Annotated in this window: 53 protein-coding genes and 2 pseudogenes (2 of these 55 running past the window's edge); 31 read left to right on the top strand and 24 right to left on the bottom strand. The window is 54.0% G+C overall.

Annotation, left to right across the window (positions count from 1 at the left end; genetic code table 11):
- From GAP13_RS01570 to nudC, 4 genes and pseudogenes are all read left to right on the top strand, one after another.
- Positions 1-52, top strand: a pseudogene (locus GAP13_RS01570) (hypothetical protein); its annotated part reaches 264 nt to the left of the window's first position; the annotation flags it as partial.
- Positions 53-218: 166 nt separating this feature from the next.
- Positions 219-800: a phosphate propanoyltransferase gene (locus GAP13_RS01565; RefSeq protein WP_158905471.1), complete on the top strand. Its 582-nt coding sequence runs from the start codon at positions 219-221 to the stop codon at positions 798-800.
- Between the two features lie 25 nt (positions 801-825).
- The gene (locus GAP13_RS01560; RefSeq protein ID WP_158905469.1) at positions 826-1896 is read left to right on the top strand and encodes a uracil phosphoribosyltransferase; all 1071 of its coding nucleotides are present in this window, start codon (positions 826-828) and stop codon (positions 1894-1896) included.
- An 8-nt stretch (positions 1897-1904) separates the two neighbouring features.
- Positions 1905-2843: an NAD(+) diphosphatase gene (gene nudC / locus GAP13_RS01555; RefSeq protein ID WP_158905467.1), complete on the top strand. Its 939-nt coding sequence runs from the start codon at positions 1905-1907 to the stop codon at positions 2841-2843.
- On the opposite strand, the gene GAP13_RS01550 is transcribed toward nudC, so the two are convergent.
- A complete protein-coding gene (locus GAP13_RS01550; RefSeq protein WP_158905465.1) occupies positions 2815-3603 on the bottom strand; it encodes a Crp/Fnr family transcriptional regulator in 789 nt (262 codons plus the stop codon). The genes nudC and GAP13_RS01550 overlap by 29 nt on opposite strands.
- Before the next feature lie 69 nt (positions 3604-3672).
- On the opposite strand from GAP13_RS01550, the gene GAP13_RS01545 reads away from it, so the two are divergent.
- A complete protein-coding gene (locus GAP13_RS01545) occupies positions 3673-5088 on the top strand; it encodes a sodium/glutamate symporter family protein (RefSeq protein ID WP_158905463.1) in 1416 nt (471 codons plus the stop codon).
- Here the strand turns inward: GAP13_RS01545 and GAP13_RS01540 are convergent.
- Entirely contained in the window at positions 5070-6356 is a 1287-nt protein-coding gene (locus GAP13_RS01540) for a lysophospholipid acyltransferase family protein (RefSeq protein ID WP_158905461.1), read from the bottom strand. The two genes, GAP13_RS01545 and GAP13_RS01540, sit on opposite strands and share 19 nt — an antisense overlap.
- 194 nt (positions 6357-6550) lie before the next feature.
- Between GAP13_RS01540 and GAP13_RS01535 the strand changes: the two genes are divergently transcribed.
- Entirely contained in the window at positions 6551-6967 is a 417-nt protein-coding gene (locus tag GAP13_RS01535) for a Smr/MutS family protein (protein ID WP_158905459.1), read from the top strand.
- Here GAP13_RS01535 and infA read toward each other — a convergent pair.
- Entirely contained in the window at positions 6948-7166 is a 219-nt protein-coding gene (infA, locus tag GAP13_RS01530; RefSeq protein ID WP_158905457.1) for a translation initiation factor IF-1, read from the bottom strand. The two genes, GAP13_RS01535 and infA, sit on opposite strands and share 20 nt — an antisense overlap.
- Positions 7167-7402: 236 nt before the next feature.
- Between infA and GAP13_RS01525 the strand changes: the two genes are divergently transcribed.
- Positions 7403-7759: a TraR/DksA family transcriptional regulator gene (locus GAP13_RS01525; RefSeq protein ID WP_158905453.1), complete on the top strand. Its 357-nt coding sequence runs from the start codon at positions 7403-7405 to the stop codon at positions 7757-7759.
- Here GAP13_RS01525 and GAP13_RS01520 read toward each other — a convergent pair.
- Positions 7756-8622: a histidinol-phosphatase gene (locus GAP13_RS01520; protein WP_158905451.1), complete on the bottom strand. Its 867-nt coding sequence runs from the start codon at positions 8620-8622 to the stop codon at positions 7756-7758. The two genes, GAP13_RS01525 and GAP13_RS01520, sit on opposite strands and share 4 nt — an antisense overlap.
- A 98-nt stretch (positions 8623-8720) precedes the next feature.
- Between GAP13_RS01520 and GAP13_RS01515 the strand changes: the two genes are divergently transcribed.
- The 4 genes from GAP13_RS01515 to rnhB all read left to right on the top strand — a co-directional run bounded on the left by GAP13_RS01515 (position 8721) and on the right by rnhB (position 12479).
- Positions 8721-9848, top strand: coding sequence for a sensor histidine kinase (locus GAP13_RS01515; RefSeq protein ID WP_158905449.1), 1128 nt, complete (start codon positions 8721-8723; stop codon positions 9846-9848).
- Positions 9849-9920: 72 nt separating this feature from the next.
- Entirely contained in the window at positions 9921-10862 is a 942-nt protein-coding gene (trxB, locus tag GAP13_RS01510; protein WP_158905447.1) for a thioredoxin-disulfide reductase, read from the top strand.
- A 58-nt stretch (positions 10863-10920) separates the two neighbouring features.
- A complete protein-coding gene (locus GAP13_RS01505; RefSeq protein ID WP_158905445.1) occupies positions 10921-11829 on the top strand; it encodes a GNAT family N-acetyltransferase in 909 nt (302 codons plus the stop codon).
- Positions 11826-12479, top strand: coding sequence for a ribonuclease HII (rnhB, locus tag GAP13_RS01500; protein ID WP_158905443.1), 654 nt, complete (start codon positions 11826-11828; stop codon positions 12477-12479). The genes GAP13_RS01505 and rnhB overlap by 4 nt, the downstream gene beginning before the upstream one ends.
- Here rnhB and GAP13_RS01495 read toward each other — a convergent pair.
- Both GAP13_RS01495 and GAP13_RS01490 read right to left on the bottom strand, forming a co-directional pair.
- On the bottom strand, positions 12440-12895 hold the full coding sequence (locus GAP13_RS01495) for a DUF3276 family protein (RefSeq protein ID WP_158905441.1): 456 nt from the start codon (positions 12893-12895) through the stop codon (positions 12440-12442). The two genes, rnhB and GAP13_RS01495, sit on opposite strands and share 40 nt — an antisense overlap.
- Before the next feature lie 21 nt (positions 12896-12916).
- Positions 12917-14893: a phosphatidylglycerol lysyltransferase gene (locus GAP13_RS01490; RefSeq protein ID WP_158905439.1), complete on the bottom strand. Its 1977-nt coding sequence runs from the start codon at positions 14891-14893 to the stop codon at positions 12917-12919.
- A 135-nt stretch (positions 14894-15028) separates the two neighbouring features.
- Here GAP13_RS01490 and GAP13_RS01485 point away from each other — a divergent pair, with 135 nt between their 5' ends.
- From GAP13_RS01485 to GAP13_RS01455, 7 genes are all read left to right on the top strand, one after another.
- The gene (locus GAP13_RS01485; protein WP_158905437.1) at positions 15029-15949 is read left to right on the top strand and encodes an AAA family ATPase; all 921 of its coding nucleotides are present in this window, start codon (positions 15029-15031) and stop codon (positions 15947-15949) included.
- 472 nt (positions 15950-16421) lie between these two features.
- Positions 16422-17495, top strand: a complete 1074-nt coding sequence (gene buk / locus GAP13_RS01480) for a butyrate kinase (protein WP_158905435.1) — start codon at positions 16422-16424, stop codon at positions 17493-17495.
- Positions 17492-18418 (top strand): bifunctional enoyl-CoA hydratase/phosphate acetyltransferase, encoded by a 927-nt coding sequence (locus tag GAP13_RS01475; RefSeq protein WP_158905433.1) that lies wholly within the window; start codon positions 17492-17494, stop codon positions 18416-18418. Before buk ends, GAP13_RS01475 begins: the two co-directional genes overlap by 4 nt.
- A 17-nt stretch (positions 18419-18435) precedes the next feature.
- Complete coding sequence (locus GAP13_RS01470) at positions 18436-18651, top strand: 4Fe-4S dicluster domain-containing protein (protein WP_158905431.1); 216 nt, start codon at positions 18436-18438, stop codon at positions 18649-18651.
- 11 nt (positions 18652-18662) lie between these two features.
- A complete protein-coding gene (gene vorB / locus GAP13_RS01465; protein ID WP_158905429.1) occupies positions 18663-19730 on the top strand; it encodes a 3-methyl-2-oxobutanoate dehydrogenase subunit VorB in 1068 nt (355 codons plus the stop codon).
- 15 nt (positions 19731-19745) lie between these two features.
- Positions 19746-20534, top strand: a complete 789-nt coding sequence (locus tag GAP13_RS01460) for a thiamine pyrophosphate-dependent enzyme (RefSeq protein ID WP_158905428.1) — start codon at positions 19746-19748, stop codon at positions 20532-20534.
- Positions 20535-20546: 12 nt separating this feature from the next.
- Entirely contained in the window at positions 20547-21080 is a 534-nt protein-coding gene (locus GAP13_RS01455; protein ID WP_158905427.1) for a 2-oxoacid:ferredoxin oxidoreductase subunit gamma family protein, read from the top strand.
- A gap of 11 nt (positions 21081-21091) precedes the next feature.
- Here GAP13_RS01455 and GAP13_RS01450 read toward each other — a convergent pair whose 3' ends face one another.
- Positions 21092-21769, bottom strand: a complete 678-nt coding sequence (locus GAP13_RS01450; RefSeq protein WP_158905426.1) for an IclR family transcriptional regulator — start codon at positions 21767-21769, stop codon at positions 21092-21094.
- Positions 21770-21983: 214 nt separating this feature from the next.
- On the opposite strand from GAP13_RS01450, the gene GAP13_RS01445 reads away from it, so the two are divergent.
- The 3 genes from GAP13_RS01445 to GAP13_RS01435 all read left to right on the top strand — a co-directional run bounded on the left by GAP13_RS01445 (position 21984) and on the right by GAP13_RS01435 (position 26127).
- Positions 21984-23726, top strand: coding sequence for an alpha/beta hydrolase family protein (locus GAP13_RS01445; protein WP_158905425.1), 1743 nt, complete (start codon positions 21984-21986; stop codon positions 23724-23726).
- Positions 23727-23846: 120 nt separating this feature from the next.
- A complete protein-coding gene (locus tag GAP13_RS01440; protein WP_158905424.1) occupies positions 23847-25136 on the top strand; it encodes an MFS transporter in 1290 nt (429 codons plus the stop codon).
- A 43-nt stretch (positions 25137-25179) separates the two neighbouring features.
- Entirely contained in the window at positions 25180-26127 is a 948-nt protein-coding gene (locus GAP13_RS01435) for a transglycosylase domain-containing protein (protein WP_158905423.1), read from the top strand.
- Between the two features lie 26 nt (positions 26128-26153).
- On the opposite strand, the gene manA is transcribed toward GAP13_RS01435, so the two are convergent.
- Together manA and GAP13_RS01425 are read right to left on the bottom strand one after the other, a co-directional pair.
- The gene (gene manA / locus GAP13_RS01430; protein WP_158905422.1) at positions 26154-27887 is read right to left on the bottom strand and encodes a mannose-6-phosphate isomerase, class I; all 1734 of its coding nucleotides are present in this window, start codon (positions 27885-27887) and stop codon (positions 26154-26156) included.
- 5 nt (positions 27888-27892) lie between these two features.
- Positions 27893-30424, bottom strand: a complete 2532-nt coding sequence (locus GAP13_RS01425; RefSeq protein ID WP_158905421.1) for a helicase C-terminal domain-containing protein — start codon at positions 30422-30424, stop codon at positions 27893-27895.
- 88 nt (positions 30425-30512) lie between these two features.
- Here GAP13_RS01425 and GAP13_RS01420 point away from each other — a divergent pair, with 88 nt between their 5' ends.
- From GAP13_RS01420 to GAP13_RS13160, 6 genes and pseudogenes are all read left to right on the top strand, one after another.
- Positions 30513-30815 carry a hypothetical protein gene (locus tag GAP13_RS01420; protein ID WP_158905420.1) on the top strand — a complete coding sequence of 101 codons (303 nt, stop codon included), beginning with the start codon at positions 30513-30515 and terminating at the stop codon, positions 30813-30815.
- 9 nt (positions 30816-30824) lie between these two features.
- Positions 30825-32108, top strand: a complete 1284-nt coding sequence (locus GAP13_RS01415) for an ROK family transcriptional regulator (protein WP_158905419.1) — start codon at positions 30825-30827, stop codon at positions 32106-32108.
- Positions 32109-32121: 13 nt separating this feature from the next.
- A complete protein-coding gene (locus tag GAP13_RS01410; RefSeq protein ID WP_158905418.1) occupies positions 32122-32904 on the top strand; it encodes an exodeoxyribonuclease III in 783 nt (260 codons plus the stop codon).
- A 72-nt stretch (positions 32905-32976) separates the two neighbouring features.
- On the top strand, positions 32977-33531 hold the full coding sequence (locus GAP13_RS01405) for a rhomboid family intramembrane serine protease (protein ID WP_158905417.1): 555 nt from the start codon (positions 32977-32979) through the stop codon (positions 33529-33531).
- A 15-nt stretch (positions 33532-33546) separates the two neighbouring features.
- Positions 33547-34776 (top strand): glycine C-acetyltransferase, encoded by a 1230-nt coding sequence (locus GAP13_RS01400; RefSeq protein ID WP_158905415.1) that lies wholly within the window; start codon positions 33547-33549, stop codon positions 34774-34776.
- A gap of 161 nt (positions 34777-34937) precedes the next feature.
- Positions 34938-35081 (top strand): annotated as a pseudogene (locus tag GAP13_RS13160) (FmdB family zinc ribbon protein); the annotation flags it as partial.
- Positions 35082-35095: 14 nt separating this feature from the next.
- On the opposite strand, the gene GAP13_RS13225 reads toward GAP13_RS13160, so the two are convergent.
- From GAP13_RS13225 to cuyB, 5 genes are all read right to left on the bottom strand, one after another.
- Positions 35096-35218 carry a hypothetical protein gene (locus GAP13_RS13225; protein ID WP_306769184.1) on the bottom strand — a complete coding sequence of 41 codons (123 nt, stop codon included), beginning with the start codon at positions 35216-35218 and terminating at the stop codon, positions 35096-35098.
- Positions 35219-35317: 99 nt separating this feature from the next.
- Positions 35318-36187 (bottom strand): hypothetical protein, encoded by an 870-nt coding sequence (locus GAP13_RS01390; RefSeq protein WP_158905411.1) that lies wholly within the window; start codon positions 36185-36187, stop codon positions 35318-35320.
- Positions 36188-36232: 45 nt separating this feature from the next.
- Positions 36233-37216, bottom strand: coding sequence for a Rieske 2Fe-2S domain-containing protein (locus GAP13_RS01385; RefSeq protein WP_158905409.1), 984 nt, complete (start codon positions 37214-37216; stop codon positions 36233-36235).
- Positions 37217-37224: 8 nt separating this feature from the next.
- A complete protein-coding gene (locus GAP13_RS01380) occupies positions 37225-37572 on the bottom strand; it encodes a cupin domain-containing protein (RefSeq protein ID WP_158905407.1) in 348 nt (115 codons plus the stop codon).
- Entirely contained in the window at positions 37553-38278 is a 726-nt protein-coding gene (gene cuyB / locus GAP13_RS01375; protein WP_158905405.1) for a cysteate racemase, read from the bottom strand. The genes GAP13_RS01380 and cuyB overlap by 20 nt, the downstream gene beginning before the upstream one ends.
- A 135-nt stretch (positions 38279-38413) precedes the next feature.
- Between cuyB and GAP13_RS01370 the strand changes: the two genes are divergently transcribed.
- The gene (locus GAP13_RS01370) at positions 38414-39721 is read left to right on the top strand and encodes a dicarboxylate/amino acid:cation symporter (RefSeq protein WP_158905403.1); all 1308 of its coding nucleotides are present in this window, start codon (positions 38414-38416) and stop codon (positions 39719-39721) included.
- Positions 39722-39859: 138 nt separating this feature from the next.
- On the opposite strand, the gene GAP13_RS01365 is transcribed toward GAP13_RS01370, so the two are convergent.
- A complete protein-coding gene (locus GAP13_RS01365; protein WP_158905401.1) occupies positions 39860-40900 on the bottom strand; it encodes a 1-phosphofructokinase family hexose kinase in 1041 nt (346 codons plus the stop codon).
- Between the two features lie 376 nt (positions 40901-41276).
- Between GAP13_RS01365 and GAP13_RS01360 the strand changes: the two genes are divergently transcribed.
- Entirely contained in the window at positions 41277-42554 is a 1278-nt protein-coding gene (locus GAP13_RS01360) for an argininosuccinate synthase (protein WP_158905399.1), read from the top strand.
- Positions 42555-42560: 6 nt separating this feature from the next.
- Complete coding sequence (argH, locus tag GAP13_RS01355) at positions 42561-43961, top strand: argininosuccinate lyase (RefSeq protein ID WP_158905397.1); 1401 nt, start codon at positions 42561-42563, stop codon at positions 43959-43961.
- 73 nt (positions 43962-44034) lie between these two features.
- On the opposite strand, the gene GAP13_RS01350 is transcribed toward argH, so the two are convergent.
- The 9 genes from GAP13_RS01350 to GAP13_RS01310 form a co-directional block, all read right to left on the bottom strand.
- Entirely contained in the window at positions 44035-45204 is a 1170-nt protein-coding gene (locus tag GAP13_RS01350; RefSeq protein ID WP_158905395.1) for an iron-containing alcohol dehydrogenase, read from the bottom strand.
- 135 nt (positions 45205-45339) lie between these two features.
- Complete coding sequence (locus tag GAP13_RS01345; protein WP_158905393.1) at positions 45340-46602, bottom strand: zinc-binding dehydrogenase; 1263 nt, start codon at positions 46600-46602, stop codon at positions 45340-45342.
- 31 nt (positions 46603-46633) lie between these two features.
- Positions 46634-48148, bottom strand: a complete 1515-nt coding sequence (locus GAP13_RS01340) for an FGGY-family carbohydrate kinase (protein ID WP_158905391.1) — start codon at positions 48146-48148, stop codon at positions 46634-46636.
- 10 nt (positions 48149-48158) lie between these two features.
- Entirely contained in the window at positions 48159-49436 is a 1278-nt protein-coding gene (locus GAP13_RS01335) for an SDR family NAD(P)-dependent oxidoreductase (RefSeq protein WP_241864261.1), read from the bottom strand.
- Positions 49433-50851 (bottom strand): PHP domain-containing protein, encoded by a 1419-nt coding sequence (locus GAP13_RS01330; RefSeq protein ID WP_241864260.1) that lies wholly within the window; start codon positions 50849-50851, stop codon positions 49433-49435. The genes GAP13_RS01335 and GAP13_RS01330 overlap by 4 nt, the downstream gene beginning before the upstream one ends.
- 54 nt (positions 50852-50905) lie before the next feature.
- A complete protein-coding gene (locus GAP13_RS01325) occupies positions 50906-53362 on the bottom strand; it encodes an alpha-ketoacid dehydrogenase subunit alpha/beta (protein WP_158905389.1) in 2457 nt (818 codons plus the stop codon).
- Between the two features lie 33 nt (positions 53363-53395).
- Positions 53396-54853 carry a dihydrolipoyl dehydrogenase gene (gene lpdA / locus GAP13_RS01320; RefSeq protein WP_158905387.1) on the bottom strand — a complete coding sequence of 486 codons (1458 nt, stop codon included), beginning with the start codon at positions 54851-54853 and terminating at the stop codon, positions 53396-53398.
- Between the two features lie 11 nt (positions 54854-54864).
- Positions 54865-56184 (bottom strand): dihydrolipoamide acetyltransferase family protein, encoded by a 1320-nt coding sequence (locus tag GAP13_RS01315; RefSeq protein ID WP_158905385.1) that lies wholly within the window; start codon positions 56182-56184, stop codon positions 54865-54867.
- Positions 56185-56200: 16 nt separating this feature from the next.
- A complete protein-coding gene (locus GAP13_RS01310; RefSeq protein ID WP_158905383.1) occupies positions 56201-56956 on the bottom strand; it encodes a DeoR/GlpR family DNA-binding transcription regulator in 756 nt (251 codons plus the stop codon).
- A gap of 216 nt (positions 56957-57172) precedes the next feature.
- Between GAP13_RS01310 and GAP13_RS01305 the strand changes: the two genes are divergently transcribed.
- Positions 57173-57671, top strand: the start of a protein-coding gene (locus GAP13_RS01305; RefSeq protein ID WP_222126115.1) for a sugar ABC transporter ATP-binding protein. 1019 nt of this gene lie beyond the right edge of the window; 499 of the gene's 1518 nt are visible here — the first part of the coding sequence; its start codon is at positions 57173-57175; its stop codon lies off the right edge, out of view.

Raw genomic sequence — 57671 nt, 5'->3', positions numbered from 1 at the left:
TGGAGGATGGGATATCCAGAAAGTTATAGCACATTGCGAACATACGCATTGATATTCCGCGGGACTTCCTTTTTCTTTCTGTATACAGCCATTCTGTAGCATTGATCCGGCGTTTCATCCTTGCGATAAATTGCATTGCACAGTAAAATAATGCGCCGCTCTTAGGAGCGGCGCCAGTTTTATCTAAAATTTGTTTGTGCCATATCAGGAGGACCTCCATGCTCGAAACAAAAATGATCGTCAATTTGTCCAATCGGCATATTCATTTGTCGCACGAGGATGTCGAAGCACTGTTCGGTAAGGGATACCAGCTCACAAAAACAAAGGATCTCATGCAGCCAGGCCAGTTCGCATGCGCGGAAACAGTGGCCATCAAGGGGCCAAAAGGCCAGTTCGAAGGTGTGCGCATTCTCGGCCCTGAACGCAAGGAAACACAGTGCGAAATTCTTGCGAGCGATGTGTTCAAGCTCGGTGTTCCGGGCTGCCCAGTGCGCGAATCCGGCCAGCTCGAGGGAAGCTTTCCCTTCGAGATCATCGGACCCAAGGGCTCGGTCAAGAAAGAAAAAGGCCTTATCATAGCCAAGCGCCATATTCACTTCGATCCGGAATCCGCAAAGCGCTTCGGTGTGGTCGACAAACAGCTCGTTGCTCTGAAAGTCGGCGAGGAGCGCGGCGCAATCCTTCTCAATGTCGTATGCCGTGTGCATCCGACGTATGCGCTCGAATGTCATCTCGATTTTGACGAGGGGAACGCGCTCGGCATCGGAAGCGGCGTGACTGGCGAAATCGTTCATCTTTGAGCGCCGGCCGGCGATGGAGCAGCGCGTGAGCAAGATCATTCTGAAAGCTGAAGACCTCGACGGCTATCTCAGCGCGAAAGATCTCGATTACCTGTCGCAGATGGATTCGCTGTACCGTCACGCAATGGTTTCGTTCAACATCCTTTCGACCAGCACTGCGGAATCGCAGAAGCACCGCGAAGAGCAAACGCTTATCGACCTCTACAACCGCATGGGTTCGCTCATGCAGGAAATCTGTGCTGCCGAGCCGCGCATTCAGGTATATTCTTTTGTCTCGCCGCAGGAAACGCATGGCGAGGTTTCGCGCCTCATTGCAAAGCTGCGCGATGTCAACACCGGCCGGCAGGAATTCGTCTACTATATCCAGCGCGCGTTCGAGCTTCTTTTTACGCTTGCATTCGGCGTGTCGGGCCGCACCAACAAGAATTATCTCATCGTGCGCACGCCGGTTACCATCCCTGTGCAGAATTTTGCAGTGCATAAAATCCCGAATGTCGACGATGCAGTCCACGATACGGTGATGTGCGTCATGCTGAGGGGAGCCCTCCTGCCATCGATGATTCTTTCCAAGGAAATCCAGGAATATTCATCGACCGGCTATATTACACCGTTCGCGCTCTTCAAGATAAAACGCGACGATACGAAAAGCGAGACCACAATGGAATATGTGCTCGACCTCGATCACTCCTACTTCGACTTGGCTCAACTCGATGGCAAACATCTTTTGTTCGCCGACCCGATGAACGCGACGGGCGGCTCCTTAGTCACGGTTGTGAAGTACCTTCTCGAACAGGGCGTGAAGCCGGCTTCCGTCAAGTTTTTCAATGTCATCAGCGCGCTCAAAGGGAGCCTGCGCGTGGTGCGCGCCATCGACAACATCACGATTTACACGCTCTGGATGGATCCAAGCCTCAACGAGCGCGCGTACATCATGCCCGGCCTTGGCGACGCCGGCGACCGCATCAACGGCAGCGATGAGGAAGGGCATCCCCGCGACATGCTGAGGCTTGTGGCTGATTATGGGACCAATATCACCGGCCTGTATCGCTCACAGCTGCGCATTATCGAAGAAACGGTGCTACGACGCCGCTCATAAAAGCGTATATGAGGAAAGATCCTCAGCGATTTATGCTCTTCCGTGGGCAGGATTGCCTTGTGCCCGCGCAGGCTGCCGGGCAGCTGCAATCTATGGCTGAATCCGCAGATTCAACAGCTGCTTCTGGGGCACATTTTCCGAATTTTCCGGAGATATCGCCTGGCTCGGTCTCCTGGCCGGCCGGAGCGATCCCCCTTTCGCTCTTTTCGGCCAAGCCCGATGGCTACTCATATTCCGTTTTTGTGTTCCAAGGCGTGGTGTATGGCGCGGTGCTTTTGAAGGACGATGACGAGCCTTTTGCAGAAGTGGCCAGTCTTGGGGCATTTGTTCCCTTCCCCTCGCGGCAACTTGCGCTATCTTTTTCTTCACACCTCGGGCGCTTTGTCTTGCTGGCGCGGGCGCATGCCCAATGGGCGGCAGTATCGCGCTTTTGCGGGGCTTGCGGTACGCCGCTTGTCGATGCAAACGGCAATGAGGATGTCCGGGAGCCGCTCGATGACCATGCCTATGGTACGCGGTTTTGCCCGTGGTGCAAGCGTTTGTTTTTCCCCCGAATGTCCCCTGTGGTGATTGTGCTGGTTCGACGCGGCAAAGAGATTCTGCTCGAGCATAATGTGCGGTTTCCCGGCAACCGGCATAGCCTTGTGGCGGGCTTTGTCGAAATCGGAGAAACCTTGGAAGAAGCTGCTGCGCGCGAAATCCGCGAAGAAGCTGGCATTGAAGTAAAAAACCTCAAGTATGTGCGATCACAGCCATGGCCATTTCCCGATTCGCTCATGCTGGGCTTTGTCGCGGACTGGGCAGGCGGGGAAGCGCGTCCCGATGGCAAGGAAATCGATCACCTCGATTGGTATACCGCGGACAATCTCCCTGAACTTCCCATGAAAGGCAGCATTGCGCGCTGGATAATCGATACATTCATGGCTGGCGGCTTTTCGGATTTCTAATATTTTTCAATGCTTCGATATCTTCAAGAATGATCGTTCTTCCTTCCATATCGATGAGCCCATCACTGCGCATGTGCGACAGCTCGCGCGAGAGGCTTGGCCGCGCGACGCCCATGAGGTCGGCCATTTTTTCGAATGAAGGCTCGACCCGGATGCTAATTGGCTGTTGCAAACTTTGTGGACTTTTCTGTATCGCTTCGGGTGCATCCGGCTCAAGGCTTTGATCTGTTGTAGAGCTGTCCCGCAGCATGGTGTGCTGAGCCTGTGCTTTCCTCACGAGCCAATCCGCAATGCGCTGGCGGAGCGTTGCAAAGCGCGTCAGCCTCAGCCGCTCGCTCAGGAATTGAACCCGAGCGCCACTATCGGCAAGGAAGCTTTCCAGAATAGCCTTTTCGCTCATGCACATTTTTATTATTTCTTCTTTAGGAAATGAAATAATGCGACAATCGGATTGAGCGCCGACCGTTACTGGCAGAACTGGCTTCGGCGAAAACAGCACGGCGCTCGCAAGCGCTTCCACTGGCGCGAAGGTCTCGACCCGCATGCAGCGGCCTTCGTTGTCAGTCATTTCGGCATATGCGGAACCATCCAACAGAATATAGAGCGAAGCATACACACATCCTTGTAGAAGGATCAGCCCGCCCTTGCGGAACTCATGTTCGCGGTATCGGGCAGCCTTCATGAAGTCTGCAAACCGTTCAATAGAGACATTGCGAAAGAGATTGCAGGTCGCGAGCTTCGCGATTTCGCGGTCATTCATTGTGGCAATTCTTGACCCCAGTTGCGTGTCTTCACAAACGATTTTACACTATGTGTCAAGGAGTGCTCCATGGACTTCAGCTGGAAATTCGTTATCGATGCAGGGCTTATCTCGATCGCCCTCGTGTTTGCCACCTTCTTGCGCTCGAAGATTACGTTTTTACAGAAATATCTGGTTCCGAACGCACTGACGGCCGGCTTTCTCCTTCTGCCAATCTATAATTACCTGCTGCCACCTATCGGCTATGCAACAAACCGATTGGGTGATCTTGTCTATCACTTGCTCAATATTTCCTTTATCAGCATGTCGCTTCGTTCCTCGCCGCCAAAGATCAAAGGCTCGCGATCCAATGGAGGCGTGCTCGGGATGTCGGCGGTGATTCTATTTGGCTATGCGTCGCAGGCGATTCTGGGCCTTCTCCTTACGCTGTTTTTCCTGCCCAAAATCCACCCCGCATTCGGCTTGCATTTGCCGCTTGGGTTTGCGCTGGGCCCTGGGCAGGCATATGCGATTGGCAAGGGCTGGGAATCCATGGGCTTCGAAGGCGGTGCCTCTGTAGGGCTTACATTTGCCGCAATCGGCTATCTGTGGGCATGCTTTGGCGGGATGCTCCTTATTCATAAAGGCATCCGGAAGGGCTGGATGAAATCTGACCAGCTGACTGCTATGAGCGACAAGGCAATGCTCACCGGCATTATACCCCGGGAAGCCGAAAAACCAATTGGCGCACAGCTCACCACCGATTCCGAAGCAATCGATTCATTCAGTTATCATGCGGCGCTCGTCGTATTTGTGTATTTTTTGAGTTTTCTGTTTTTGAAGGGTCTGACCCTTGTGCTTGGTTTTGCTGGAAAGGCAGGAATGGAACTTGCGACAAACTTGTGGGGCATCAATTTTATTTTTTCAGCGATTATCGCTATTATTGTCCGCAAAATCATCGACGCGCTCAAATTGGGATATGTGCTGGATGACAACAGTCTGACGCGTATCTCAGGCATGGCGGTGGACTATATGGTGGCGGGCGCGCTTGCAGCCATTTCGCTCGTCTTTGTCGGGAAGTACTGGTTTCCAATCGTCCTCATGTCCACACTGTGTGGTTTTATGGTCTACTACACGCTTCCATGGGTATGCTCGCGCATTTTCAGAGATTTCCGCTTCGAGCGCATGCTCATGTTGTATGGCGTATCGACCGGAACGCTGTCTACGGGGCTTGCCTTGCTCCGTGTAATGGACCCCGAGTTCAAAACGAAAGTTTCATCGGATTACATGCTCTCCGCGGGGCTCACCTTTGTGCTGGCGCTGCCATTCATCTTGGCAATTAACCTGCCAGCCAAAGCTTACACAAGCGGCTCAATGACGCCGTTCTGGATATTCATCGCCATTGCAGCGGCATATCTGGTCTTTGTCGCTGTCGTCTACTGGATTCTTGCTCGAAAACGGCGCTTCGCCATGCCGAGCGACAATTTCTACCGCCCCGGCAAATGAGAGTGCGAAAGCTCATGCAATAGCCCGATGGCATCGGCATATTTTCTGCCTGATGCCTTCGGGTCTCCAAATACAACGCGATAGACATTCATGCCCTGATAGAACTCGAAAAAATTCCATTTGAGGACGCCTTCCGCTTCCACGGTGTCAAGCGGAAAGATGAGGGGGCCGGTGGCGCCGCCCGGTTTGTGGGCATCGCGGAACTCGAGGCGGTCGATAAAAAGATCGATGCGCCCGCGCAGCATCGTTTTCATCGAATCAATTCGCTTGCCTTTTTTTAGCTGGATATTCTCGTCCGAGAAAATCGGATCCCAGCGGGCAGCGCGCAGCCATTCAGCCAATTCTGCTTGCATGAATGCGCTTTGGAGCTTGTCCCAGTGCGCAATGGATTCAAGGAAGGGCTCGCTGCTGAATGGCGGCAGAAAAACAGGATCAGCGCTTCCAGGCGGCAGTGCGAATGAGCCATCGGCGCCATATTCCACCGAAAAATCGCAGCGATCGCAGGCGAACCTGTTGCCGTTGCTGTGCAGACTCGCTTTGGCGCCGCACTTCGGACATATGTAGAGCGCAAGTTCGAGGCTTTCGGCACCGCGCGCGCTTTCGAAGCGTATCGCTTCGCGCTTGCACCATTCTGTGTCATCGTAGGCGAGCGCATTGTTCAGCGCTGCGTCGATGTCGGCAATGGGCGTGGTGCGCAGTTGCTCGGGCGTAAACAATACTGAAAACGCAATTTCGACCTTGCTGGGGCGGCGGACATGCGACCAGCGCGGCTTTGTCAGATACCCACCCTGCGTTTTTGCAAGCACCACCGGCACGCGCAAAAGGCGCAACAGCTTCGCGCTCGAATAAAATGCAGGGAAGGGAGTGCCGGTCCAGGTACTCTGACCTTCGGGATACATGCCCACCACGCCATGTTTGCGCCGTATGATATCGACAATCCAGTTGACGGTTTCGATATCGGGGATGGCTTTGGATTTGGGAATGCTGCCAACCAGCTTGATAAGGAGAAATCGCATAATCGGGCTGCGCATGTTTCCGTCGCTCGCAACCCAATGGATAGGGAAGGGCACAAATGCATTGGCGATAAAGGGGTCCAACAGAGTTGTGTGATTGCCGACAAGGATGAAAGGCGGCTTCAATTCTTTGAAAAGCTCAGCATTGATGGCGACAATTCGATAGGCTCGCCTGAGCCACAGACCATACGTGTACCGCATCAGCCACGTGAAAAACTTGAAGTTTGTCGGATGATACCGTCGTGCATGAATCATGGCAAAAATCCTTGTTTTTATGATAGCGGCTGCTGTATGCCAGCACAAGAAGGGTCAGCACGGAGCTTTTTGCGCAATGCATGCAAATAAGAGTGGCGCCACATTTTTCATGAAGCGGGCAGTTTGGCACCATAGCGGCACCACCCCGCGCCCACCTGAAACAAATCGAATTGTGTGCTATGTATTCCTGCAATATGGATTTTGGAAAGATATTCGAACAATGGCTCGAAGCTCACGATACTGTCGATAAAGATGCACTTGCTCAGCCAGACCCTGAAGACGAGCGCGCCGCATCCATTTCAGCCTACACGCGATTCAAACGCATGCGCCCCCAAGCCGAAATCGACCTTCATGGTATGCGCGAACCGGAAGCACGCCAGGCTGTACAATCTTTTCTAGCGCGCTGCGCAGCCCAAGGTTTGGAGAAAGCGAGCATTATTCACGGAAAAGGAAACCATTCGCGGGAAGAGCAAGTGCTGGTACATGTTGTTCGGGAAGAACTCGAGCAAAATCCGCATGCAGGTGAATTCTGCTTTGCGGACGGTCAGAATGGGGGCAGGGGGGTCACCTGGGTGCGTATCAGACCGCTGTCTATTTCTCGCGGTAAATGATGCGTCCGCGGTTCAGATCATACGGAGAAAGCCCGACTTTTACTTTGTCGCCGGGAACAATTCTGATGTAATGCTTGCGCATTTTTCCGGAAAGATGCGCAAGAATGATGTGTCCGTTGGCCAGTTCGACACGGAACATGGTATTCGGAAGGGCTTCCTTGACAATGCCCTCCACCTCAATCGCTTCTTCTTTAGCCACACATACTCCTATTTCGATTCGCTTTGCCGGCAGCGAGGCTGGCACATGCAGAAAGCTCGAGACATACTATCTCTTGCGCCCTGCGCGCAGGTGAAATACTATGAGCCAATGCGCCGAATGTCAACATGACAGCAGCCTGCCTTTGCTGTACATCTTGACATTTTCGGTGATTCGTTGCATTGTGCCCATCCACTGCATACTGGTTTTTTTACCAGTTATTGATGAGGGGGAGAGAGATGGATAATGCCTTCATCGAGAGAATGAAAAATCTCTTGCTTACGCAAAGACAGGAAATTCTGGATACCATCGCCGAATCGAACGAACAGCTCCGGACTGTGCTGTCCGAAACTGACCCAAAAGATTCTGCGGATATCGCGTCGGATGACATCGACCGCATTATGATAGAGGCTCTCAGCTCCCAGGACCTCAAGCGCTATCGGGCGATCGAGGCAGCGCTTTTGCGTATCAGCCAGGGGCGATATGGGCTCTGCGCGAAATGCGGCAAGAAAATTCCGCAGGAAAGGCTCGAGGCGATTCCGTATGCTGTTCTATGCGTTGAATGTCAGAAGAGCGACGAACGCAGGAATCGCTAGCGCGACCGCGCAGCCTCGTCTATCGAGATTTCTTTCCAGACCCCGGGCGCGTCGAGATACCAGAGCGACTGGTATCCGGCCCTGCGAGCGGCATCGATAGCCGCATGCTGATATGTTCCGATATGCGATGGCGCATGGGCATCGTCTCCCAGCGTGAGCCGCAAACCCCGCTCGTGCATTCTCTTTAGAATACGAACCGACGGATATGCTTCGTGGTGTTTGCCGCGTGCGATGCCGCCGGTATTTATTTCTGCAACGAGTTGTTTTTCAGCCGCAAGCTCCACAGCCTGGAATGCGGCGTCGAGGTATGCGGGATCCTGTTCATCAAACCAGCGCCCATCAGGGTTATTCTTTTTGACCAAATCGAAGTGCCCGATTATGTCGAATCCGCCGCGGGCAATCATTTCTGACATGTACTGCCAATAGCGCTTCCAAATCCTTCGGTAATCGCCATCAGGCTCCCATCTGAGCACATTCCGTGCGAATTCTTCCTGCGGTTCATCCACTGTGAAGGGCTCTTCGCCAGGAGCGGTGATGTAGTGCACCGACCCGATACGGTAATCGAGGCCAAATACATCATAGGCAGGATTGTCCGGCATAGTGATGCCAGGCGCATAATCAGTCTCGAGCCCAAGAAATATTTTCATTCCCTTTGGCTCGAACTCTTGCGCGAGCGCGCGCACGGTTTCGACATAGGACTGCGCGCGTTCCCATGGCAGATTCCATCTCGTTTTGAAGGGAACAGGGGCATGCGCAGAAAATCCAAGATGCGTGTAATGATGCGCGAATGCTGCCTCTGCCATTGTGCGCGCGTCCGCTTTGCCGTCGCAAAACGTGCTGTGGGTATGGAAACTGAATGCCATGGCTCATACTACCATCAGCTGCCTTTGGATTTCTACGAGTCGCGCTTGCATATTGGCTGCATATTGACTGAATACCGAGCCTTTTCTACTATGAGATCATGAATGACCCGGATTCCCGGTCGCTCCTGGAAATGGCTAGAGGACAGGTTCGGCATCTTCTTTCTTCGTTGCCGGATATTGTCTATATTCTCGATGAGCAAGGGCATTTCGTCTTTTTGAACGAGGCTGCAGCGCTTCTCGGTTATGAGCCTTCCGCCCTTATCGGGAAGCATTTCAGTGTGATCATTCATCCGGAAGACAGGCCGAATATTTCTCGGGATATTGTTGTCGAAAAAATCCGGCAGGCAAACAAATTTCCGGAAATCGCACCAAAGCTGTTCGATGAGAGAAGGTCAGGCGAGCGCATGACGCGCGAGCTCGAAGTGCGGCTTGTCCACCGCGACGGACATATCATCTATGGACTCGTCAATGCGTATGGCGAAAGGGATATCGATGTTCCGCTGCTTGCTGATCTTGTTGGCAATGCCCATACCATTGGCGTCATCCATGATATCAGTGCAATGCATCTTTACCAGCAAAGCCTTGAAGAATCCTTGGCCGCAAAAGAACAGCTCTTGCGCGAAATCCATCACAGAGTAAAAACAAATCTTCAGCTTGTTGCCAGTCTGGCACACCTGAAACAGCTTGATTCGGCAAGGCGCGATACATCCGAGGTTCTTCGCGAGCTTGAAGCACAAGTGAAGAGCATCGCGCTTGTCCATGAAGCGCTGTACAATTCCGAGCAAATCGACCGCATTTCCGCGGGCAAATTTTTTGCGCAATTCTGTCATGCCGCCGAAGAAGCGCTCGAATCAGTTGGCTCAACCGTCCATTTGCGATTCAGTTCCACTGATTGCTCGCTCGATCCCGACAGACTGGTGCCGCTTGCGCTTGCTACGCTCGAGATTCTTGGCGGCGCGTATCGGTTTGCTTTCGAAAAAAGAGCTGAAACCGAGATCAGGCTTGACTATCGATGCCTTGAAAATGGCGAGCAGGTGCTGGAACTGGAAGGCGAAGGGATGCTGTCTGCGGCAGACTCCATGGTTCTGCATGCTCTGTTGCGACAAGCCAATGCGAGGCTGGAAACAGAAGTGAAAGAGGGGGCAAGGCAGCGCTGCCGAATGGTCCTGCTGAACCATAGCGAAAAGGATGCAGCAGAAAACCGCGAGCAGGGGCGCGCCGAATAGAATGGACTTGTCTATATATTATAAATTATATATTATAATTACTATATAAGCCTAAACAAGAGGAGAGAGCACATGTCACAGCCATATGATTTTGCTATTATCGGAGCAGGAGCGGCAGGCCTTGCTGCAGCCCAATACGGCGCGCGCGCGAATCTCAAAACCGTGGTCATTGAAGAGATGGCGCCTGGCGGGCAAGCGCTGCTTATCGATGCGCTTGAAAACTATCCCGGCATTGAAGAGCCGATTTCCGGCTATGACCTCGCGGAACGCATGCGGGTACAGGCGGAGCGCTTCGGAGCATCGTTCATCGATGCGAGCGTTTCGAATGTTCGCAAAGAAAACGGGCGTTTCATTGTCGAAACGAGCAATGGGCCTGTAGAGAGCCTTACCGTGCTTGTCGCAACCGGGGCCAAACATCGCCAGCTTGAAATACCCGGCGAACAGGAATTCATGGGGAAAGGCATATCCTACTGCGCTACCTGTGACGGCCCCTTTTTCAAAGGCAAAAGAATGCTTGTGGTTGGAGGCGGCGATGCTGCATGCGATGAAGCGACATATCTTTCCAAATTGTCGGATCAAATAGTCATGATTCACAGGCGGGATCGCTTCAGGGCACAGAAGGCGCTTGCGCAGAGGGTACTGTCCAATCCTTCGATTCAGGTGCGTTTCAACACCGTTGCAAAAGAAATTCGGGGAGACACCAAAATCCGTTCGGTGCTCCTGGAAAATGTGCTGACGCATGAAATAACCGAAGAGCCATTCGAAGCTGTTTTCATATTCATCGGTTCGATACCGCAGACTGAATTTCTCAAGGATACGGGCGTTGCACTGGATGAAACCGGCTATATCATCACTGATTGCACGATGCAATCGAGTATTCCTGGCTTGTTTGCCGCAGGCGATGTGCGGGCGACTCCCTTCCGCCAGGTGATTACCGCTGCTGCCGATGGCGCCATTGCTGCGCATGCAGCCGCGAACTACATCGATGAGCAGCGAGGACAGGCATACCGCTGATTTTTTGCACATTCCTTGTTTCGTGTGCTAAGGGGCTGCGTTGCCGGAGGCGAATGCAATGTGGACGAGCGCCCGCGCTCTTTTGATGGAGGAATCGATTCTGAGCTTCCTGCGCACGCGAGAATATGAATGTGTGCAAGCCGGCGAGGCGGTGCAAAGCGCGCGTTCGGTTCCAGCTGGCCCTCCGCTTTTTCAGATTTATGTTCATCGCCATTCGCGCACAGCTGCATTTGAAGCTATCGATGGCATTGCGGTGCAGTGGCTGGATGGAGCAGTGCATCTCATCCTGCCGCCTTCGCCCCATGACGATGCTGGGCTTGTTGCGCTCCTGAAAGATACATCGAATATCCGTCGCATTGCAGGCACAAAGCATGCAGTTATGAGGATCACAGGCAAGATGCCCAGTATGAACTGGAACCATGCATTATTTTTGCTTATGCAATTGCCGCATGCGCAATCATCGCATTCGCAACAGCCGCATTCGCAGCTGTTGCGCCAAAAGCACGTAAGCGATACGCCAAGAGTGGATGGAGAGCCTGTTCGTTGCGTCGATGCGTCGTTCGAGGATCTTAATGCCCTTGTCAGCCTCCATTTGGAATACGAGCGCGAAGAGCTTGCCCTATATTCAGCCGATGCCTCCGAAACTGAAATGCGGATGCGTTCGCTGCTTGCGAATCAGATTGTATGTATGGCCTGGGCTGGAAACGAAGCGATTGGCAAAGTAAATACCAATGCGAGAGGGATTTATTGCGATCAAATTGGCGGTTTCTATGTAAAAAAGGAGTGGCGCTCCATGGGCATTGGAACGAATCTTCTCCTTTATTTATTGAAAAAGATCGAAGCAGAAGGCCGGCACGCAGTGTTGTTTGTGCGGCATGACAACCTCGCAGCGCTACGAGTGTATCAGCATCTGGGATTCCTTGCGGTGGGAGAGTATGCTATCAGTGTTGCGAGGCAGCACATATGAAAAAATCGACCAACTACTGCACTTTCGAAACAGTTTTGAAAATACCTGTTCATCTTGTATGCGGCATCGATGAGGCGGGGAGAGGGCCTCTTGCAGGACCGGTCGCCGCAGCTGCAGCCATCTTGTCACCAGATTTCCCCATGGAAATACTCAATGATTCGAAACGAATGTCCAAAGCGCGGCGCGAAAATGCCTTTCAGGTAATCACGGAAAAAGCGCTTGATTGGTCGGTAGGGTGGGCTACAGTCGAAGAAATCGAGCAAAGAAATATTTTGGGTGCGACATTGCTGGCAATGGAGAGAGCGTTTCAGGGGCTCAGGAAAATGCCTGCTCTTGTGGTGGTAGATGGCATATTCACCCCAACGCTGATGGCTGATGGCGCGGCAGTCGAAGCAGCGACAATGCCAAAGGCAGACGGCGTTGTCCCTGCGGTGATGGCTGCTTCAATCCTGGCCAAGGTCGCGCGGGATCATTGCATGGATTGTCTTGACCAAACTATGCCAGGCTATGGCTTCAGAGTGCACAAAGGGTACCCCACGCGATTGCACAGAGAAGCAATTGCAGCGCTGGGCCCCTCGCGGTATCACCGTTTGAGCTTTCAGCTCCTGGCTCAGGAAAGTCCGCTGCTTTTCGATCCATCCGGAGAATGAGGCTTTCTCTTTATGACAATGCGGCGCGGGCTTTTACGCAGGGTTTCAGAATTTTCGGCATTTGCGGCGCCTTCGGAATTTGCTGGATGTATTGAGCTGGCAGGGCGCCTGGCTACAGCATGCATTGGCCTTTCGCCGTGCAATCTTCCATCGTGCGGCCTGGAATCAGGCTTGGATTTTAGCTTCTGGCCTGCTTTTTCCATATAGCCTACCGCAGTTCTGAAGGCGCGCATAAAGCCTTCAAGATTCTCGTTAAAAACAACGATCGAGCGCCGGTCGAAGCTCTCTGTTTCCGTAGGCTTGCTTTCAACCACGCTGAGAAAAAGATCGCCATTTCTATTTTCTTTAACATTAAAAAAATACGTTCTGCCTTCACAGCTGAATCTGGTCGAGAACAATTCACCGCGGATACCCATCTGAACTCCTTTGAAGCCGGCCTATCCTACAATATCCTGCGCCTTGGAGACAAGGAGATCAGCCTGCATCACAAGTCTTGTATGCCAACTGCGAAGCCAAGCTTCATCTTCGCTTGAACCATTTTTGATATCGACGGCGATTCTGAATACCGGTTCCGTCCCTGATCCGCGCATCCAGAGGAAAGCCCTTGCTTCTCCTGCGTGCGAAAAGAGCACGATTCTAAGGCCGCCATTGCCAGAGGCGCCGAAATCGGAACCAATCTCTTGTTCGTTGGCCCCTATTGTCGCAAGCGCTTTCCATGCTGCAATGCCGAATCGAGCCGCGAGCTGCGGTTGCATGCGCGGCCATTCTTCAAGGAAGAGCCTCTGATACGCATTTTTGAGCGCGACTTTGTCATTTGAAGCAATTTTCAGCGCTGCATAGGGCTCGAATGCGCTTGTTGTCGCCCATTGCGGCAGGCTGTCGATAATGTCCTCAAGCTCATAATCGGGCCGATATCGATCGGATGCGCCGATTGCATCGAGCCAGAGGTTGAAGCATGTTTTTCCGCTATTTGCATCGCCAAGTCGAAGAAGTCTGACTATCGATCCAAGCGTAGAAAGGGGATCGCGCACTTTGGAAGGGTGGGTAATGTTGCCGCCATTCGAGCCTTCCCCGAGAATGCGGACAACCCAGCCTTCGCTGCGCAGTTTTTCCGCACATGCGACGACATTGGCCTCTCCGGTCTCCGCGCGGAAAACTTGGGCACCGAATAGTGCGGCAATCGCTTCGATTCGCATACTAGTCGCATCATTCACAACGACCGCTACAGGGCGCGTTTCGCCTTTCCACTTGAGATAGGCAAGCTCGGAGAGGCACGCCAGCGCGAAAACCTGTTGTGCTTCGAGCGGAACCGCGCTCTGCAGCATCCTGCTGTGATACACTAGATTTCCCCGATCACCGTCGCAATCCGGCACATAGCCAAGCATGAAGGCGGGATTTTCTTGGTGTGCCTCAGCGAGAGCGGCTCGGCAATCCTCGAGCGAATCATTTTCCGGGACAATGCGATGCGCAAAAATCCCGGGCTCGACATTGAGCATTTTCGTCTGCAGCGACAACGCCGATAGCCAGTCCTGGTCAATGCTTTGCGTGCGTGCTGAACCGTTGAGCTCCGCGACAACCCCCAGCGGGCGCTTTTCACATGCCGTTGCGATGGCCGACAGAACCTCTTCCTGCCTTTCGAGCGAATCTTCGTCGGTAAAAACCCGATGCGCAAAGAGCATATAGGCCGACTGCGAAAACCTTTTCCAGTGCGCGACGCTTTCGTAGCATTGCGCGAGCGCACGTGGGTCGGCTTTGCTGATCGCAGCGAGCGCACGCGAAGGCGAATCGGGATCTGCGATGAAAGATTTGAGCGCTGCGATCATGGGTGCAATCTGATTCCCTGTCAGGACCCCGCCTCCGATGCCGAACTTGAGGCCATTGTGCCCTGGCGGGTTATGGCTTGCGGAAATGTAGGCAAAGGCGTCTGCATGCGCTTCGTTATCTAAAGGAAGGCTCGTTGTCTGTGCTGCAAATGCCATGATCTCCGGCGCTGGCACTATAAAAAGGTAGCGAACCGAACAACCCTCACCAATCAGCACCCGGGCAAAGACATCTGCAATTGCAGGCCCTGTGGGCCTTGTATCGATGCCGAGCAATACAATCGGCGCGCGGCCTTTGCATTGCTCTTTGATGAATGAAGCGAATACGAGCGCCATGCCTGCGACGATGACGGCATCTGCCGAACTGATTGTGCGGGAAAGCGAGTTTTCAGCACTCCGGTCGTAAGCCCACTGGGCATATGTGTCTTCTGTTGAAGGATCCGCAAATACCTTTCGCCATCCGGACGCGGAGAGGATGAGCGATCGGGCTGCATTCTGTATATCTTCCGACGAAGGGAGATTTTCTCTGGAAAGAGGAATTTTGTTGGGGTCCGCGATCGGCAGGCCTAAAATCGGGTGGATGATACGTGACATTTTCTGCTCCTGGCTTTATTGTAATGGTTTTATGGCCACTTGGGCAAAGGGCTCTGACTGCAAGCATAGCGCGGCCGCTTGCCGCTTTCTGCGCACCTTTACCGAAATTCCCCCAGGCGCTATAGTGATTTTACGATGATAGGCTTTTTTGAGCATATACTGTTTCTGATCCGCGGCGTAAAAACATATGCGCTCGTCGGTTCCTCGGGCACAGGAAAAAGCTTCCGCGCCAAGCTGGTGGCTCAAAAATATGGCATAGATCTTATCATCGATGATGGCTTGCTTATCCGCGGTGACCAGATCATAGCAGGTCGCTCGGCAAAAAAAGACCCAACCTATCTTGGCGCGGTAAAAACCGCGCTCTTTGATGAACGAGAGCACAGGGAACAGGTATCGCGCGCGCTGCAGCATGAACGCTTCCGTAAAGTGCTTGTCATAGGCACGAGCGAGCGCATGGTGCAGAAAATCTGTGAGCGGCTTCAGTTGCCGCACCCGGTCAAAGTCATCAAAATTGAAGAAATTGCAACGAAAGCCGAGATAGAAAAGGCTGTCCAATCGCGCAAAGTCGAAGGCAAGCACGTCATCCCTGTCCCTGCGCTTGAAATCAAGCGGAATTATCCATCGATTTTCTACGACAGCGTGCGCGTATTCCTGAAACGCAGCTTTGGTGTCGGGGCTACGCTTCCCAAATTGTACGAAAAATCGGTGGTGCGCCCTGAGTATGCCAAGCGCGGCCGTGTAGCGATTTCCGAAGCAGCGCTTTCCCAGATGGTGGTACACTGCGTCAACGAATTCGATCCGAACGTACGCATCATGCGCCTCGCGATTCGCAATGATACTCAGGGATACCGCATCACTGTTGTGCTGGAAGTTCCCTTTGGAACCAGGCTGGCGTCAAAAATATATTCTCTGCAGGAATATATCGTCGACAGCATCGAAAAATTCACAGGAATTCTTGTGGCTGAAGTAAATATCGTTATTGACAGGCTCGCGGTACGGCCTCAGAAAGAGCAGAAATGGGGTCGGGCTATTGACGCCCGCAGGCAGTCTGTGTAGTATTGCGCACATATGCGGCAGTATCGGCAGTAATTCTGCAGTAATCGTTTCCAAGGAGAACAAAGGTGCCCTGTGGTAGAAAGCGAAAGCTCAAGAAAATAGCGACGCACAAGAGAAAGAAAAAAAGAAGACTGAACCGGCATAAAACCCGCAAATAACCGCGCCGCAACAATAGTCTCAGAGAGGCTGTCCTCCTCGTTTTCGAGGAGGACAGCCTTTTATTTTATTCGCGATGCGCACAGGCAAGGATGGCAGGCGTGTACAATGGCGCGCAAGCGAGCGCAGCGGGTGCTTGATAGTTGTTGGGAGCGCGCAGGGTGATGCGCGAACCGGGCGTGTTCTGCGATGCGCTCAGAACCCTCGCCAAAGTTTCAATTATTGAAATGGCCTTTCAAAATTTGCAAATTTCGCTTGCGTTTCTCCATATCAGTGGTATACTACATATACTACTCTACATTTCGGGAGTTGCTGCATGTCATTGGCTATCCTCGTCATAAATCCTGGTTCTACAAGCACGAAATTTGCGGTATTCGAAGGCGGCACGCGCATTCTCGATCAGAGCATCAGCCATTCGGCCGAGGAGATCGCTCGATTTCCTTCTATTGCTGCCCAGTATGAATTCAGGGAAAAGGCCATCCAGGATGTGCTGTTACAGAAGAACTTCGATGCAAAGAAGCTCGGTGCGGTAGTGGGAAGAGGAGGCCTTTTGCATCCGATTCCTGGTGGCGTATACCGGATCAATGAAGGCATGAAAGCAGATCTCCTTGCGGCGAAATATGGCGAGCATGCGTCGAATCTCGGAGCTCTCATCGCGGATGCGTTTGCGCGCCCTTTGGGAATTCCCGCGTTCATTGCCGATCCTGTCGTTGTCGATGAGCTCGATGATGTTGCCAGAGTATCCGGGAACAAGCTTTTCAAACGCAACAGCATTTTCCATGCGCTGAACCAGAAGGCGGTCGCGAGGCGCTTTGCCAAAGAGCGAGGACGGTCCTACGAAGAATTGAACCTTATTGTCGCGCATATGGGAGGCGGCGTTTCGATCGGCCTGCACCGCCAGGGCCGCGTTGTCGATGTCAACCAGGCGCTCAATGGCGAAGGGCCTTTCTCGCCCGAACGTTCCGGCACGCTCCCCGCAGGCGACCTTGCCAAGCTCTGCTTTTCGGGCCGGTACACCCAGCAGGAAGTGCTCAAGATGATCACTGGCAAGGGGGGCATGGTGAGTTTTCTTGGCACAAACGATATGCGCGAAGTCGAGCGCATGCGCGAAGAAGGCAATAAAGAAGCGGATCTCTACTACAGGGCATTTGTTTATCAGGTTGGAAAATATATTGGCTCGCTCGCGGCAGCGGCGTGCGGGAAAGTGGATGGCATTATTCTGACCGGCGGCATCGCGTTCTGGAAAGAATTGACCGACCGGATTACGGAAATGGTGTCCTTCATCGCCCCTGTAGTTGTCTATCCGGGCGAAGGGGAGCTCGAAGCGCTCGCCCTTGCTGGCCAGATGGCGCTGTCGGGCGAAATCGAAATAAAGGAGTATGTGCCATGAAACATATTTCCGAGATTATTGAAAAAGCGAAAACATTCGGCAGGCGGAAATTGGCAGTTGCCTCCGCCCAGGAATCTTCTGTGCTGGAAGCGGTTGTGGATGCCTACAATGAGGGCATCGCGGAACCAATTCTTGTTGGGGATCCTGCTGCTATTCGGGCTGCGGCAAAGGAAGCGAATGGCGGCAAAGGCGTCGATATTTCCCGTTTCGAGCTTATCGAAGAGGCCAATCTAAGCGCAGCGGCAGCTAGGGCAGTCGCCTTGGTCCGTTCCGGCGAAGCAGCATTCCTCATGAAAGGCATTATCGATACGAGCCTTTTATTGAGGGCAGCACTTAACAAAGAAAGCGGTATCAATGCAGGCAGGCTTGCAAGCCATGTCGCGGTCATGGAGGTGCAGACCTACCACAAGCTTCTTGTGCTCACCGACGCGGCGCTCAATATCGCACCAGACCTTCCAGCCTTTGTGGACATTATCAACTCTGCTGTCGTGGTTGCGAACGCACTTGAAGTGAAAACCCCCAAAGTGGCCCTTCTCGCCGCCGTCGAGAAGGTCAACCCCGACAAAATGCCCTGCACGGTAACCGCCTCGATCCTGACCCAGATGAACCGCCGCGGCCAGATCAAAAACTGCATTATCGACGGCCCGCTCGCGCTTGACAACGCAATCAGCGCCGAAAGCGCGCGCATCAAGAAAATCCAGTCGGATGTCGCCGGAGCCGCTGATATCCTCGTTGCTCCGAACATCGAAGCGGGCAACATTCTTTACAAATGCCTGCTCGATCTTGCCGGCGCAAAAGGTGCAGCAATCGTAATGGGCGCAGCTGTCCCCATTGTCCTCACCAGCCGCGCGGATACCGCAGAAACCAAATTGGCTTCGATTGCTTTGGCCTCCCTCTTGGGAAGCACGAGCCTTCGGGCCTGAAATATAAGGAGAGTCGAATGGCGATAAAAGGATCTGTCGAGATTGACAGGGAACGCTGCAAAGGCTGCCAGCTCTGCATCCGTGCCTGCCCGACAAAGGTGCTCGGCGTCGATACCGAGCCTAATTCCTGGGGATATTTCCCCGCAAAAGTAATCGCGGCCGACAAGTGCATCGCATGCGGGAACTGCTTTGCAGTGTGCCCGGATGTAGCGATTACCGTCTATAAACTCTGAGGGAGAAGGATATGGCTGAAGAAATCCGCCTTATGAAAGGCAATGAAGCAATCGGTGAAGCTGCGGTCCGTGCAGGATGTCGTGCCTATTTCGGCTATCCTATCACTCCGCAGAATGAACTGACTGCGTACATGGCAAAACACATGCTCGCAAAAGGCCGCACATTCATCCAGGCTGAGTCTGAAGTAGCGGCAATCAACATGGTCTATGGTGCAGCATCCACAGGTGCACGTGCAATGACCAGCTCGTCGAGCCCCGGCGTGTCGCTCAAGCAGGAAGGGATTTCGTACCTCTGCGGTGCCGATCTTCCGGCTGTCATCGTGAACGTTGCGCGCTCCGGCCCGGGCCTTGGGGGCATTTCGCCAAGCCAGGGCGACTATTTCCAGGCAACACGCGGCGGCGGCCATGGCGACTACTACACGATCGTCCTTGCGCCGAAAGGCGTGCAGGATGCGGCCGACCTCACCTACGAAGCATTTTCGATCTCCGAAAAATGGAGAGTGCCGGTGCTGATCCTCGCTGACGGGCTCATCGGGCAGATGATGGAAGGCGTAGTGCTTCCTGAGCCGATCGACCCGGCGACTCTGCCACGCAAGCCATGGGCGGTTGGGCACGCCGTTGAAATGGGCAGGCCCTACAACCATGTAACCAGCATGAATCTCGTGCCAGACGAACTCGAGGCGGCAAACCACGCGCGCTATGCCCGCTATGAGCGTATCAAGAAAGACATCAACCGCTACGAAGAAATCGATGTTGAAGATGCGGATGTCGTGTTCGTGGCATATGGCACTTCTGCCCGCGTTTCGCACGGTGCGTTGCAGATGGCGCGTGCAAAAGGCATGAAAGTCGGGCTATTCCGCCCGATTTCGCTGTGGCCCTTCCCCTATGCGCGCCTCCATGAACTTGCCGAAAAGGGAAAGCGCTTCCTCTGCGTCGAAATGAGCATGGGGCAGATGATCGAAGATGTGCGCCTGGCAGTGAACGGGAAAGCGCCTGTGTATTTCTATGGCCGCTGCGGCGGCAACATCCCCAGCCAGGAAGAGGTGTTCGCCGAAGTGGCGCGCCTAATGGGCAAATAAGCAAAGGAGCAGACTATGGAACTAGCATACGGGCATCCCAAAAGCCTTAAACCGATCCAGACAAAATACTGCCCCGGCTGCGGCCATGGCGTAATCCATCGGCTGATCGCCGAAGTCGTCGATGAAATGGGGCTTCAGACCAAAGCAATTATCACGAACCCTGTCGGCTGCTCGATCTGGGCAGACCTGTATTTCGATTTCGATTCCGTACAGCCGGCGCACGGTCGAACCCCGGCAGCGGCAACCGGTATCAAGCGCATGCTCCCCGATCACCTCGTGATCTGCTATCAGGGCGACGGCGACCTTGCGGCCATTGGAACAGCGGAGATTATCCATGCGGCGAACCGCGGCGAAAAATTCACCACAATTTTTGTCAACAACGCGATTTACGGCATGACCGGCGGTCAGATGGCGCCGACCACGCTTGTCGGTCAGCATGCAACCACCGCGCCAGAAGGACGCGATCCGGGCGTGGCTGGCATGGGCTATCCCATCCGCGTCTGCGAGCTCCTTGCAACGCTCGAAGGCACGAAGTACCTTGCGCGCGGCTCTGTCAACAACATGGTAAATATCAGAAAAACAAAGAATTATATTCGCAAAGCATTCGAAGCACAGATGCGTGGTGAAGGCTTTACCATGGTCGAGATTCTCTCCCAGTGCCCGACCAACTGGCAGATGAACCCTGTCCAGTCAGTCGAATGGCTCGAGAAGAACATGATCACCTACTATCCGCTTGGCGAGATAAAGAACACGCTTAATGCCACGGCTGGCGCACCCGCCACAAGCCCGGCAAAGGCGAACTGAAAGGAGCATCCCATGACCGAAAAAACCTTTATAGCAGGATTTGGCGGACAAGGCGTTATCTCGTTGGGACAGCTCTGGGTATATTCCGCAATGAAGGAAGGCCTCAAGGTGACCTTTTTCCCGTTCTATGGCGCGGAAAAACGTGGTGGCATCGCGCGCGCATCAGTCATCGTTTCGAACGATGAGATTACGAGCCCCCTTGTGACCAGCGCGGATTCTGTCGTTGTGATGAACCAGGACTCGGTCGAGATCGGCGAAAAAGTCTGCAAAGAAGGGGGCACGATTTTCGTGAATTCCAGCCTTGTCAAGAAAGACCCTGCGCGTCCCGATGCGAACATTGTTCATGTTCCCTGCAACGATATCGCGCTCAAGCTCGGCGATGTGCGTATCGCAAATATGGTGATGATGGGCGCCTTGAGCAAAGTGACAGGGGCGGTCAAGCTCGATAATCTGGAAACTGTCCTCAAGAGCTTTTTCCCTGCGAGCAAGCACTCGCTTATTGCGCTCAACATTGCAGCGGTGGAAGAGGGCAAGAAAGCAGTGTGAGCTGTGGGGCGCTATAGTAGAGAGGCAATATCGTTGGCCGCCCTTTTCAATGGCTCGACAAGCTCCTGCCTGAATGCTTCCTTCGCGCCGCGCGGCAAAACATAGGGCGAGGCGAGCGCTGCAATACATGATCCTGATTGCGTGCAGATTGGCACAGCTAACGCATAGACGCCCTGCACGCAATCGATGTCCTTGAATGCGTACCCTAGTTCCATGATTTTTTGTCGTTCCGTGGCTGCCAGGATTGGGGACTGGGCATATGCCAGCAAAAGGCGGCCTGAAGCCGTGGAGCCCGCTTTATAGAGACCCGGCCGGATGCTTATTCTGACAATTTCCTTGCTTTCGATCTCAAAAATGACATGTAGCATTTCTTCAACCAATACGCTGAGGTGAACCGAGGCGGCTGTTTTTTCCGCAAAGGAGCGCATTGGCCCTTCCGCGCGGTTAATGAGGATTGTCTCGCGGTTCTGGTCCGCAAATTGGTAGATTTTCGGGCCGGGCATGTAGCTGCCTGCGCCATTTCGGATGAGATATTGCTCTGCCGACAGATAGGTGACGGTTCTTTGTACCTCAGAGACTTTATATCCAAGGCGCTCGGCAATCTGGCTCATCGTGATCGGCTCGCTCGCAGTCAACATAAACTCGATTATCTTTAGGCCTTTTTCGAGGGCAGGCACTTTTGTATTCATATTCACAGTATACCATCAAGGCGGATTTCGGTAAATAAATGTCAAAATGCCGCGCTGAAAATTATTGCTAGGTGCTTGAAGTTTCCAAATGAATACTTGAATGCTGCTTGCAAAAAACTGGCAGGCGGACGCAAATATTGTAATAAAAGCTTGACGGCAGCTTTTTATCATTTATAATAATTTTTATCGTAAGTGATAAGGAGGCTGCAGTTCAATGAAGAAATTTACATGGTTGGCATGTCTCGGTCTGGCGATTGTGCTCGTGGCGGGCATTATCGGCTTCTCTGTGCAAACAGCCGGGGGCAAGGTTCAGATTCGGGATGTGCGTTTTGTCGGAAGCAATGGCACAGTGATGAGCGCTTTGCTGTATGTACCGAAAAATGCGACCGCAAAGACGCCAGCGCCAGGGATTCTCGCAGTGCACGGTTACATAAACGCACGAGAAACACAGTCAGGCTTTGCGATAGAGCTCGCTCGCCGCGGATATGTTGTGCTTGCGCTCGATGAGACAGGGCATGGATATTCCGATTCGCCTGCGTTCGCGAACGGGTTTGGAGGGCCGGACGGGCTTGCTTTCCTCCGATCGCTTGATATTGTCGACAAAAACAATATCGGCATGGAAGGCCACTCGATGGGAGGTTGGACAATCCTTGCTGCCGCAGCCACGATGCCGGATGCATACAAGTCAGTAGTGCTCGAAGGTTCATCCACGGGTAAGCCCTATGCTGCAGAAGGCAGCACAACATGGCCGCGCAATCTGGCAGTGGTGTTCAGCACGATGGACGAGTTCTCTGTTTTGATGTGGGGTGTTCCGCGGGGCAAAGACGCGCCGAAGAGTCCCAAGCTGCAAGCGGTATTCGGCACAACCGATCCAATCGAGCCGGGCAAAATCTATGGTTCCATCGAAGATGGAACGGCGCGTGCGCTTTATCAGCCGGTAACGACCCATCCGGGCGACCATCTGTCAAATGCTGCAATCGGTTATGCAATCGACTGGTTTGCGAAAACGCTATCCGGCGGCAACCCGATCCCTTCTTCGAACCAGATCTGGTTCTGGAAGGAACTCATGACGCTGGCGGGATTTATCGGTTTTGTGTTGTTCATTCTCGGTGTTGGAGGACTTCTGCTTTCGGTGCCAGTATTTGCGCCGGTGGCAAAAGTGCCGCCTGCCGGCAAGCCTGCCAAGGGTGCGGGCCTGTGGATTGGCGCGCTCATCGCGACTGCGATTCCAGCGCTCACCTTTTTTACCTTTATGGGTTGGGGAGCGAAATGGATCAAGGCGGGATCGTTCTGGCCGCAGAATATCACAAGCCAGCTTGCTATCTGGGCTCTTCTGAATGGCGTGATCAGCATCGTACTTTTCTTGCTGTGGCACTTTGTACTGAACCGCAAGAATGGGGCAAAGGCTGAAGATTATGGTATTGGCCTCACGTGGTCGGACGCATGGCGGACGCTGCTGTACGGATTTGCAGTGATTGTATGCGGCGTGTTTCTGCTCGGTGTGGCTGATTATCTGTTCAAAATCGATTTCAGATTCTGGGTCTTGGCGCTGAAATTCCCTTCGCAGATTCAGGCAAGGATTGCGCTTGCGTATGCACCAGTTTTCTTCCTTTATTATTTGGTGGCTTCGCTCGCGCTAAACAGCCAGCTCAAGCTGGGTGGAAAGGGAGGTGCAGCGCGGTACTGGTTTGCGATCGGCACGGCATCGGCCGGGTTCCTGGTATTCCTGCTCCTGGAGTATATTCCACTGTTTGCGGGCGGAACCCTGCTCAGCGCGGCACAGCCCCTCAACACAATTATCGCGATTCAGTTCCTGCCGCTCATGATCGTGACGAGCCTGTTCTCGACCTGGTTCTTCGAAAAAACGGGGCGAATCTATGCTGGAGCGCTGATCAACGCCCTCTTCATTTCCTGGTACATTGCCGCGGGCCAGGCTACCCATTTCCTCGTAAGATAAATAATTAAATATAGAAAAAAGGAGCAGGCGAGCTCTCTGCGGAGAGCTCGCCATTTTATTGGTTTATGCACTATACTGTTTCGAAATGAGATATCGAAATGCCTTCGAAAATGAGCGCTAATGAGTGACCAACATCAGCGATCCGCAAAATCCGGCATGTCGGTTTCAGGCAAACATTACAGTATAATTCTTCTAGCAGTGATAACTCGATTCCTGCAGTGGGGAATTCTCGGAATTCTCATTCCAGTATCCAATCTTCTGCGCATGTCCAAGGGCCTTACCCTGCCTGAGCTTGGATTCGCGGCGGCTATCACCGCAGGGATAGTCGTCGCGCTTGAATTGCCTACAGGTGTGATTGCCGATCGGATCGGGCGCAAGCGGACATATCTCGCTTCACTCGCATTCATGGCCGCTTCTTGCGCTGCGCTTTTATTTGCGTCTGGATTCGCGATGGTCAGTTTGGCGTTTGCGCTGTATGGCGTATCGAGAGCGCTTTCCTCCGGATCGCTCGAGGCTTTGATGATCGACCGCTATATCGAAGCGAATGGCGACTCTACATTGCACAGGCTTATGTCCTTCGTAAGCGCGGCAGATACTGCGGGGCTCGCACTCGGATGCATAGCTGGAGGATACATCCCTGGCCTATGGACTGCTATCGCATTGAACAGCAATCGCTACCAAGGGAACTTGCTTGTCATGCTTGCTTTTTTGTTTCTTCTCACAATGTTGGTTGTTTTTTCAGTTGCGGAAGAAAAGCCGGACCCACAAAAACAGGCAACGCTTAGACGATTCATGGCAGAATCGCTTTCATTTATCCGTTTCAGTCCAGCTCTGCTTGCATTTCTCGGAGCAGGCGCTGCCTGGGGCATTGCATTTTCAGCAATTGAAACGTATTGGCAGCCGCAGGTAGCCAGCATCGTTGGCTCAGCTGGTTCGGATCGATTGAATGGCTTTTTGTCAGCAGGCTATTTTCTCACAGCCCTTATAGGTAGCCTCGCAGCGACCCCGCTTCTTGAGAAGACTAAAAAAAATCCCGGGCTGCTTCTTCTCATTTTGCGCTTGTTGATGGTTGCGCTGGCTCTGCAGACGAGTGCTGGAGGCTTTGCTGCACTGTACTTGTCGATGTTTTTCTGGAACGGCATGGCTTCGCCACCGGAGGCAACGGTACTCAATAGAGCTCTGCCATCGGACAAACGGGCATCCATGCTGTCAGCTGTCTCCCTGGCTGTCCAGCTTGGCGGCCTGGTTGGATCGGTAGCCTTTGGCCTTGTTGTCAAATCGTCAGGAATACGTGTCGCATGGTTCATTGCTGCTGGTGTTCTCGCGGTATCGAGTTTTCTTTTTCCTTTTGCAGCAAGCCATTATGGTGGACAAACAAAGAATTCGTCTCAAAGTACGCCGGGTGTCTAGCACTGGTTATAGTGCTTTCTCCCCAATATAATGCTGAAATAGTATGAGTGATCGCCCGCAAGGAGAGCGCCCGCACAAAGAGCGAGCCAGGGGAAAAAACCGCAAACCGCGAAGCCTTGGTGTGCGCATTGTGCGCGTTGTTGTTCTTGCGGTGCTCATTGCACATCTTGCATATATCGGAATCACAAGCGCCTTGATTTTGGTTTACAAATTTGCGAATCCGCCGACAACAGTGCTCATGATATATCGATCAATCATCAGCCATTGGAAGGTGCAGAAGCCGATTCCCTTGCCGCTTGCGAATATTCCGCTGTCTGTGCGCCGTATGCTGGTTTCAGTGGAGGACGGCAAATTCTACGAGCATCATGGCATCGACATGGAGGCGTTCAAGCGCGCAAAAGCATTGAACGAAAAAATCGGAAAGCCGATGTACGGCGGGAGCACCATCACCATGCAGGTTGCGCGCACGCTGTTTCTTGTGCCCGATAAAAGCTATGTCCGAAAATATCTTGAAGTGATTGCCGCGCTTGAACTGGAGTTCATTCTTTCCAAAAATCGCATTCTGGAACTGTATTTGGGCTATGCTGAATGGGGCAAGGGAATTTTCGGCATCGAAAGGGCGGCGCGAGTGTACTATGGGACGAGCGTCCGGAATATCAGCGCTGATCAGGCGGCTCGGCTGATTGCGCTGCTTTCTTCGCCCATCAAATACACTCCTGATACTTTGTACCGCTCGCTCATTCTTCGAGAGCGGTATGCATATCTGGTGCAGAAATATGTGTCGCCTATCGCCGAAACAAAGTCCGAAGCGGAGGCCCCTCCGCCGGCAGGCATAGAGCCATCGGCAGATATAGAACCGTCGGCAGATGTCAGTGCGGAAGTGGAGAGCGCAGGTCCGCCGTCAGAGACAGCAGTGCCAGCAGAACCAGCAGCGCCATCAGAGCCGGCAGAGATAGTAGCGCCAGAAGCGCCAGCCGGCGATACGCCTTAGGCTTACGATGAGCCACAGCTAGCACTTTATCTGGCGGCCGCTTTTTTCAGTCTTGCCGCCTTGACAATTGTGCGCTCGAGCGCATCAGCAAAGCGCTTGGTTTCAGCAGAGGTTCGCTGTGAGCCTTTTGGGCTCGACTGAGCGATGCCAACAGCACGCAGTTCTGCCATTACATCTCGAATGGAACGGCGCTCCGCAATGCTATCTCTGGTAAAAACATTTCCGCGGTCGTTGATGACATGTATGTTCTTTGCAAGAAGCCGCTCGGCAAAGGGGATGTCGCGTGTGATGACAATATCTCCTGGTTGCGCAAGAGATTCGATGCAGCGGTCGGCTGCTCCTTCGCCTGGTTCGACCAGAGTCATACAATGCGCGGGTACGCCGGATAGTGCCCTGGCAGCAACAAAATGCACATTGACCAGTACTTCGCCATATTTTCTGGGGCTGAGCACCCGCTTGACGAGCAGGGGACGCAGGTCCCTTGGCAGAGAATCGCCGTCGACCCAGATGGTGAGTGAATTGCCGGCAGCGTCTGCGGCTTTCGGAGCAGGTCCGATTGCGCGCCATACGGTTGCAGGGCCCTTTACAGCCACCTGCTCGCAGGAACCGGCCACAAACAGCGAAGACCGAGCCTTCAGGTCAAATGCGCTGCCTGCCTGGATATGCGCCTTTCCTTGCGTGCAAAGCAGGATTTCCGGCCCTTCCGGTGCATAGGCAAAATTCGCACTGCTGTCCAGATCAAGCCGCTCAAGGCGGAATTCATCTGCAGGGGTGTTCCAGACTGCATGTTCGACACCTTCAGCGTGCGTGATATATGGCTCAACAACAAGCGGCTTTGCATCAGGATCGAGAATATCGCAAAGAAGCTCGATATCGATATGCTTGATGGTAAGTCCAGCTCTTATTACATTGTCGGAGCATGCCATTATTTCAAGAATGCTCCCTGTCAGATAGGCATGAATGACGCCTGCAGGCACAAAAAGCCCCTCTCCCGGCTCAAGGCTCAGGATGTTGAAAATAAATGGGGCAAACTGGCCTGGATCTCCGGGATAGCGAGCCTTGAGATCGAGAGCGAGCAGGCCTGCTTCTCTTTCTTCTGAAGCGGTCGATGCAGCCAGCGTCTGTGCCCGGCTTTCAAGCATGTTTTCGAGCGGCATAAATCCGGCTCCCCGAGCCTCGAACAAGCGGCGCATGAAAAGGCGAAGATCTTCTGTACGCGCAATGCTGTTCCACGAAAGCGCCCGACACAGCTCAGGACCGAGAAACTGTGCAATGTGCTCAAGCGGACGAAATCCTGCAAGTGCCTTGAACGGAGTGAGGGCCACAGCGAGCTCCGGTTTGTGATTCGGGTCCTTGAACGAGCGGTCGGGAGCAAGGAGCGGAATGCCAGCCGCTTCTTCCTTTGCAAAACCCTGCTTGGCGGCCTTGGCATCAGGATGAAGCTGGAGCGAAAGCGGCGCCCCAGCGGCAAGCACTTTGAAAAGAAATGGCAAATCCCCATAGTGGCGCGCTGCTTTCGACCCCAGCCAATGCTCGGGAGCAGCGCGGACAAGCTCATCAAGCGGAACAGCACCTTTGTCAAAGATCGCCTTCGATGGGGCTCTGTGATGGCTTCCCATCCAGACTTCGCCTGCCGGAAGCCCGTTCAAAGGGGGAATCTCGATAAATGGAGCAATGCCTTCTGTGCGCCCCCAGGCATACTGCTGAACCGGATTTTCGAGAAATGCCGCGCAGGGCAGGGTGGCTTCCATATCAGTCATGCCTTTTATCCTTCCGAATCGAGGAATTTTGCCACACTAGTGCAGAGTTGGTCGAGCGGGCCAGTTTCGAGCTTGCATTCGGGCAGACTTGAAATGAAGAGATTTCCGTACGCCTTTTTTGCAATTCTGACATCGAGCACCGCGACGACGCCCCGGTCGTTCGAGTGGCGGATAAGCCTGCCAAATCCTTGCTTGAACAGGATCACCGCTTCGGGGATGCTCATTTCCGCAAAAGAATTCCCGCCGCGTGCGTCGATTGCTGCTGCTCTTGAGGCCTGGATAGGGTCGGTCGGCACGCGGAACGGCAATTTTGTTATGATAACAAGCGAGAGCGTTTCGCCTGGCGCATCGACTCCCTCCCAGAATGATTCAGTCGCAAACAGCACGCTCGAAATGTCGTTGATAAAGGTATGTAAGAGAGAATAGCGATCTTTTTGCCCCTGGCGAAGAGCAAGGATTCCTTCTTTCTCTAAGAGGGGAGCGACATAATCATAGGTATCCCGAAGGGCTTTGTGGCTTGTGAACAGCACCAAAGCCCGACCGCGAGACGCATGCAAAAGCCGGGCTACGGCTGTATTGAGGTATGCCTGGAACTGGGTTCCGTCGGGAGGGGGTGCGCTGGTGTCGATCGCGAGCAAGGCATTGCGCCGGTATGGGAAGGGCGAAGGATACTGCCTGTTGCGAATGGGTGCGTCAATTGCTCCTTCTGTTGTCCCCGCCGTTGCCCCCATCGTGCTCATGGCTTTGCTCGTCTCGCCGTCCTTTTTCGTCGGCAAGCCAACCCGATTTCGCCACCAATCGAATGAGTTGTTGATTGTGAGCGTTGCGCTTGTGCAAATGCAGGTGCGTACCTTGCTGAAAAGCCGCTCGGCAAGAAGCGGGGCAACTTCGAGCGGCGTTGCGGTGCAGATGACTACCGCTTCTCTCGGATTTTTTCTGTCGATCTGCATCCAGAAGATTGTCTGGGGCTCCGCATCCGGGTTTTTGAATCGAGGCACAAGGGCAGCAGCTTCTTCGATCGAACGACTAGTCAGCTTGAGTTCGACAACACTCTCCTCATCTTCGAATTCAGGCGGCATTGCCTCAAGGATTTCTCCAAGGCGAGTGACAAGCATTGCAAGATCCCGCTCGAGGCTCTGAAGCGCCGAAAGAAAGGCGGAGCGGCTGAAACTCTCCAGATTCTTTATAAGGAGACTCGATTCTTTTTCCGGGTATGAAGCGAGCGCCGAAGCATTGAATGCATCTGCAGCTGCAGCTGCTGCATCGGCTTGCTTGCTCGCTGTATCGAGCAAAGCAGCAGGTATATCAGGCAATCGGCGGAGCGAGGGCAAGATGCCTGTTTGCGTCCGCTTTTTTTTGCGCACGAGCCTTCCAAGAAGCCGCTGGATGGATCGCTTCGAAAACGATTCGGAGAACAGGCTTGTCGCACTCGATTCGATTGCATGAGCCTCATCGAGCACCAGCGCCTTGTACGAAGGAAGAATAGTGTTCAGCACACCTTCGCGTGTCCGCTTGGCTTCAAGATCGGCGAGGAGTACATGATGATTCACAATGATGAGCTGTGCGCTGGCTGCTTCGAGCCGAACCCGAACTACATGGCATTTTTCATGATATGGGCAGCGCGAAGAGAGGCAATAATCGCTTTCGGAACACACGCGATTCCATATCGGGTCATCATCCGGCAGCGAGAGATCGGATTTGTCGCCACTTCCGCCATTGTTGTCCCATTCGAGTATCTGCCTCAGCTTTATCGAGGTATCCGAAAAGAGCGCGTCTTCTTCGATTGCTTCGTACAATCTTCGCTTGCACAAGTAATTTCCCCGGCCTTTCACCACCGCCGCTTTGGCTGGTTTTTTGAAAAGCGAACTCACGACAGGGAAATCCTTTTTGAATATCTGTTGCTGGAGGTTTATTGTCGCGGTGGAAACGACGACGCGTTCATTGTTGCCGATTGCCCAGGCAAGCGAAGGAATGAGATACGCGAACGATTTGCCGACCCCCGTGCCTGCTTCCGCAATCAGAATGCCTCCATCCGATATGAGGGCAGCGACATCGCGCGCCATGTCAACTTGCGAAGTTCTTGGCTCGAATTCGGGCATTTTGAGCGAAAGCTTGCCACCATCGTCGAGTACCGCAGCAATTTCGTCCGGATTGAGAGGGCGAATCAGCTTTGCGCGCACAGGCTCCGCGACGACAAGGACTTTTGCAACTGCATTATCGACGATATAGCTCCCGAGGCCATCCGCAGCAGCTTCCGCCGCTACCAAGACATCGGCATCCGAAGGAAAAAGTTCTCCGGAGGGATGATTGTGAATGAGAACCTGTGCGCTGTCTCGATCCCGAAATGGGGCAGGGACTGCGCCTTCGGATCCGCGCGCAAGAATTTCGAGCTTTTTTATAAGGCCTCTGGAATCCAATGCGCCAATTGCAAAGACTTCCCTTCCTTCCATGTCGGAGATGGCATTCTTCAATTCTTGCTGGGCTTGCGTTGTAAATCGTTGGACTGCGTCGACAATGGCTGTCTGCTTTTTCCCCATAGGCTCAGTATAGCATAAAGACGCGAAAAAACGACGGTGCTTTTGGTGGTTGCGGAGGCAGCACAGTCGGTATATTCTGTAATAGCCCATGAATCAGGAATTCGAGAAAAATAGCGCGCTCTTTTTTGGTAGCACTCGCTATGTGCAGCCTCGTTGGCGAGCTATGCCGGCTCAGCAGAAATTCAGCCATTCCTTGAATGAAGAGAGCGACAGGTATGTGCATGCGCTGGCGAAGCTCGAGCAGGAAGATGAGGAAATCCCATTGCCATCAGACCGAGGTCCAATCGTGTTCCGGGATGGATTGTTCCAGATAGACATGAGCCAGATAGAAGAAAAAGGCGACATCGATATCGAACTGAAAAAACTCATCGACTCGATTATTGGGGAGTGATTCGGGAAAATGACGCACGAAGAGCAGCATCCGGAACGCGCACACCTCATCCGCGAGCGAAACCAGCGACTTGTGCTTCGCTTGATATTTCGAACTGGTATCCTTTCGCAGAGCAAAGCTGTCCAGCGCACCGGTCTCAAAGCTCCGACAGTATTTCGCATTTTTTCCGATTTGGAGCGCGAAGGGCTGATCGAGGCTGTCTCAGAACCCAGCTCTCGAAGCCCCAAAAACCGCAAGAAGGGCCGCAGGCCTGTCAATTACCGCATTCGATCCAGCGCAGCCTATGTGGTTGGCATCGATTTCTGGGCGCGGTCAGCAGCGGCGATAATTCAGGATTTTGCAGGCAATCTCGTCGCCGAGCGAGGCGTGTGTTTTGCTTCTCCGCCTTCTGCTGAAGATGCGCTCGACATCATTGCAAACCTGATACGGGATATGCTGGTGGAATCATCGATCGACAGAAGCAAGCTGCTCGGCATTGGCGTCGGAGCGCCAGGATCTGTAAGTGTGTCAAGCGGCGTTGTGCAATTCTATGCGCGGATTCCCGGCATGAATGAGTTTCCTTTGGGAGAGCGCCTGAGGAGCCTCTTTTCGGTTCCTGTCATCGTGACCAACAATGCGTCGATTGTTGCGCTTGCTGAGGAACGGTATGGGCAGGCGCGTGGCGTTTCTTCGCTGTTTCTCTTTTTGGTGCGTGCAGGCGTCGGCGGCGCATTTATCCAGAATGGAAAACTTGTGTCGGACAGAAGCCGTACCGCATTCGAAGTAGGGCATCTTTCCATCGATCCATCGGGGCTTGCCTGTTCGTGCGGCAACAGAGGATGCCTTGAACTGTACCTCAACGAAGAGACCGTGTGCACAGCGCTCTCGCAGATCGAACCGTGCGCCGGCATTGAAGATGCAGAGCGCATTTTATCCGCGAACAATCCGGAAGTTGATGCAGCTCTGAAGCCTATTCTGGAAATCTCAGCCCATGCAGTGCGGGACATCCGGCGTCTGCTCGCTCCGGAAGCAGTGCTAATTGTGACTCGTTCAAAATCGCTTTCCGAGCACATCGCACAAGCGGCATCGGCCGATTTCGAGCGCAACGATCAGCGCTTCGGACCGCCAGGTGCACGTATCATCGCATCGGAATACAATCCTGTTCTTGCCTGCAAAGCTGCGTGCGATCTTGTGTACGAAGAATATTTCGCGCATGGGTTTGGCGAGGGCAGCGGATTTCCAGGCGGTGGATTCATGGGCGGCAGCCAGCAACGTTCCGCTGGGCAGCAGCCTTCCGGCGCGCAAGCGGAATGACGGAGATTGCATCATGGTAAAAATATACTCATGGAATGTGAATGGAATTCGCGCATGTGCCCAAAAGGGCTTTCTGGAATGGATTGCTGCCTCGGATGCTGATTTTGTCTGCGTCCAGGAAATAAAACTCCAGGGTGATCAGCTCACGGAGGAACTTCGCCATCCTGTGGCAGGCAGCGGCAAGCGCTACCACAGCTTTTGGGCGTTTGCGGAGCGCAAAGGATATTCAGGTACCGGAATATATGCGCTCAGGGAGCCGGTTTCGGTGTCGGGCATGGGGGGGCAGGAATTCGATTCCGAGGGGAGGACCGTTGTCGCCGATTATGGCGGATTTGTCCTCGTGAGCGCCTATTTTCCGAACAGCCAGGAAGCAGGCATGCGCCTTGATTACAAGCTCCGCTATTGTGACTCCATGCTGGATTTTTGCGAGCGAATGCGGGCTCGCGGCAAACATGTGATTGTCGCGGGAGATTACAACATCGCGCATAAACCGATCGACCTTGCGCGCCCCGAGCAAAACGAAGGAAATGCAGGCTATTTGCCAGAAGAGCGCGCGTGGATGGACCGCTTTACCGCAGCAGGCTATATCGACACTTTCCGCTGGTTCTGCAAGGAGCCAGGCCACTATTCGTGGTGGAGCTACCGTGCCCCAAAAGCGCGCGAAAAAAACATCGGCTGGCGCCTTGACTACCATTGCGTCGATCCCGAATTCGCTCCTGCTCTGTCCGCTGCAGGCATTCATCCTGAAGTGATGGGTTCCGACCACTGTCCGGTGTCGCTTTTTCTCGATGTATGATATAATGCCTCTGCTGTATGCCTGTTCGCAGATAGCGCGAATTATAAGGCCCTGATTTCCGGAGGATAGTGAATGCGTATTCGCTACAATGCACCGGTAACGCTCACTTTCACGCTGCTTGCAGCAATCGTGTTGGTGCTGAGTCAGACAATTGCGCCGAGCCTTATTCCTACTGTCTTTTCAACACCGGCGCCCTTTCATTCGAATGCATTTGTTGATTATCTCAAGCTTTTCACGCATGTACTCGGGCATGCGAATATTCAGCATTTTATCGGCAATTTCACCATGATTCTGCTGCTCGGGCCGATTTTGGAGAGCGTCTATGGATCTGGCTTTCTTCTCCTCAGCATACTCATCACCGCGCTGGCAACAGGGCTCGCAAATACGATTTTATTCCCGAATGTTGTGCTGCTTGGTGCATCGGGAGTGGTATTCATGATGATCATGCTCTCTTCAATCACGAATTTTTCGAAGGGTGAAGTGCCGCTCACCTTCATTCTGATAATGATCGTCTATTTAGGCGGCCAGGTATGGGATGCGCTTACCAAGCAGGACAATATTTCACAGTTTTCGCATATCATTGGCGGGCTTGTGGGGAGCTTCCTCGGTTTTTATCGCAAAAAATGAACACGAGGTGCGCATATGTATGGAACATTCAAGGATGAATTAGCCAAAAAACTCGAGGCAATCAAAGCAGAAGGTCTCTACAAAGATGAGCGTGTCATCATAACGCCGCAGGGTGCTGCTATCCGCGTTGCCGACGGCAAAGAAGTGCTCAATTTCTGCGCGAACAATTATCTCGGCTTGTCCAATGATCCGCGCATTCGGGCAGCGGCGGTGGAGGCGATGGAGAGATTTGGCTATGGCTTGTCTTCGGTGCGCTTTATCTGTGGCACCCAGTCCCAGCATAAGGATCTCGAGCGAAAAATCGCGGATTTTCTTGGCATGGAAGATGCGATCCTGTTTTCTTCATGCTTCGATGCGAATGGCGCAGTGTTCGAGCCACTTCTCGATGAGGAGTCCGCGATAATCACCGACAGCTTGAATCACGCATCGATCATCGACGGCGTGCGGCTCTGCAAAGCAAAGCGCTGGATCTACAAGCATGCGGACATGCGCGATGTCGAAGAAATCGATCCCGAGACAGGCAAGCCGCTCAAAGGGCTCGAGCGCTGCCTCAAGGAAGCACAGGGCAGCCATGTCATCATGATCGCGACTGATGGCGTCTTTTCAATGGATGGCGATATTGCGAATCTCAACGCAATTTGTGATTTAGCCGAGAAATATGGTGCGCTCGTCATGGTTGATGATTCGCATGCGACAGGCTTCATGGGGGTGCATGGACGCGGAACCTGGGAATACTGCAATGTCGCGGGCAGGGTAGATATCATTACGACGACATTCGGCAAGGCGCTGGGAGGCGCATCCGGCGGCGTCATCGCAGCACGCAAAGAGATTGTCGAGTATATGCGGCAGAAAGGGAGGCCGTACCTGTTCTCGAATACCCTTGCACCAGCAATCGTCGGCGGTACGCTCAAAGCGATCGAAATACTGACCGAATCCACCGAGCTGCGCGACCGCCTCGAGTCGAACACGGCGCTGTTCCGCAGGCTCATGACAGAAGCCGGCTTCGACATCAGGCCCGGCGAACACCCGATCTGCCCCGTCATGCTCTACGATGAAAAGCTCGCGCATCGCATGGCGGATGCACTCCTCGATGAAGGCATCTATGTTATCGGTTTTTCCTTCCCGGTGGTTCCGCGGGGAAAAGCGCGAATCAGGGTACAGATTTCGGCGGGGCACTCGGAGGCGCAGATTCGCAAGGCAGTCGATGCGTTCAAGAAAATTGGCAAAAGGCTTGGTGTGATTTGATCTGAAGGTCAGGGCGGGCGGGCACGAATCTGAGCGATCTGCGCATGCCAGAAAGCTTCGCGTGAGCCAGCTGTGGTGTGCGCCTCTTTACCTTCCTGCGTTTTATTGCTATTTTTTGTATATATTTCATTTACATTTTTTCTCTTCGAGAGGTGATTGCGATGCCTACATATGAATATGAGTGCCGAGTATGCAGCTATACGTTTGAGGCATTTCAGTCTATCAACGATGATCCGATTAAAACATGCCCGCTGTGCGGCGGCGAAGTAAAACGGCTCATCGGTGGTGGCACCGGTGTCATTTTCAAAGGCTCAGGCTTCTATATCACAGACTCAAAGAAATCTTCCTCCGCATCGACCAGCGCAAAAAAATCAGCATCTTCGAGCGAAAGCTCGGGGAGCAGTGCTGGCTGCGGCGCTGGATGTGCCTGCTCACCTGCCAAAGAAAGCGCCTAGATTGTAGTGGCTTTCCGGAAGCTTGCTGCTTGATATTGCTGAGCGACATTGCTGCCTGGCGCCGCTGGTTATGCAAGCCGCGGCACTCAACTTAAAGCCTGTTTCAGCTCCTCAATCGAAAGGTTGAGGAGGTCAGGGCTCGAGAGCAAGCGACTGAAAACCGAAGCTGCCTCAGCAAAAATGAGGCCATCCGCAATTCGTTCATCCAGGGTTACTCTCAGATCGATATACCGCTGCCTTGTCCGCGTCGCGCCATGCCAGAGCTCTTTTGAGAATATTTTCCCTATTACCATGAAAATGCTTGTGTTCCCCCACTCGTAGAGATGGTGAAATGGGGCATTGAGCCCAATTGATCCGAGGTTTGCGATGTAGATACTCGAATACAGCGGATCCATTCGGATAAGGCTCCATGGTGCAATGTTGAAATACTCGAGAATGCGATACACGCCCATAATCAGAGCCTTGCCTCCCGGAATCCGATGGAAAATGTTCGCGAAACGTTCGCCGTCGCCTTCGCCGTGTTCTCGAGCATCGAGAATGGCAGCATTGATTTTCATACTGACTGTTTCGAATGAATCTTCCGGGTCAAAAAACACTTTCGCATTCACTTCAGGTGCGTCGTGATCGAAGCGTTGTTTGACTATGAACGAAAAGGCAATGTGTTTGCGCTGATAGAGGGCGCGGCGGTGGACGAAGCGGTTCAAGCGCGGATACAGCGCAATCGTCTTGAGCGCTGCGGTCAGAATGAGGCTAAAAAGCGTGAAGCGTTCTTGCGCCTCTGTGTCTGCTTGGGCTTTTTTTATGAGCTTGAGGTAGGCCAGGGCATTTTCGATATTTATTTCTCTTCCATAATAAACGGCGGATTCGTTTCGTCCGCGCATCATATAGGGCATAAGCGCATTGAGCGCATGCTGGCCTGTTATGCGCTTTCCATCACAGCGATCGCGAAATAGCATAATGGCTTTACTATATGGAATCTTGGATAAAGAGTAAACAGTGGTCTATCTGGGGCGCGCGCTTTCCTGCAATTGCTGGCGCTTCTTTCTGTATTCAAGAATTGGCAAATCCCCCTGGAAAAGATTCTCGCCGATTTTGAGCCCCGAGGCCTTTGGCACCTGGGTTTGGACGACTCGGCGATCCTGGTGTGCGACATAGACATTGAACGGCATCGCAGCCCGCGCAATAAGCGTGCCGATAATCGGAATACGCGCAAATGCTTGATAGAAGCGCAGATAGAGGAGGGTGTTCTCTTCATCTACAGGAACGAAGGCAGCCAGAACGCGCACTTTATCGGCTATTCGATTTTCCCAGAGATTTGGAAATAGAAATTCGATTTTGTAGCCATTGGGAGAAGGCATAGGCACTTCGTCCGGTTTTTTGGGCTTCTGGCCATTGTCCGTCTCGTTATAGACATACATGAAGAATTTGTGGTCGGAAACCCATTCCACTGCCGGACCATTGACAAGGGTGCGGTTGCCGCGGCCGATGGTGTTGTAGTGCACAAATGGCAGGTGCACGCAGTCGAGCTGATTTTCTATAACGCGGGAATAATGAGCTTTCCAGTGGTCCGCAACAGTGGCGTACTTCGCATCTTTAGGAATATCGTCGAAGAATTCCGGGATCTCCGGCGTTGGCGGCTCGCTGCCATACCACACCCATATGAAGCCATGCGCTTCATAGACTGGCCATGAACGCACTCTGAAATTCGATGGAACCGGCGTGGATCGGCCATTTGCAGGAATTACCATGCACTTGCCGGAAGGATCATATTCGAGGCCATGGAAGGGGCACTGGATTTGGTCGCCATTGCAGACCTTGCCAAGAGAGAGCGCCGCTCCTCGATGTGCGCACATATCGGAAAGGCAAACGAGAAAGCCGCTTGCCGTCCTATAGAGCACGAGCTTTTCTCCAAAGCGCGTCATGCCGACCGGCTTTATGCCAACTTCGTTTGAAGAAGCGATAACGTACCATTGATTCGGAATCATGTGTTTTCCTATGCTTCTGTCACGATCACCGCGACCAGACGCACTGGCTCGGCTGTATGATTCTCTATGTTATGCAGGGCCCCGCCACCTGTGATAAGAACATCTCCGGGATGCACTATTGTAGTGACACCATTATCATTTACTGTGGCATTTCCTTCTATAATAAAGAAATACTCAGTCTCCCCGCTGTGCGTGTGTGTGCCTATTCCGGCTTCCGGAGGAATGGTGAGTTCGGAAAAGAGACGAAGATGTGGCGCAAGCGCTTCATTCGACAGCATTGCCAGACTGACATCGCCTTTTCCGCCTCGCATTTCATGTCTGGTTTCGAAGGTTCTCTCATTTGCTCTGATGATCACTATAGACTCCTTTCGCAGCAACAATGAGCGCGCGCGCCAGATACTCCATCGGATCGATAAACGGCATTTCGAAGTCGCGCTGGGAAAGCACGAGTGGCACTTCGGTGCAGCCCGCGACGATTGCATCAGCGCCTTGTGCGATGAGTCGGTGCGCTGCCTGGATGAGAAGCTGATGCGGTTCCTCGCCAAGGTTGCCTGCTTTTATACCATTCTTCCCATAAATAGCTTCCATTACCTTGGCTCGATGCGTGTCTTCGTCGGGCCACAGGATTGTTTTATCTGGCATGGCAGTCTCGAAAAGCCGAGTCTGTTTGGTACCGATTGTGCCAAGAATGCCCAAAGCCCGAATGGGTGGTGTGAACGAATCGAGGGCTTTGCTGGTTTCCTCGAAGGCGGAAAGGATGCGGAGCGTGCAGTTTCGGCGCAAGTTCGGCAAGAAGGCATGCGCGGTCATGCAGGGCATGCCAGCAACATCAGCTCCCGCAGCAAGAAGTCTGCGAGCAGATGAGAGCATGACTGGCAGCGGATTTTCGCCTCCTTCGAGAAGGTGTCTGGTCCTGTCCGGAATCGAAGGATCCGAATCCACAATAATATGAAGATGATCCTGATCGCGAGGCGCAACATCAAGGCGCACCAGCATGGAAAAAAATGCAGCCGTGGCGTCAGGACCCATGCCGCCAAGAATCCCAATGGTTCCTCGTTTCATGGTGTTATTATGAAGAGGCTGCGCGCTGATGTAAATAGATTCTCGAGCAGAAAAATTAGCTCTTGCAGCCAGCGGAAAATGGATACATAATCTAATGGTTGCTTAATGTACACTCGTAAAGCAAGGAGGTGCTGCATGGTTGAAGAGAAGAAAAAGGGCGTCCTGGATTGGTATTTCAAGACCAACCTGCTGGCGCGTATTCTGATCGGCCTGATTTTGGGCGCGATTGTCGGCATTATTCTGGGCTTTTTTCCATCATCAGTAAAGCCCTTTGTCGACAACTCAAAGTTCTTTGGGGATCTCTTTATCAGGCTGCTCAAAATGATTGTGGTCCCGGTGGTTTTGTTCTCACTGGTCGCGGGCGCAGCGAGCATTGCTCCGTCGAGGCTGGGCAGGGTCGGTGTGAAAATACTGGTGTACTATTTGCTGACGAGCGCGTTTGCGGTGCTCATCGGCCTCATATTCGCCAATATTTTCCAGCCAGGGGCAGGATTCAACGTGGTAGGCGACGCAGCTATCAAGGGCAAGGAAGCAACTGCACCTACACTGGTGCAGATCTTGCTCAATATCGTGCCGACCAATCCCTTCGAGTCGCTGATGAAGGGTGATGTCTTGCCGATCATTTTCTTTGCGGTTGTCTTCGGGATCGGGCTTTCTTACATCAAGGATTCTAAGCAGCAAGCGCTTGCCAAATCGGGCACAGTGCTGCTCGATGGGGTGAATGCAGCTGCCGAGACGATGTACAAGGTCGTGCGCGGCATCATGCAATATGCGCCTATCGGTGTGTTCGTGCTCATTGCCCAAGTATTTGCCCAGCAGGGGCCAAAAGCGATCGGGCCATTGCTCATGGTAACGCTTGCAGTGTATGTCGCGCTTATTGTGCACCTTGTAGTGACATATGGCGGACTTCTGTCTGTCTACAAACTCGGATTCTGGAAATTCCTCAAGGGCGCGAATGAGGCGATGATCACGGCTTTCGTGAGCCGTTCGTCGAGTGCCACGCTGCCGGTGACCATGCGCTGCAGCGAAGAGAATCTCGGCATTCCGCGCTCGATCAGCTCGTTCACCCTGCCGCTCGGGGCGACCATCAATATGGATGGTACTGCAATCTACCTCGGCGTATGCGCGATGTTCATCGGTTTTGCAACCAACCAGCCGCTTACCATCAATCAGCAGCTCACAGTTATCATCACCGCGACCCTGGCGAGCATCGGCACGGCAGGCGTACCTGGAGCGGGTGCAATTATGCTCCTTATGGTGCTCGAGTCGATTGGACTCAAGGTAACCGAAGGTTCGGCGGTCGCTGCGGCGTATGCCATGATTCTCGGTATCGATGCGCTCCTGGATATGGGCCGCACAAGTCTGAACGTGACTGGCGATATGGTAGGCTCGGCAATCGTGGCGAAGACAGAAAAAGAACTCGATATGGCAAAGTGGAAATGATGAGACAACCTTTGCAAACTGCATAAAAATGCGGCGCCCTCGAATGGGCGCCGCTTTTTGTCAATATATGGATTTTTAGGGCAAGTTCGGGCCGAGCTCGGGATGGGTTCAGGGCAGGGCGGACTCTGCAGTGCAGATTCACGGAAAAATGGAGCCAGGCTTCAATTGCGCTGCGTTCAGCCCGCCGAGGCGCGTGCCTTCTTTCACCGCATCGTGAATAGAGCCTCCGCGCTCAAGTATGCGGGCAAGCCCTGCGCCGAATGCATCGCCCGAACCGATGGGATTGCGCACGTTGACCGGGTTGACGGGCTGTTCACAGAGCTGGCGGCCGTCCCAGTACAGTGTGGACTTTGCGCCGCGCGTGACGACTAGATACGTGCCGAACCTTTCATAGAACTTGCGGCCTGTTTCGGCAACGAGCCTGCGTGCGGTTGTCTCTTCGCGCACTTCGTCATAGGGTATGCCAAGTGTCTGGGCGAGTTCCTCAAGATTCGGTTTTACACATAGGGGGTGGAATTCAAGGCATTCGAGCAGATCCTGTTTCTTGATATCGAGGTAGAGGCGAGCGCCTGCTTTAGAAGCAATTTCAGCGAGCCGGGCCATGGTGCCGGGCACTATGCCTGTTGCTACCGTTCCAGACAGCAGCACCGCGCTCGTTTTCTGAACAAGCTCCGAAAAACGGGCAATGATCGCTTCACTGGTTCCCGGAGCAACAGGGTGCGATTCTTCTACAAGTTCAGTTGCATGCCCTTCCGATTCTTCGATAAGCGTCGTGCAGAAGCGGATGGGTGCGTCGGACTCGACCCATTCGATTGGAATTTGGTCCTCGGCGCACATGGAGAGAAACCAGTCGCGGTTCGGGCCGCCTAACTGAGTCAGGTGTACTGCGCGCTCGCCGAGCTGGGTGAAAATGCGCGTGGGGATTATCCCTTTGCCGGCTACATCGATGCGCCACTGCGCGGTGCGGTTGACTTCGCCTGCATGGATCTTGCTGAACACAAGCGTCTTTTGAATGGTAGGGTTGAGGCAGACACAGAGAAAACTGGGCTCACGAGGGCCAGCTGAGCTATGGCCGTCTTGAATCTGGCTGTTTTGATTGTGGCTCTCTTGATTTTGGTTGTCTTGATTCTGGCCGCCAGCCTCTATGCTGGTTCGCGAAATGTTTGAATTTTGAAGCATGTGACGAATATATCATGAAAGGAAAGCAAAAAAAAGCAGAAAGAGCCGCTGCCCGGCAAGCGAGACCGGGCCGCAAGACCAGGAAACAAGACCGGGCCGCTCCTTTTTAAATGCTCTCTGTTTTATTACATAATAATTCAAATATACTTGCATAAAATCGCAAGAAATTGTATTCTTCATGCATGAAGATTCATTCTTCCTTGCTTCGCATCCTCATGTTCCCCAAGGCCCGCCTCCGTCGACGTCCAGAATAACGGAGTGGGGCAGACAGGCACATTTTGCGCATGCAAATCTGCCGTTCTCGCTTTGCAGCAAGAGCGCGCCAGGAGCGCGACCGACTATAATTCACATATCTATTCAAAGGAGAAGGAAATACATGAAAAAGAAGATTGTTCTTGCATATTCCGGCGGACTCGATACCACTGTGATCGTTCCATGGCTCAAGGAAAACTATGACTGCGAGGTGATCGCGGTCTGCGGCGATGTCGGTCAGGAAGCAGATTTCGACGCTATTGGAAAGCGCGCCATCGCATCTGGCGCATCGAAGTTTATCAAGCTGGACCAGAAAGAAGAGTTTGTAAAGGAATATCTCTGGGCGCTCGTCAAGGCAGGCACGCCGTACGAGAAGAAATATTTGCTTGGCACAAGCGCGGCGCGGCCTTTGCTCGCGAAGGGGCTTGCGGAGGTGGCGCTTGCTGAGGGAGCCGATGCTGTTGCGCATGGTTGCACAGGCAAAGGCAATGATCAGGTGCGATTCGAGCTCGGCGTCAAGGCTTTTGCTCCCGAAATGGAAGTGATCGCTCCCTGGAGAATCTGGGATATCCAGAGCCGCGAAGAAGAAATTGCCTACCTTGAAGCGCGGGGCATCCCTGTACCGATGAAAAAATCTGACTCCTACAGCCGCGACGACAACCTCTGGCATATCAGCCATGAAGGGCTCGACCTCGAAGACCCAGCGAATGAGCCGCACTTCGAAGGCATGCTCAAAATGTGCGTGACGCCGGAAAAGGCGCCGGATAAGCCTGAGTACGTGACCATTGGTTTCCAGAATGGCGTGCCGGTTTCGGTGAACGGCGAAAAGCTCGACCCGGTTTCCATAGTGAGCAAGCTCAACAAGATCGGCGGAGCAAACGGCATCGGCATCGCAGACATGGTGGAAAATCGCGTTGTCGGCATGAAATCCCGCGGCGTGTACGAGACCCCGGGCGGTACGATTATCATGGAAGCGCACGACAGGCTGGAAATGCTCTGCCTCGACAAAAAGACACTTTCATTCAAAATGACGGTGGCTCAGCGCTTCGCCGAGATTCTCTACGAAGGCGAGTGGTTCAGCCCGCTGTGCAAGGCGCTCTGTGCATTTGTCGATTCAACACAGAGCACAGTGACAGGGCAAGTAACGCTCAAGCTATACAAGGGCAACATCATATTCGCTGGAGCGACCTCGCCATATTCGCTCTACGATGCGAGCCTTGCCAGCTTCACAACGGGCCCCTTGTTCTCGCATAAAGATTCTACGGGCTTTATCAACCTGTTCGGGCTTCCCACGAAAGTGCGCGCGCGGCTCAATGAGCGTATCAAAAAGGACGGGCTCGCGGCGGGGCCGGATGTCGTCAAGCCGGGCAGCTCGGGGTATACTGCTCCTGCAGGGGATTGAGAAAGAATGGCGACATTGTGGCAGGTTGGAGGTGGCGAGGGCCTCGATCCGGCAGTTGACAGGTTCCTTTCGAGCCTGGCGGTCGACGCGCGCCTCGTGTTCGAGGATATCGAATGCTCGCAGGCGCACGCGATTATGCTGGGAGAGCAGGGAATTATTCCGCAGGTCGATGCATCCGCTCTTGTCGATGAACTGGCAAAAATCCGTAAGGATCTGCAAAGCGGAGCGCTGGCTGTGGATCAGAGCGCCGAGGATGTGCACAGCTTTCTCGAAGCAGAGCTCACACGAAGGCTTGGCGACATCGGAAAGAGTATCCATGCTGGGCGCAGCCGCAACGACCAGGTTGCCGCGGCATTCAAACTGCATGTGCGCAATGCTTGCCGCCAGACGCGCGCTCGTGTCCTCGATGCGATTTCTGCCTGTCTCTATGTGGCCGAACGAAATATCGAGACACTCATGCCGGGGTACACCCACTTGCAGCGAGCCCAGCATGTTACGCTTGCGCATCATGTACTTGCCTGGTGCGCAGCGCTGGAACGCGATGCCGACCGCTTTGCAGACGCTGCAACGCGGGCAAATGAAAGTCCGCTTGGCGCCGGCGCACTTGCAGGAAGCGGGCTTTCGGTCGACAGGGAGAGGACGGCGGAGCTCATTGGCTTTTCGCGCGTTTCGATGAATACGATGGATGCGGTTGCCGACCGCGACGCCGCAATCGAATATGCTGCGAGCGCGGCGACACTTATGATGCACCTTTCGCGCGCGTGCGAAGATATTGTGCTGTGGGCTTCTTCGGAATATAGCTTTGTGAAGATCTCGCCGCGCGCGAGCACTGGCTCGAGCATTATGCCACAAAAGCGCAACCCCGATCCCGCAGAGCTCATCCGCGGCAAGGCGGGCAGGGTGTTCGGGAACCTCCAGGCCCTCCTTGTAATGGAAAAAGGCCTGCCCTACGCCTACAACCGTGATCTTCAAGAAGACAAGGCGCTGTTTTTCGAAATAGAAGAGACCATTAATGGCGCGCTCGAGGCGTTCAAGGTTCTTGTGCAGAGCATTGAGCCTGATGCCGGGCGAATGCGCGCAGCGCTCGACGAAGGCTACCTTGAAGCAACGGATGTGGCGGAATTCCTTGTCAAGGCGGGAGTGCCTTTCAGAACTGCATATCAGGCGGCGAAATTGCTCGTTCAGCGCTGTGTAGATGAACAAAAAAGCCTGCGCGCGATTACGCAGGCTGACCTGGCTGTGCATGAGGCTTTCGAGAAAGCGGGAGCAAACGCGGCCGAGCTTGCAGAATATCTCGAGCCGCAAGCTTGCGTGGCGAGAAGGATGCAGACCGGTGGGCCTGCCCCCTTGCGCACGCGCGAGCAGATCGATCGCCTGCGCGCCTGGCTACACCTGGCTACACGATGAGAAGACGCTATAGGTCGGGCTGGCAGACTGCGCGGCCGCTAATCAAGCGGTTGCGCGCGTCTTGCGGCGCTTGCTAGAGCGCGAGCCGGTAAATCGCTTCGATATCCTTCGAGCGCAAGGGCACAAAGTGCCCCACCGTATGCGCATCGTCATCGGTGCATTTGCGCGCCATTTCAGCAATGCGCGAATCGTCGATGCCGATCTCGCTAAGGCGCACTTTCTGGCCGATACTTCTCCAGAATACCTCAAGACGGGCGATTCCTTCGCGGGCCACGCGCTCAGGATCGAAATAGTTGTCTTCGACTCCCCAGACACGCACCGCATACTGCGCAAAGCGCGCAACATCATGCTTGAGCGTGTATTTCATCCAGGCGGGGGTGACGATGGCGAGCCCAGCGCCGTGCGCGATATCGTAAATTGCGCTTAGTTCGTGTTCGATGTCATGCGAGGCCCAATCGCCTACGCGCCCTGTGTTCAATAGCTCGTTGTGCGCGACCGTGCCTGCCCACATGAGCTCTGCCCAGTCGTCATAGGAAGTCGGGTTTGCGAGGACGCGCGGCGCAGCGGCGATGACCGTGCGGAGCGTGGCTTCGATCAACCTGTCGGTGAATTCGACGGGCTTCGAGTTGGTGAAGTATCGTTCCATGAGGTGGCACATGATGTCGGTGACACCATTGGCAATCTGGGCGGGTGGGAGGGTGAAGGCGCGCTCGGGGTTGAGAATCGAGAAACGTGGGAAAATGCAGTCGGCATTGACAGCGCGCTTGAGCAGGCCTTCTTCTTTGGTGATGACAGAGCCAGGGCTGGCTTCGCTGCCTGCTGCGGGGATGGTGAGCACGGTTCCCACAGGAAGTGCTTTAGTGGGAAATGCTTTCCCTGTATAAAAATCCCACACATCGCCTTCGTAGACTGTGCCAATTGCAATGGCTTTCGCGGAATCGATGGCACTGCCGCCACCGACAGCGAGGATAAGGTCGACGCTGTTCTTGCGGCACAGTTCGATGCCTTTATAAACCAGGCTGAGGCGTGGATTCGGCTGGACACCGCCGAGCTCGAAATAGGAAATTCCCGCTTCGGTCAGAGCTTTTCGTATAGCAGGAAGAAGCCCTGTACGCTCGGCACTGCCGCCGCCGAAATGCAGAAGCACTCGCTTTCCATACTGTGCAGCGATGCGCCCAACCTCGGCCTCATAGCGTTTCCCAAAATAAATCGTTGTGGGATTGTGAAATACAAATTCATCCATGGGTTTCCTCCTTTTAGGCATGAGTATTAATAATGCTCGGCGCTGGATTTTTTCCCGCGCCAAAGCACTGCATTGAATCTCCGGCGCGTTCGCGGACAAACAGAAATTCATCGGCGGCCGCCATAAAGCACTCCATCAAATCTCAGGCGCGTTCGCGAGCAGGTAATCTTCGGCTTCCTTACACCACAGCCCCTGATGCCTCGCGGTAATCTCCGCCAGCGCTGCATAGAAGGGCTCGGTCTTTCCGCGCTCGGCAAAATCAGCGATTGCCACAAGGTCAAGCTTTTTATGCGTGTAGATAAGTTTCTTGCCGCCCGGAATCTTGTCCAGATTGATCGTGGTCTCGGCGACGGCATTGAGGCCTCCCACATGCGTGATCATGGCTTCGGGGCGCAAAAGTCCTTGTGCCATGAGCGCAAGCGACTCGCGGATATCGTCGGTGTTGCCGCCTGAGGTCCCCACGAGGTGGTGCGACTCATAGTGGACATTGTAGAAATTTAACATCGCCGAGAAGTTCGGGTCGGTAGGGCCAGCAAAGAAATTGAGGCAGCCATCGTTTGCAAGGAGTTTGTCCGCCATCTCCACAAGGCTGCGTACCGGCGCAAACACAAATACATCATCGAAGAGCTTGCCGCCATTGAGTTCGCGAAGCGCAGCCACAGGGTCGGCCATGTCTTTTGTGTTGATATAGATAAGCTCGATTCCCTTCTGGCGGGCCGACTCGACGGTGATAAGCGTCTGCGCGCGGTCGAGGCGCGCCTGGTCTATGTCGGTGACTACTATGCGCGCAGGCTTTCTTCCTCCGTGAATCGCATAATCGATCGCCCCAAGACCCATCGGCCCGACCGATGCCAGCAAAGCAAGAGAGCCGCCTTCGCGGATGCCCATTTCGTGCACATAGGAGCCCGGTTTGGTGTGGTATTGCGCATGGTAGGCGCCGATAATGCAGGAGACTGGCTCCGAGAGCGAGCCCATGAAGAACGCGTCGGCTTTGTACTCGAGAAGGCAGTCCATCTCCATTACTTCGTTGGGGATGATGATGTAGGTGGCATCGCCGCCTATATATTGATAGGAATATCCGGGCGCCCAGAGCGTTCCTTTATAATTGAGCGCAGGCTGAATGGCAAATGGCATGCCAGGTTTGAATTTATGCGCCCATTTCTTTCCCACTTCGACGATTTCTCCGCAGAATTCGTGGCCGATGATGACGGGGTTCTGCGCAAGGGGCGCCCGCACGCGTTTGTGCTTGTCGCCTTGCATGGCAAGCTTGTGGGACGACATGCAGATCGAGTCGCTGACGACACGCGCAAGGATTTCGTCGTCTTTAATCGGGGGTAGGTCGAACTCTTCGAGCCTCAGATCATTGACGCCGTATAATCTCACCGCTTTGGTTTTCATACATTTACCTCCTGGGGTCTGACCCCTTTTCTTAAATTTTTTGCATGCGCGCGTGCCAGGCATTCCGGTAAGCGCCTAAAGTCTCTGAAGGCAGCATCGGGGCGACGAGCGCCTTTTCGATGTGAATAAATCTCGTCAATTCCTTCGGGTCGATATGGTTGAGTGCCGCAAGCGCTGTCATCGCTGTACCGAAACTTGTGGCTTCCTTGAGGTCGGTAAGATAGATGGAATTTTCGGGGAAGGCAGAGGCGAGGAGCCTGTTGTAATCGCTGTTGTTGCGGAAGCCGCCTTCGGTCAGAATTTCCGCGCCTTCTGCGAGCCCTGTCCGTTGGAGCGCGACCTCAGTCTGAAGCACAATCGAAAGGTTGAGCACCGCCTGCCCGATGCGCGGCTCCTTCAGGAACACCGGTACATCCCGGCCCTGTTCGATCTCTGATAAAAGGAAAACCTTGCCATTTTCCACCGCGCGCGCAATGGAGCCGGGGAATTGCCCTGAACCCGGGACGATTTCGGGCAGAATGAAATAGCGCTGCTCCTTGAGCACGCGCTGGTAATCCTCCTGAGTGGGGGCGGGCAGATCCTTCGAAGCATGACCCTGCAGGGAAGCGATGATCTGTATCCATGCTTCGTACTCTTTTCCGCCCAGGAAAATTGCAGTTTTGATGGGTGTATTCCAGGCGGATCTATTGAAAAACACGACTTTGCCAAGCTCATCGGGCTCGAAGCCGTATTTTTCGACAGGATGCATGAGGACACACCATGTCCCTGTGGAATTCAGGACGAAATCGCGCCCGGCTGCGCTTGCGAGGTGCGGCAGAATCGAAGCGTTGGAATCGTGGATTCCGAGTGTGACGATGGTATCGGGCGGAAGACCGGTTTGCTGAGCAATTTCGGGTTTGATGGTTCCGAGGACTTCCCATGCCTGTCCGATGGGCAGGGACAATTTATCACGGATGCCGAGCGCGTCGGCAACACTTGAATATGTACCGCGCTCCCAATCGAAAAGGAAGGTATGGCAGCCAATATAGGTGCCTTCGGCAGATGGTTTGCCGGTGAGCCGCATGCCCCAGTACTGAGGATAGGACAGAACCCATCGCGCCGAGGTGAATTTGCGCGGATATCTCTCGTTCAGAAAAAAGAGCCCCTTGGCAGGATTTATGAGTGCGGAAAAATCCGGAGTTCCGGTAGTCGCTTGGAGCATTTTTCGCTCGCCGGCAAGTGCAAAGAAGCGTTCGTGAAAGTCCTGGCTCGGCTCATGCGTATAGTAAATGCAAGGAGCGACAGGGTTGCCTTCGCTGTCGGTGCAGACAAATGTCGCGCCGTGCGTACTCACCGCAATCGCCTTGATGTGGAAGCGCTGCGAGTATTCCCTCAGCGTGGACAGAAACCAGCGTTCCATCGCTGCAAGATCGTGCGTTTCGAGCCCATCGAGCATGAGGGGCGCAAATACGCGCTTTTTTTCGTCCAGCAAGGCAAGTTCGGTCGAATAGAGCACGACTTTTTTGTTTGTCATCCCGATATCAAGGACTGCAATTGCATCGGTCATAGCGACTCCTTCAGTTCAGCATCACCTGGCCGCCAGTCACAGGCAGAGCCTGTCCTGTTTCATATACTTGCTCAACAAGATAGTAAATCGCTTTCAGCACATCAGGTCCATAACAGCCGCGCCCCATAGGTACTTTCGATTCATAGAAAGCGCGGACATCCTCGATTGTCCTCGCGCCGGGCACCTTGCCTGAATTGAGGTACTGGACAAAAAGCCCTCGCTGAGGATCCGACCAGAGCGGCCCATCGAAAAAGTTTCCGGGACAGATCGCATTCACCTTGATGCGATACTCAACAAGCTCAAGTGCAAAACTCTGTACAAGTCCGATGCTGCCGAATTTCGAGCCGGCATACGCGCTGTTTTTGTTCGAGCCTTGAAGACCCGATTTGGAATTGATCTGGATGATATCGGTGAACCAGTCTGGAGCTCCCAGCCACTGCAGGCGTAAAAGCCGTGCTGCATGCTGGGCGATATTGAAAAAACCGACATAGTTGACCTCGTTGACGAGGCGGAATTCCTGGACAGGCTGAGTGAGCAAAGAACCAGCCTTGAGAATGCCTGCATTCGAAATAACGAGATCGAGCCCGCCTGTGGTCAGGGCGATTATCTCGAACGCACGCTGAACAGAGGCTTCGCTGCTCACATCGATATCGATCGCGAAGGCAGAAGGTGTGCCTGTCTCGGACGAAAGCGTCTGTGCGAAGGATTGCGCGGCTGGAAGGTTAATATCGGCAATCCAGACGACAGCTCCCGAATGCGCGAGACCTCGAGCAATTTCAGCGCCGAAGCCTTGCGCTCCGCCTGTTACAAGAGCAATTTTGCCCCTTACCACTGAAGCTCTCGAAGCGCTCGAAAGAAGCGAAGCATCGCCGGGCGACTGGACCATCATCTGATATCGGCGGTCCAGGGGTTCGAGCGGCACAAGGTCTAGCAGTGCAATGGATGCGCCTGCCGCGCCCATAATATCGAGGCACACATCGCCGATACGAAGCTGCCGTCGAATGGCTTGGGCTTGGGGCTGCGTGAGCGAGTGCTGCAAAGCTTGTGCCAGCTCGGCATCCTCGATTTCGCTCTGGGGCAGAATGCCATCAAGGACAAGGCGAATGTGCTCTTCGGCGCGCTCTTCGGGGCGCCTATCGATAGGCCCATCGGCGCTCTCATTTGTGCGCTCGCCGGGGCAGGCAAAGCTCTCCGGACGCGTTTTCACCATGCAGGAAAACGATGCGCGCGAGAGCATAAGGCCGCGCACAATCGGGGCTATTGCCGAAGGAGTCACTTTAATTTTCATAGGAACTTCTCCTTGAGAAGCGAGTTTGTAATTCTTTCCAGGGAATAAGGATCAGCAAAGTCGATTTCCCTGCCTGCCTTTGAATATAATGAAATTCTTTCTTTAATGGGGAGGCGCGCAAACGGATTGTCGTTTGCAAAGAAGGCGAAGCGCCGGTCGATCGAGCTGAGCGCTTCGTGGGCGACCATGGCCCATGTCGCATCGTCGAGATGGCGGAATTCAGGCTCCAGAAGCTCCGGGCATCTGAAGGATTGGCGGGGCTGATTGATATCGACTCCTGAAATTTCCATAAAATCATATTGCGCGCAGAGTTTCTGCAGGCGCGAAAGCTGGGCTTTGGTATTGCGCGGGGGCATATACGTGATGGCAGGGAAGCCGAGCTCCTTGAGGGCCGGCATGAGCTCATCCAGCACTTCGTCCTCGAATTTTTCGGCTTTTTTGTCGCCGGTGGGAGACTCTGCGACATCGCCGAGGTACGCGTAGGCAGCGATTGCGCCGATGCGCCTGGCGAGGGCGATGGCATCGCGGACATCGACGCATTCTTCGTCTGGTTGAATGAAAATGCGGTCGAGAAAGCCGGCTTTGAGAGATCCCAGAAGGTCGTACATGATAAAGGGATTTTCGGGGTCGGACAGCAGGCGCCGCTGGGATGCGCTGAGCGCAAGGCCTAGTTTTGCCTCGAGCCAATCGACAAGAGCAGGGCCAGGCTGCATGGCCGAGAGCATAGAGCGCGAGACTGCAGCAAGAAGGTGGCGCTCTGTGATCGTGCCACCTTCTGCGAATTTGGATCTGTCTACGATGTCGTTTTTGAAATTGATTGATGGCAGGCCGAACGAGGAGAGCAGGGCATTGGCGCGTTCGACCATGCGCTCGGTGCGCGCATAGCGGGCGCTCCGGACAGGCTCGAGAAAAGCCTCGACCTCAGCGCGCGCAGAGGCTGGTACGCCCTGAATTGTCATGTAGATGATACCTGCCGAGTCGGGATTGTTGAGTTTTCGCTCGGTGAGGAGGCGCGCGGTTGCTTCGGGGAACTCGTGAGCAGCGGCTTTGAGGGACACTCGCAGTTCAAAACCTGTGACGACGCCAAGGTCGAGCATGGCACAAGCGGCGCGCATTTCGCCCGCGGCCGCGTACGAGTCGTGGTCTACGGAACCCGCCACGTCGAGGCCGGCCCTGCGCGCCGCGAGCGCTGCCCCCGCAGGCGTGTACGGACTAAAGCTGTAACACGTATGGATGTGGTTGTTGGATTCGCCCGAGCGCGCAGGCGGGCGCCGCGCTGGCCCTGTCTGCAGCCTGAGCCCCATTGCCCTTGCGATCGCCGAAAGCGCCTCAAGGCGCTCTCCTGGCGACCTGGCAGGGTCCGCGATGATAGACTCGGCAATTTTGATATCAATCCTAGGATAATCTGGCTGCACAGCAAGTCTCCTTTTAAAAAACGGGGTCTGACCCCTTTTTTAACTTTTTTGACTTTATACGCCAGCCCTGTAGCGTCGTGCGATATCCTGCGCGGTTTGTACGCTTGAAGGCGTGTGGCCTGGAAGGGGCAGCACTCGCTCGTGCACCGTGTCAACAATCCATTGTGGCTGGGGGAAATAAATGCTTTCCATTTCGGCGGCGGGCGTAATCCAGTTTCGCGAGCCGACGACCGCAACGGGCGCATCGAGCCAGTCGAAAGCCAGGGTCTGCACATTCGACGCAATGGTATGCAGGAAGGAGCCGCGCTCGACCGCGTCGGATGCAAGTACAAGCCTGCCGGTCTTCCGCACGCTCTCGATGAGCGGCTCGTAGTCGAAGGGGGCGAGGAAGCGCAGATCCATGACTTCCGTGGAGATGCCGTACTTTTCCTCAAGAATTCGGGCCGCTTCGAGGGCACGATAGAGTGTCGCGCCGTAGGTCGCGATCGTAAGATCCTTTCCGGGCTTTCTGACGGCGGGCTTGCCCTCCAGCAGCTCGTAATACCCCTGCGGAACGCCGTCTTTCTCGAACTGTTCGCCGATATCGTACAGAAGCTGGCTTTCGAGGAACACGACCGGATCGGTGCCGCTTAGGGCCAGGTGCATCATGCCCTTGGCATCGTAGGGAGTCGCCGGGAAGTACACCTTGAGTCCGGGAATGTGCGCGACCAGCGCCGACCAGTCCTGGCTGTGCTGTGCGCCGTACTTGTTGCCGATGGATACGCGGATGACAAGTGGCATTTTGAGCACGCCTGCCGACATGGCTTGCCATTTGGAAGCCTGGTTGAAAATTTCGTCGCCTGCGCGGCCAAGAAAATCGCAGTACATGAGTTCGACGACCGCCCGCCCTCCGGAAAGCGCGTAGCCCACGCCTGAACCAACAATGGCGCCTTCGGAAATCGAACTGTTGAAAAGTCGTGGATATGGCAGCGCTTCGGTGAGCCCGCGGTAGACGGCAAAGGCCCCTCCCCAGTCGCGATTTTCTTCGCCCCAGGCAGCGAGGGTGGGGTCGGCTTTGAAATGATAGAGGAGCGCTTCGAAAATGCCGTCGCGGAACTGGTAGACTTTGTTTTTTGGCAGAGCCTTGCCGTCCGCATCGAAGGCATAGCGGGCGCGGCGGGCTATCGCTTGCACGCGCGGGTTGTCCTCGCCTGCCTGCAGCACCTCAGGCTCGCGGTCTTCGAGTTTCAGGATTTTTTTGTTGGAATACATGACCGATTCGATGAATTTGCCATCGGCGCGGGGGCAGGCCGATTCGTTGGTCGCTAGCTTTACTGCTTCGAAGATTGTGCTATGGATTTCGTTGCGCATGGCGGCGAGGTCGGACTCGCTGATTATGCTGTGCTTGAGGAGATACTGCGATAACTCTGCAATGGAGTCGTTTTTCTGCCATTCTTCGATTTCTTCTTTGGTGCGGTAGCTCGACGCGTCGCTGGGAGAGTGGCCGGAAATTCGATACGTGATGGTATCGAGGAGCACCGGACCCTTGCCTTCGAGGAGGATTTTCTTTTTTCTGAGAACGGCATCCGCAACCGCAAGGGGATCGAGGCCGTCGACACGCTCGGCATGCATTGCCTCGGGATTGACGCCTGCGCCGGCACGCGCGAGCACGCCGAATCCCATTGTTTCGCCATAGGTCTGGCCGCCCATTCCATAGAAATTGTTGAAGAAATTGAAGAGGATAGGAGGCGCGCCGCCTGCTGATTCAGGCCAGAGCGTCCGGTACTGGTCCATCGAAGCCATCATCATAGCTTCCCACACAGGGCCGCAGCCCATCGACGCGTCGCCGATGTTTGCAATGACAATGCCGGGTTTTTTGTTGATGCGTTTGAAGAGGGCCGAGCCGAGGGCGATATCGGCCGAGCCACCGACTATTGCGTTATTTGGCATTGATCCGAACGGCGTGAAGAAGGCATGCATCGAGCCGCCCATGCCGCGATTGAATCCGGCTTTGCGCGCAAAAATCTCCGCAAGGGTGCCGAACACGATAAAATTGCGCGCGAGCGAAAATGTATCAGAGTGCGGCATTCGCTTTGCAAACTCAAGTGTTTCACCATCTAGCCACGATGTCATAACGGATTGGAGGCGTGGTTCGTCGAGTTTGCGCGCTGCTGAGAGGCACTTGGAAAGAATCTCGCCGTGGCTGCGGTGCGAGCCAAAAATGAAATCTTCGGGATCGAGGGCTGCCGCCTGGCCGACAACCGCCGCTTCCTGACCGATCGAAAGGTGGGCAGGCCCTTTATGGTTGTATTCGATGCCTTCCCACGCACCCATCGTCTTGAGCGAGTTGAGCATCGTTTCGAATTCGCGCACGATGATCATGTCGTGGAGTATTGCGCGCAAGCCTTCGTTGCCGAAACGGGCGCGCTCGGCATCGATGTTGCGCGTGTATTGATTGAGGGGGATTTCGGGAATCTTCAATGTTCCGCTTTTGCGGACTTGACTTGGTTCAATAGGCAATGATTTTGGCATATTCTAACTCCTTATATTACGAGTAATTGGCAATTATTTGTGCGCACTCCATGCGGCTTCGCGTATCACTTCTGATACTGTCGGATGCGGGAAGACCATATTTTGCAAGGCCGACAAGGGCAGCCTGCGTTCAAGGGCAAGCGCTAGGCCCCAGATATGTTCAGATGCATAGGGGCCCAGAAGGTGAATCCCTAGAAGTCTTTGGCTGTCCTTTTCCATAATGATTTTAATGGAGCCCGGTGCGCTGAATCCATTTTCTGCGATAAAGCGGCCAGAAACTCCGTAAGGCGAGCGAATGACTTCAATTTCGTAGCCTTTGGCCTTTGCTTCGCTTTCGGTGTAGCCGACGCCTGCCGCCTCCGGCATGGAGTAAAGCGCCCAGGGCACGGTCTCGGGTACAAATATCTGCGGGCCGTGCTGTCCAGTGCGGCGGGCGAGGATATCGGCGACTGCGACTTCCGCCATGCGATACGCGGCGTGAGCAAGCTGGCTTTTGCCAGTAACATCGCCGATAGCCCAGACACCGGGCAGATTGGTGCGCATGTGCTCGTCTGTTGCGATGCTGCGATTCTTGATCTCGAGGCCGGCTTCCTGTGCGCCCCAGCCTTCGATATTCGCTTTGCGCCCGACCGACATGAGCACGATGTCGGCTTCTACGGAGCCCTGCTCGCCAGTTTTAGTCTGGTATTCAACCTTGTTCCCGTTAACCGCAGTTACTTTGGTACTGCGCAAAAAGGTAACCTGCTTGAGCGCATTTCTCAGCATCATAGCCATCTGTGGGTCCATTACGGGAACGATTTCGTCCATCATTTCGATGACGGTTACCCTGGAACCGAGAGCCGAAAAAAGGCTTGCAAATTCGACGCCGATGACGCCGCCGCCGATGATGCAGAGCTTCTGTGGAATTTCCGATAGTGAAAGCAGGCCGGTCGAATCTTTGATGGCGGGGTTGCCCGCAGTGCCCGGAATAGGTGGCAGAATGGGCGAGGAGCCTGTTGCGATGATGATTTGGTCGGCTTCGAGCTGCAGGGGGCCGGTCGGCGCAAGGTCTGCCGACGCAAGGTTTGCCGATGCAGTGCCTGCCGGTTCGGAGAGCGCTTTCTGGTTTTTTGTCTCGGGCCGGACTTCGATTGTCTTGGCGCCTGTGAGCATGCCTGAACCGCGGACAATCTCGACTCCCGCTTTCTTGAGGGTGAGCTCGAGGGAGCGGCGCAGGCGGGTGACGACTTCATTCTTCCATTCGAGTGTACGCTGCCAGTTTACGCGAACTCCCTCGGTTTCGATGCCGAATGGTGAGCTCTCTTTCGCATGGGTATAGAGCTTTGCGCTGTTGAGAAGGGTTTTGGTCGGGATACAGCCGATATTGAGGCAGGTCCCGCCGATATCGCCTTTTTCGATGAGCGCGACGCGCAGATGGGCTTCAGCAAGGCGTTCAGCTGCTAGGTAGCCTCCGGGGCCGCCGCCTAGTATCGCAACATCATAATGAGCCATATATCTATCTCCTAAAATGACATAAATAGAAAATCAATGTCAGTGATGACCTCGGCCAGCCTTGCAAGGAATCGCGCGGCGTACGCGCCATCGATCACTTGATGATCCGCGGTGAGTGACAGCCCGATGCGCATGCGGGTTTCGATGCCTTTTTCTTTCTGGATGAGCGCAGGACGGATTGCGCACACCCCGAGAATCGCTGTCTCCGGCGCATTGATAACGGGCGCAAATTGCTCGATGCCATAGGCGCCGAGGTTGGTCACGGTGAAGGTTGAGCCTGAAAGCGAGTCGGGGTCGATGGTCCCGTTCTGGCAAGCTTGGGCAAGACGCTTTACTTCTTTGGAAAGCGCGCTGAGAGAGAGCGCTTGTGCATTGCGGACCACCGGTACCATAAGGCCCTTTGGCGTATCCACCGCGACTCCAAGATGAATCGGCTTGTAGAGTTTGAGTGTCCCTTCTTCAAGATGCGCATTGAATTCCGGGAACTCTGGCAGAACTTTGATCACCGCAGCGAGCACAAGGTCGCCTATGGTTATGCCCGAAAGCTCGGGATTTTTTTGTGCTTTGAGCCGCGCGCGAAGGGCAAGGAGGCGCTCTGCATCGGCAGAACTGTGTTCGGTGTACTGAGCCGTGGTTTGGATGGATTCGCGCATACGGTTTGCGATGCGCTTGCGGATGCCGATAAGAGAGATGGTCTCATATTCCTGGGCGGGCTGCGTTGGGGATTGGCCTGCAGGTGCGGGCTGCGCCGCAGGCTGCGCTGCGGTTGCAGGTTGCGCCTCCTGGGCCGCCGCCTGAGTTGTCTGGCTGGCTATGCCATCGGCGGCTTTTGGCTCGGCAAACGACGCCGCAATCACATCGCGCTCGATAATCCTTCCTTGCGGACCACTCCCTAGTGGAATTGCTTCGATATCGACACCAAGCTGGAACATGGCCTGCCGGGCGCGCGGGCTTGCATGCTTTTCGGCTGCAGCAGGCTCCGCGGTCGAGGCAGAATGATCAGCCAAAGAAGGCTGAGCAGGCCGGGCTGTCTGGGCGGCGGGCTCTGATTCGGAACTTTTCTTTTCTGGCATTGGTTCACCTATTGGCTCACCCGGAGCGCCGATGACCGCAATCGGCTCGAGCACGGGCACATCGTCGCCTTCTTTGTGCAGAAGCGCGAGCACCGTGCCTTCGAGCCCTGCGGGTACATCCATAGTCGCCTTGTCGGTTTCAATTTCGCAGAGCACTGTGTCCGCTTTGACAGCATCCCCCGGTTTGACTTTCCATGACAGAATCACACTCGATTCTACTGTATTGCCGAGCTTCGGCATAATGATCGTCGTAGCCATTTTTCCTTCCTTTAATTTATGCGAGCAGGATTTCGAGACCTTCGGCCTGGAGCGCCTGCACCGCTTCTTGTGACAAGCCTGCATCAGTGATGATTCCATGTACTGCCTGAAGCGGCAGCACGCTCACAAATCCTATTTTGTCGAATTTCGATGAATCAGCGATAAGCCACGTGATTTCCGCCCGCTTGCTCATCGCGCGCACAATTTCAGCGCCTTCTGTGAGCTGTGTTGTCATGCCTCTTGCGAGGGAAAATCCGTCCGTGCCTACGAATGCGAGTCGAGCATTGAAACTGCCAAGGCTTTGCACTGCGACAGGTCCCACAAGGGATTCCGTTTCGCGCCGGAAGGATCCGCCGGTAAGGATGAGATTGATCTGGGGATTTACCCGCGCATACGAAAAGGCAAGCATCGAATTCGTCACAATCTGCACATCCTGTTTCCCCACGAGGTACCGGGTGATGAGCGCTGTCGTAGTCCCTGCCTCGATCATGATTCTGTCGCCGTCATGAACGAGCTCGGCTGCTTTCCTCGCGATTTTCTGCTTTTCTGCAACGTGCAGCTTCTGGCGTTCGATTATATTGCGGTGTATGGCAGGGATAGCTCCTCCACGTGAGCGCAGGAGATATCCTTTCTCTTCAAGAGCGGAGAGGTCTCCCCGTATTGTGACTTCCGATACGCCGAGAATGCTGGAAAACTCGGATACTGAAAGGTAACTGCGATCTGCAAGCAGCTCTAGGATAGCTCTTTCGCGATCACTGAGATCGTACAGCATGGCCCCCTCCGAAAAGCTTTTCTGAAGCTTTCTAATCTCCTTCGAAACAGCTTCGGAATGCTTTTTAACAATATACCATTGTGCATACGATTATGCAAGATATGTTCTTTTAAAATTCATGTAATCGTTTGCATTTTTGCTATTGACAGAATCCGGAACTGCATTGAAAATATATCAGTCGAATGTAAACGTATACATGAAAGCGAGGCGAGAGCAGTGGCGGAACCTATTATCGTCGTCAGGAACCTGAGCAAGGCCTTCCCTGGCGTGCAAGCGCTGAAGGATGTGCAATTCGACCTCTACCCTGGTGAAGTGCATACGCTTGTGGGAGAAAACGGCGCCGGAAAATCGACGCTTATGAAGATTCTCTCAGGAGTCTACCAGCGCGATACAGGTGAAATTCTCATCAACGGCAAGCCTGCTGAGATCCATAATCCGCGCGCAGCGCAAAAACTCGGCATTTCCATCATCCACCAAGAACTCAACCTCATGAACCATCTCACTGCCGCGCAGAATATCTATATCGGGCGAGAGCCTCGCAAGCCCGGCGGCTTTGTGCTCGACGAAAAAGCACTGAATGCGCAAGCCAGAAAGCTTTTTGAGACGCTCCGCATGGATTTCGATCCCCGAGTAAAGGTAGGAGAGCTCACAATCGCCAAGCAGCAGATGGTTGAAATTGTAAAAGCGCTGTCATTCAATGCGCGTGTGCTCATCA

Origin of the sequence: Rectinema subterraneum (assembly GCA_009768935.1) — a bacterium.
GTDB classification, from domain to species: Bacteria; Spirochaetota; Spirochaetia; order Treponematales; family Rectinemataceae; genus Rectinema; species Rectinema subterraneum.
Note: the sequence above shows the minus strand (reverse complement) of the source record. Positions and strands in the feature narration are given on the sequence as shown.

Excerpts from the sequence above, each read along its gene's own strand:
- GAP13_RS01340 (WP_158905391.1), bottom strand. The coding sequence starts at position 48,148 with ATGACCGATGCAATTGCAGTCCTTGATATCGGGATGACAAACAAAAAA.
- GAP13_RS01325 (WP_158905389.1), bottom strand. The coding sequence starts at position 53,362 with ATGCCAAAATCATTGCCTATTGAACCAAGTCAAGTCCGCAAAAGCGGA.
- GAP13_RS01485 (WP_158905437.1), top strand. The coding sequence starts at position 15,029 with ATGATAGGCTTTTTTGAGCATATACTGTTTCTGATCCGCGGCGTAAAA.
- GAP13_RS01420 (WP_158905420.1), top strand. The coding sequence starts at position 30,513 with ATGAATCAGGAATTCGAGAAAAATAGCGCGCTCTTTTTTGGTAGCACT.
- GAP13_RS01440 (WP_158905424.1), top strand. The coding sequence starts at position 23,847 with ATGAGTGACCAACATCAGCGATCCGCAAAATCCGGCATGTCGGTTTCA.
- lpdA (WP_158905387.1), bottom strand. The coding sequence starts at position 54,853 with ATGGCTCATTATGATGTTGCGATACTAGGCGGCGGCCCCGGAGGCTAC.
- GAP13_RS01405 (WP_158905417.1), top strand. The coding sequence starts at position 32,977 with ATGCGTATTCGCTACAATGCACCGGTAACGCTCACTTTCACGCTGCTT.
- GAP13_RS01545 (WP_158905463.1), top strand. The coding sequence starts at position 3,673 with ATGGACTTCAGCTGGAAATTCGTTATCGATGCAGGGCTTATCTCGATC.
- GAP13_RS01470 (WP_158905431.1), top strand. The coding sequence starts at position 18,436 with ATGGCGATAAAAGGATCTGTCGAGATTGACAGGGAACGCTGCAAAGGC.
- GAP13_RS01400 (WP_158905415.1), top strand. The coding sequence starts at position 33,547 with ATGTATGGAACATTCAAGGATGAATTAGCCAAAAAACTCGAGGCAATC.
- GAP13_RS01410 (WP_158905418.1), top strand. The coding sequence starts at position 32,122 with ATGGTAAAAATATACTCATGGAATGTGAATGGAATTCGCGCATGTGCC.
- nudC (WP_158905467.1), top strand. The coding sequence starts at position 1,905 with ATGAGGAAAGATCCTCAGCGATTTATGCTCTTCCGTGGGCAGGATTGC.
- trxB (WP_158905447.1), top strand. The coding sequence starts at position 9,921 with ATGTCACAGCCATATGATTTTGCTATTATCGGAGCAGGAGCGGCAGGC.
- GAP13_RS01415 (WP_158905419.1), top strand. The coding sequence starts at position 30,825 with ATGACGCACGAAGAGCAGCATCCGGAACGCGCACACCTCATCCGCGAG.
- GAP13_RS01565 (WP_158905471.1), top strand. The coding sequence starts at position 219 with ATGCTCGAAACAAAAATGATCGTCAATTTGTCCAATCGGCATATTCAT.
- GAP13_RS01345 (WP_158905393.1), bottom strand. The coding sequence starts at position 46,602 with ATGAAAACCAAAGCGGTGAGATTATACGGCGTCAATGATCTGAGGCTC.
- vorB (WP_158905429.1), top strand. The coding sequence starts at position 18,663 with ATGGCTGAAGAAATCCGCCTTATGAAAGGCAATGAAGCAATCGGTGAA.
- GAP13_RS01370 (WP_158905403.1), top strand. The coding sequence starts at position 38,414 with ATGGTTGAAGAGAAGAAAAAGGGCGTCCTGGATTGGTATTTCAAGACC.
- manA (WP_158905422.1), bottom strand. The coding sequence starts at position 27,887 with ATGACTGATATGGAAGCCACCCTGCCCTGCGCGGCATTTCTCGAAAAT.
- buk (WP_158905435.1), top strand. The coding sequence starts at position 16,422 with ATGTCATTGGCTATCCTCGTCATAAATCCTGGTTCTACAAGCACGAAA.
- cuyB (WP_158905405.1), bottom strand. The coding sequence starts at position 38,278 with ATGAAACGAGGAACCATTGGGATTCTTGGCGGCATGGGTCCTGACGCC.
- GAP13_RS01495 (WP_158905441.1), bottom strand. The coding sequence starts at position 12,895 with ATGGGTATCCGCGGTGAATTGTTCTCGACCAGATTCAGCTGTGAAGGC.
- GAP13_RS01390 (WP_158905411.1), bottom strand. The coding sequence starts at position 36,187 with ATGCTATTTCGCGATCGCTGTGATGGAAAGCGCATAACAGGCCAGCAT.
- GAP13_RS01540 (WP_158905461.1), bottom strand. The coding sequence starts at position 6,356 with ATGATTCATGCACGACGGTATCATCCGACAAACTTCAAGTTTTTCACG.
- GAP13_RS01490 (WP_158905439.1), bottom strand. The coding sequence starts at position 14,893 with ATGTCACGTATCATCCACCCGATTTTAGGCCTGCCGATCGCGGACCCC.
- GAP13_RS01445 (WP_158905425.1), top strand. The coding sequence starts at position 21,984 with ATGAAGAAATTTACATGGTTGGCATGTCTCGGTCTGGCGATTGTGCTC.
- GAP13_RS01460 (WP_158905428.1), top strand. The coding sequence starts at position 19,746 with ATGGAACTAGCATACGGGCATCCCAAAAGCCTTAAACCGATCCAGACA.
- GAP13_RS01475 (WP_158905433.1), top strand. The coding sequence starts at position 17,492 with ATGAAACATATTTCCGAGATTATTGAAAAAGCGAAAACATTCGGCAGG.
- GAP13_RS01520 (WP_158905451.1), bottom strand. The coding sequence starts at position 8,622 with ATGGCATTCAGTTTCCATACCCACAGCACGTTTTGCGACGGCAAAGCG.
- GAP13_RS01310 (WP_158905383.1), bottom strand. The coding sequence starts at position 56,956 with ATGCTGTACGATCTCAGTGATCGCGAAAGAGCTATCCTAGAGCTGCTT.
- GAP13_RS01315 (WP_158905385.1), bottom strand. The coding sequence starts at position 56,184 with ATGGCTACGACGATCATTATGCCGAAGCTCGGCAATACAGTAGAATCG.
- GAP13_RS01335 (WP_241864261.1), bottom strand. The coding sequence starts at position 49,436 with ATGAAAATTAAAGTGACTCCTTCGGCAATAGCCCCGATTGTGCGCGGC.
- GAP13_RS01505 (WP_158905445.1), top strand. The coding sequence starts at position 10,921 with ATGTGGACGAGCGCCCGCGCTCTTTTGATGGAGGAATCGATTCTGAGC.
- argH (WP_158905397.1), top strand. The coding sequence starts at position 42,561 with ATGGCGACATTGTGGCAGGTTGGAGGTGGCGAGGGCCTCGATCCGGCA.
- GAP13_RS01425 (WP_158905421.1), bottom strand. The coding sequence starts at position 30,424 with ATGGGGAAAAAGCAGACAGCCATTGTCGACGCAGTCCAACGATTTACA.
- GAP13_RS01455 (WP_158905427.1), top strand. The coding sequence starts at position 20,547 with ATGACCGAAAAAACCTTTATAGCAGGATTTGGCGGACAAGGCGTTATC.
- GAP13_RS01525 (WP_158905453.1), top strand. The coding sequence starts at position 7,403 with ATGGATAATGCCTTCATCGAGAGAATGAAAAATCTCTTGCTTACGCAA.
- GAP13_RS01360 (WP_158905399.1), top strand. The coding sequence starts at position 41,277 with ATGAAAAAGAAGATTGTTCTTGCATATTCCGGCGGACTCGATACCACT.
- GAP13_RS01515 (WP_158905449.1), top strand. The coding sequence starts at position 8,721 with ATGAATGACCCGGATTCCCGGTCGCTCCTGGAAATGGCTAGAGGACAG.
- GAP13_RS01350 (WP_158905395.1), bottom strand. The coding sequence starts at position 45,204 with ATGGATGAATTTGTATTTCACAATCCCACAACGATTTATTTTGGGAAA.
- rnhB (WP_158905443.1), top strand. The coding sequence starts at position 11,826 with ATGAAAAAATCGACCAACTACTGCACTTTCGAAACAGTTTTGAAAATA.
- GAP13_RS01365 (WP_158905401.1), bottom strand. The coding sequence starts at position 40,900 with ATGCTTCAAAATTCAAACATTTCGCGAACCAGCATAGAGGCTGGCGGC.
- GAP13_RS01385 (WP_158905409.1), bottom strand. The coding sequence starts at position 37,216 with ATGATTCCGAATCAATGGTACGTTATCGCTTCTTCAAACGAAGTTGGC.
- GAP13_RS01550 (WP_158905465.1), bottom strand. The coding sequence starts at position 3,603 with ATGAATGACCGCGAAATCGCGAAGCTCGCGACCTGCAATCTCTTTCGC.
- GAP13_RS01535 (WP_158905459.1), top strand. The coding sequence starts at position 6,551 with ATGGATTTTGGAAAGATATTCGAACAATGGCTCGAAGCTCACGATACT.
- GAP13_RS01450 (WP_158905426.1), bottom strand. The coding sequence starts at position 21,769 with ATGAATACAAAAGTGCCTGCCCTCGAAAAAGGCCTAAAGATAATCGAG.
- GAP13_RS01435 (WP_158905423.1), top strand. The coding sequence starts at position 25,180 with ATGAGTGATCGCCCGCAAGGAGAGCGCCCGCACAAAGAGCGAGCCAGG.